53 protein-coding genes (1 of these 53 running past the window's edge) are annotated in these 55697 nt (G+C 60.4%); 26 read left to right on the top strand and 27 right to left on the bottom strand.

Features of this window, described 5'->3' with window-relative positions:
* Nucleotides 1-531, bottom strand: the 5' portion of a protein-coding gene (locus ACIQVE_RS18505) for an MATE family efflux transporter (RefSeq protein ID WP_402810790.1). 819 nt of this gene lie to the left of the window's left edge; the window shows 531 of its 1350 coding nt (coding positions 1-531); it begins with the start codon at nt 529-531; the stop codon falls past the left edge of the window.
* 239 nt (nt 532-770) lie between these two features.
* Nucleotides 771-1064, bottom strand: coding sequence for a hypothetical protein (locus ACIQVE_RS18500; RefSeq protein WP_402810788.1), 294 nt, complete (start codon nt 1062-1064; stop codon nt 771-773).
* Between the two features lie 257 nt (nt 1065-1321).
* Between ACIQVE_RS18500 and ACIQVE_RS18495 the strand changes: the two genes are divergently transcribed.
* From ACIQVE_RS18495 to ACIQVE_RS18475, 5 genes are all read left to right on the top strand, one after another.
* Nucleotides 1322-1624 (top strand): MazG-like family protein, encoded by a 303-nt coding sequence (locus tag ACIQVE_RS18495; protein ID WP_223449972.1) that lies wholly within the window; start codon nt 1322-1324, stop codon nt 1622-1624.
* Nucleotides 1624-2373, top strand: coding sequence for a methyltransferase (locus tag ACIQVE_RS18490; RefSeq protein ID WP_402810786.1), 750 nt, complete (start codon nt 1624-1626; stop codon nt 2371-2373). Before ACIQVE_RS18495 ends, ACIQVE_RS18490 begins: the two co-directional genes overlap by 1 nt.
* A gap of 12 nt (nt 2374-2385) precedes the next feature.
* Entirely contained in the window at nt 2386-2997 is a 612-nt protein-coding gene (locus tag ACIQVE_RS18485) for a DUF4136 domain-containing protein (protein WP_402810785.1), read from the top strand.
* A 27-nt stretch (nt 2998-3024) separates the two neighbouring features.
* Nucleotides 3025-3582 carry a DUF4136 domain-containing protein gene (locus ACIQVE_RS18480; protein WP_402810783.1) on the top strand — a complete coding sequence of 186 codons (558 nt, stop codon included), beginning with the start codon at nt 3025-3027 and terminating at the stop codon, nt 3580-3582.
* A gap of 260 nt (nt 3583-3842) precedes the next feature.
* Nucleotides 3843-5840, top strand: coding sequence for a pilus assembly protein TadG-related protein (locus tag ACIQVE_RS18475; RefSeq protein ID WP_402810782.1), 1998 nt, complete (start codon nt 3843-3845; stop codon nt 5838-5840).
* Here ACIQVE_RS18475 and ACIQVE_RS18470 read toward each other — a convergent pair.
* Together ACIQVE_RS18470 and ACIQVE_RS18465 are read right to left on the bottom strand one after the other, a co-directional pair.
* A complete protein-coding gene (locus ACIQVE_RS18470) occupies nt 5837-8572 on the bottom strand; it encodes a PAS domain-containing protein (protein ID WP_402810780.1) in 2736 nt (911 codons plus the stop codon). The genes ACIQVE_RS18475 and ACIQVE_RS18470 overlap by 4 nt on opposite strands.
* Nucleotides 8569-9009 carry a TadE/TadG family type IV pilus assembly protein gene (locus ACIQVE_RS18465; protein ID WP_402810779.1) on the bottom strand — a complete coding sequence of 147 codons (441 nt, stop codon included), beginning with the start codon at nt 9007-9009 and terminating at the stop codon, nt 8569-8571. Before ACIQVE_RS18465 ends, ACIQVE_RS18470 begins: the two co-directional genes overlap by 4 nt.
* Before the next feature lie 75 nt (nt 9010-9084).
* Between ACIQVE_RS18465 and ACIQVE_RS18460 the strand changes: the two genes are divergently transcribed.
* Nucleotides 9085-9555 carry a prepilin peptidase gene (locus ACIQVE_RS18460; RefSeq protein WP_402810777.1) on the top strand — a complete coding sequence of 157 codons (471 nt, stop codon included), beginning with the start codon at nt 9085-9087 and terminating at the stop codon, nt 9553-9555.
* Nucleotides 9556-9679: 124 nt separating this feature from the next.
* Entirely contained in the window at nt 9680-10453 is a 774-nt protein-coding gene (locus ACIQVE_RS18455) for a response regulator transcription factor (RefSeq protein ID WP_402810775.1), read from the top strand.
* Nucleotides 10454-10505: 52 nt separating this feature from the next.
* Here ACIQVE_RS18455 and ACIQVE_RS18450 read toward each other — a convergent pair whose 3' ends face one another.
* On the bottom strand, nt 10506-10913 hold the full coding sequence (locus ACIQVE_RS18450; protein WP_402810773.1) for a response regulator: 408 nt from the start codon (nt 10911-10913) through the stop codon (nt 10506-10508).
* Nucleotides 10914-10984: 71 nt separating this feature from the next.
* Nucleotides 10985-11194, bottom strand: a complete 210-nt coding sequence (locus ACIQVE_RS18445) for a Flp family type IVb pilin (RefSeq protein WP_402810771.1) — start codon at nt 11192-11194, stop codon at nt 10985-10987.
* Nucleotides 11195-11530: 336 nt separating this feature from the next.
* Between ACIQVE_RS18445 and cpaB the strand changes: the two genes are divergently transcribed.
* Genes cpaB through ACIQVE_RS18405 form a run of 8 tightly spaced genes read left to right on the top strand, consistent with a single transcriptional unit; the run spans nt 11531 to nt 18971 of the window.
* Complete coding sequence (gene cpaB / locus ACIQVE_RS18440; RefSeq protein ID WP_402810769.1) at nt 11531-12481, top strand: Flp pilus assembly protein CpaB; 951 nt, start codon at nt 11531-11533, stop codon at nt 12479-12481.
* A 21-nt stretch (nt 12482-12502) separates the two neighbouring features.
* The gene (locus ACIQVE_RS18435; protein ID WP_402810767.1) at nt 12503-13750 is read left to right on the top strand and encodes a type II and III secretion system protein family protein; all 1248 of its coding nucleotides are present in this window, start codon (nt 12503-12505) and stop codon (nt 13748-13750) included.
* Nucleotides 13747-14937: a CpaE family protein gene (locus tag ACIQVE_RS18430; RefSeq protein ID WP_402810766.1), complete on the top strand. Its 1191-nt coding sequence runs from the start codon at nt 13747-13749 to the stop codon at nt 14935-14937. The genes ACIQVE_RS18435 and ACIQVE_RS18430 overlap by 4 nt, the downstream gene beginning before the upstream one ends.
* Nucleotides 14934-16205, top strand: coding sequence for a CpaF family protein (locus ACIQVE_RS18425; protein ID WP_402810764.1), 1272 nt, complete (start codon nt 14934-14936; stop codon nt 16203-16205). Before ACIQVE_RS18430 ends, ACIQVE_RS18425 begins: the two co-directional genes overlap by 4 nt.
* An 11-nt stretch (nt 16206-16216) precedes the next feature.
* On the top strand, nt 16217-17101 hold the full coding sequence (locus tag ACIQVE_RS18420; RefSeq protein ID WP_402810763.1) for a type II secretion system F family protein: 885 nt from the start codon (nt 16217-16219) through the stop codon (nt 17099-17101).
* Nucleotides 17098-17988, top strand: coding sequence for a type II secretion system F family protein (locus ACIQVE_RS18415; protein WP_402810762.1), 891 nt, complete (start codon nt 17098-17100; stop codon nt 17986-17988). Before ACIQVE_RS18420 ends, ACIQVE_RS18415 begins: the two co-directional genes overlap by 4 nt.
* A 10-nt stretch (nt 17989-17998) precedes the next feature.
* Nucleotides 17999-18688, top strand: coding sequence for a hypothetical protein (locus ACIQVE_RS18410; RefSeq protein ID WP_402810760.1), 690 nt, complete (start codon nt 17999-18001; stop codon nt 18686-18688).
* 10 nt (nt 18689-18698) lie between these two features.
* Nucleotides 18699-18971: a DUF3613 domain-containing protein gene (locus ACIQVE_RS18405; protein WP_402810758.1), complete on the top strand. Its 273-nt coding sequence runs from the start codon at nt 18699-18701 to the stop codon at nt 18969-18971.
* A gap of 148 nt (nt 18972-19119) precedes the next feature.
* Here ACIQVE_RS18405 and ACIQVE_RS18400 read toward each other — a convergent pair whose 3' ends face one another.
* From ACIQVE_RS18400 to ACIQVE_RS18385, 4 genes are all read right to left on the bottom strand, one after another.
* A complete protein-coding gene (locus ACIQVE_RS18400) occupies nt 19120-20790 on the bottom strand; it encodes a ShlB/FhaC/HecB family hemolysin secretion/activation protein (RefSeq protein WP_402810756.1) in 1671 nt (556 codons plus the stop codon).
* A 133-nt stretch (nt 20791-20923) separates the two neighbouring features.
* Nucleotides 20924-22591 (bottom strand): collagen-like triple helix repeat-containing protein, encoded by a 1668-nt coding sequence (locus tag ACIQVE_RS18395; protein WP_402810755.1) that lies wholly within the window; start codon nt 22589-22591, stop codon nt 20924-20926.
* 363 nt (nt 22592-22954) lie between these two features.
* Nucleotides 22955-23809, bottom strand: coding sequence for a MaoC family dehydratase (locus ACIQVE_RS18390; RefSeq protein ID WP_402810753.1), 855 nt, complete (start codon nt 23807-23809; stop codon nt 22955-22957).
* 2 nt (nt 23810-23811) lie between these two features.
* The gene (locus ACIQVE_RS18385; RefSeq protein WP_402810752.1) at nt 23812-25164 is read right to left on the bottom strand and encodes a 3-oxoacyl-ACP reductase; all 1353 of its coding nucleotides are present in this window, start codon (nt 25162-25164) and stop codon (nt 23812-23814) included.
* A 173-nt stretch (nt 25165-25337) separates the two neighbouring features.
* On the opposite strand from ACIQVE_RS18385, the gene ACIQVE_RS18380 reads away from it, so the two are divergent.
* From ACIQVE_RS18380 to ACIQVE_RS18370, 3 genes are all read left to right on the top strand, one after another.
* Nucleotides 25338-26615 carry an acetyl-CoA C-acetyltransferase gene (locus ACIQVE_RS18380; RefSeq protein ID WP_402810750.1) on the top strand — a complete coding sequence of 426 codons (1278 nt, stop codon included), beginning with the start codon at nt 25338-25340 and terminating at the stop codon, nt 26613-26615.
* A gap of 408 nt (nt 26616-27023) precedes the next feature.
* On the top strand, nt 27024-27920 hold the full coding sequence (locus tag ACIQVE_RS18375) for a PA4780 family RIO1-like protein kinase (RefSeq protein WP_402810748.1): 897 nt from the start codon (nt 27024-27026) through the stop codon (nt 27918-27920).
* A gap of 291 nt (nt 27921-28211) precedes the next feature.
* Nucleotides 28212-29420, top strand: coding sequence for an MFS transporter (locus tag ACIQVE_RS18370; RefSeq protein ID WP_402810746.1), 1209 nt, complete (start codon nt 28212-28214; stop codon nt 29418-29420).
* Here the strand turns inward: ACIQVE_RS18370 and cueR are convergent.
* From cueR to ACIQVE_RS18355, 3 genes are all read right to left on the bottom strand, one after another.
* Nucleotides 29374-29787, bottom strand: a complete 414-nt coding sequence (gene cueR, locus ACIQVE_RS18365; protein WP_402810744.1) for a Cu(I)-responsive transcriptional regulator — start codon at nt 29785-29787, stop codon at nt 29374-29376. The genes ACIQVE_RS18370 and cueR overlap by 47 nt on opposite strands.
* Nucleotides 29784-32177, bottom strand: coding sequence for a heavy metal translocating P-type ATPase (locus tag ACIQVE_RS18360; RefSeq protein ID WP_402810743.1), 2394 nt, complete (start codon nt 32175-32177; stop codon nt 29784-29786). The genes cueR and ACIQVE_RS18360 overlap by 4 nt, the downstream gene beginning before the upstream one ends.
* Nucleotides 32178-32368: 191 nt before the next feature.
* Nucleotides 32369-32752 (bottom strand): hypothetical protein, encoded by a 384-nt coding sequence (locus ACIQVE_RS18355; protein ID WP_150617918.1) that lies wholly within the window; start codon nt 32750-32752, stop codon nt 32369-32371.
* 148 nt (nt 32753-32900) lie between these two features.
* Here ACIQVE_RS18355 and ACIQVE_RS18350 point away from each other — a divergent pair, with 148 nt between their 5' ends.
* Nucleotides 32901-33098 (top strand): heavy-metal-associated domain-containing protein, encoded by a 198-nt coding sequence (locus ACIQVE_RS18350; RefSeq protein ID WP_402810741.1) that lies wholly within the window; start codon nt 32901-32903, stop codon nt 33096-33098.
* 104 nt (nt 33099-33202) lie between these two features.
* Nucleotides 33203-34405, top strand: a complete 1203-nt coding sequence (locus tag ACIQVE_RS18345) for a multidrug effflux MFS transporter (protein WP_402810739.1) — start codon at nt 33203-33205, stop codon at nt 34403-34405.
* Between the two features lie 4 nt (nt 34406-34409).
* Here ACIQVE_RS18345 and ACIQVE_RS18340 read toward each other — a convergent pair whose 3' ends face one another.
* Together ACIQVE_RS18340 and ACIQVE_RS18335 are read right to left on the bottom strand one after the other, a co-directional pair.
* Nucleotides 34410-34583, bottom strand: a complete 174-nt coding sequence (locus ACIQVE_RS18340; protein ID WP_191626421.1) for a hypothetical protein — start codon at nt 34581-34583, stop codon at nt 34410-34412.
* Nucleotides 34584-34736: 153 nt separating this feature from the next.
* Nucleotides 34737-35750, bottom strand: coding sequence for a zinc-binding alcohol dehydrogenase family protein (locus tag ACIQVE_RS18335; RefSeq protein WP_402810736.1), 1014 nt, complete (start codon nt 35748-35750; stop codon nt 34737-34739).
* A 128-nt stretch (nt 35751-35878) separates the two neighbouring features.
* On the opposite strand from ACIQVE_RS18335, the gene ACIQVE_RS18330 reads away from it, so the two are divergent.
* Nucleotides 35879-36808 (top strand): LysR family transcriptional regulator, encoded by a 930-nt coding sequence (locus ACIQVE_RS18330; protein ID WP_402810735.1) that lies wholly within the window; start codon nt 35879-35881, stop codon nt 36806-36808.
* A gap of 318 nt (nt 36809-37126) precedes the next feature.
* Nucleotides 37127-37858, top strand: a complete 732-nt coding sequence (locus tag ACIQVE_RS18325; protein WP_402810734.1) for an ArsR/SmtB family transcription factor — start codon at nt 37127-37129, stop codon at nt 37856-37858.
* 231 nt (nt 37859-38089) lie between these two features.
* Here ACIQVE_RS18325 and ACIQVE_RS18320 read toward each other — a convergent pair whose 3' ends face one another.
* The 3 genes from ACIQVE_RS18320 to ACIQVE_RS18310 form a co-directional block, all read right to left on the bottom strand.
* Nucleotides 38090-39043, bottom strand: coding sequence for an adenosine deaminase (locus ACIQVE_RS18320; RefSeq protein ID WP_402810733.1), 954 nt, complete (start codon nt 39041-39043; stop codon nt 38090-38092).
* A gap of 80 nt (nt 39044-39123) precedes the next feature.
* Nucleotides 39124-40089: an isopenicillin N synthase family dioxygenase gene (locus ACIQVE_RS18315; protein WP_402810731.1), complete on the bottom strand. Its 966-nt coding sequence runs from the start codon at nt 40087-40089 to the stop codon at nt 39124-39126.
* A 142-nt stretch (nt 40090-40231) separates the two neighbouring features.
* Nucleotides 40232-41305: a BMP family ABC transporter substrate-binding protein gene (locus ACIQVE_RS18310; RefSeq protein ID WP_402810729.1), complete on the bottom strand. Its 1074-nt coding sequence runs from the start codon at nt 41303-41305 to the stop codon at nt 40232-40234.
* A 287-nt stretch (nt 41306-41592) separates the two neighbouring features.
* Between ACIQVE_RS18310 and ACIQVE_RS18305 the strand changes: the two genes are divergently transcribed.
* Nucleotides 41593-42684 (top strand): calcium:proton antiporter, encoded by a 1092-nt coding sequence (locus ACIQVE_RS18305; RefSeq protein ID WP_402810727.1) that lies wholly within the window; start codon nt 41593-41595, stop codon nt 42682-42684.
* A 63-nt stretch (nt 42685-42747) separates the two neighbouring features.
* On the opposite strand, the gene ACIQVE_RS18300 is transcribed toward ACIQVE_RS18305, so the two are convergent.
* From ACIQVE_RS18300 to ACIQVE_RS18290, 3 genes are all read right to left on the bottom strand, one after another.
* Nucleotides 42748-44106 (bottom strand): 8-oxoguanine deaminase, encoded by a 1359-nt coding sequence (locus ACIQVE_RS18300; RefSeq protein ID WP_402810725.1) that lies wholly within the window; start codon nt 44104-44106, stop codon nt 42748-42750.
* Between the two features lie 253 nt (nt 44107-44359).
* Nucleotides 44360-45046: an SDR family oxidoreductase gene (locus ACIQVE_RS18295; RefSeq protein WP_402810724.1), complete on the bottom strand. Its 687-nt coding sequence runs from the start codon at nt 45044-45046 to the stop codon at nt 44360-44362.
* Between the two features lie 17 nt (nt 45047-45063).
* Nucleotides 45064-45420: a MerR family transcriptional regulator gene (locus ACIQVE_RS18290; protein WP_402810723.1), complete on the bottom strand. Its 357-nt coding sequence runs from the start codon at nt 45418-45420 to the stop codon at nt 45064-45066.
* 85 nt (nt 45421-45505) lie between these two features.
* On the opposite strand from ACIQVE_RS18290, the gene ACIQVE_RS18285 reads away from it, so the two are divergent.
* Nucleotides 45506-45940: a hypothetical protein gene (locus ACIQVE_RS18285; RefSeq protein WP_402810721.1), complete on the top strand. Its 435-nt coding sequence runs from the start codon at nt 45506-45508 to the stop codon at nt 45938-45940.
* Nucleotides 45941-46013: 73 nt separating this feature from the next.
* Here the strand turns inward: ACIQVE_RS18285 and ACIQVE_RS18280 are convergent, their stop codons facing one another.
* The 6 genes from ACIQVE_RS18280 to ACIQVE_RS18255 all read right to left on the bottom strand — a co-directional run bounded on the left by ACIQVE_RS18280 (nt 46014) and on the right by ACIQVE_RS18255 (nt 52462).
* Nucleotides 46014-46940 (bottom strand): ABC transporter permease, encoded by a 927-nt coding sequence (locus ACIQVE_RS18280; RefSeq protein WP_402810719.1) that lies wholly within the window; start codon nt 46938-46940, stop codon nt 46014-46016.
* Complete coding sequence (locus ACIQVE_RS18275; RefSeq protein ID WP_402810717.1) at nt 46940-48046, bottom strand: ABC transporter permease; 1107 nt, start codon at nt 48044-48046, stop codon at nt 46940-46942. The genes ACIQVE_RS18280 and ACIQVE_RS18275 overlap by 1 nt, the downstream gene beginning before the upstream one ends.
* A 13-nt stretch (nt 48047-48059) precedes the next feature.
* A complete protein-coding gene (locus ACIQVE_RS18270; protein WP_402810715.1) occupies nt 48060-49607 on the bottom strand; it encodes an ABC transporter ATP-binding protein in 1548 nt (515 codons plus the stop codon).
* A 537-nt stretch (nt 49608-50144) separates the two neighbouring features.
* Nucleotides 50145-50726 carry an IMPACT family protein gene (locus tag ACIQVE_RS18265; RefSeq protein WP_402810714.1) on the bottom strand — a complete coding sequence of 194 codons (582 nt, stop codon included), beginning with the start codon at nt 50724-50726 and terminating at the stop codon, nt 50145-50147.
* A gap of 7 nt (nt 50727-50733) precedes the next feature.
* A complete protein-coding gene (locus ACIQVE_RS18260) occupies nt 50734-51384 on the bottom strand; it encodes a TetR/AcrR family transcriptional regulator (protein WP_007914719.1) in 651 nt (216 codons plus the stop codon).
* A gap of 157 nt (nt 51385-51541) precedes the next feature.
* Nucleotides 51542-52462: a LysR family transcriptional regulator gene (locus ACIQVE_RS18255; RefSeq protein WP_402810712.1), complete on the bottom strand. Its 921-nt coding sequence runs from the start codon at nt 52460-52462 to the stop codon at nt 51542-51544.
* A gap of 138 nt (nt 52463-52600) precedes the next feature.
* Between ACIQVE_RS18255 and ACIQVE_RS18250 the strand changes: the two genes are divergently transcribed.
* Both ACIQVE_RS18250 and ACIQVE_RS18245 read left to right on the top strand, forming a co-directional pair.
* Entirely contained in the window at nt 52601-53950 is a 1350-nt protein-coding gene (locus ACIQVE_RS18250; protein ID WP_402810710.1) for an aspartate aminotransferase family protein, read from the top strand.
* Between the two features lie 76 nt (nt 53951-54026).
* Nucleotides 54027-55520 carry a CoA-acylating methylmalonate-semialdehyde dehydrogenase gene (locus ACIQVE_RS18245; RefSeq protein ID WP_402810708.1) on the top strand — a complete coding sequence of 498 codons (1494 nt, stop codon included), beginning with the start codon at nt 54027-54029 and terminating at the stop codon, nt 55518-55520.
* Nucleotides 55521-55697: the final 177 nt, after the last annotated feature.

Genomic DNA, 55697 nt, shown 5'->3' with positions numbered 1-55697 from the left:
GATCAGATTGGTCGTCAGCAGAATCGCCAACGGCGCCCGCGCGTTTTGGGTGCCAAGGAACCAGCCGACCAGCGCATAACTGGCCAGCGCGGCGGGCAGGCCGAACAATCGGGTGTGGAAGAACTCGCGAGTGAGCTGATCAAGCTCCGCTGACGGCTGCATGAAGTGCAACGCGACGCCGCTCAGCGGAACACCCAGGGTGCCGAGTACCAGCGCCAATCCCATTGCCAGCAGCAAGCCTTGCAACAGGATTTGCCGCAACGCCGCGCCATCACTGCGCCCGGCCGCTTGCGCGGCGAACCCGGTGGTACCCATGCGCAGGAAGCCCATGGCCCAGGCGAGAAAGGTATACAGGCTGGAGCCGACCGCCACCGCGCCCAGTTGATGGGCGTGGGGTAAGTGGCCGATGACAGTGCTGTCGACCAGCGCCACCAGCGGCACGGAAATATTGGAAAGGATCATGGGCGCAGCCAGCACCCAGACCTTGCGGTGAGTCGGGCGGTCGCGCCAGTCGGCAATCAGGTTGGACATGCGGGCTCCTTGGGGGAGCGGGCATTGTAGCGACTCACTGCGGATTTGCTGCGACTGTAAGAGCCAACCCCCTCACCCCAGCCCTCTCCCCCAGGGGGGCGAGGGGGAAAGGGAGCTGATTTTTATGCTTTTCAAACCTGAGTTCGGCTCGGTATTTCACGTCGGCGTATAGCCAGAGAACACCACGGTCAGTCCCCTCTCCCTCTGGGAGAGGGCTAGGGTGAGGGGCTTCTAGAGGTCTAATGAATAATCCAGCTCAACAACCACAACCCCAGCAACAACCAGATAATCCCGGCAATGATCGACGCATTCATGAACGCGCGAATCGCAGACCACAACAGCATCAATCCGAGGATCAGGGCGATGATGCTGATGATCGAAGTGTCCATCCCCAGCGTCTTGGCCAGGCCGTCGACAAAGTTGCCACCAGCGTTGCTCAGTATGTTGAACAAACCACTGAGGCCATCGACGATAAAGCGGATGATCGAACCGAGTGCCTGGCCGAGCCATTCGAAAAAGCTTTCTACCTGCATGTGTGCATCCTGATGAAAGAGCTGAGCCTTGGGCCACAACGCAGGTGGCCGAGTTCCCTGCATCATAGAAGGTTTACTCAATCCCTGTGGGAGCGAGCTTGCTCCGGGCGGCGATCCGACGAATGCGGTGTGTCATTCAGCCCATCATTTATCTTATTAACCGCCTTCGCGAGCAAGCTCGCTCCCACAATAGATCACCTGTGACCCTTGCCTTCGCCGGACTTCCGCCCGAAGCTATACGCCTTCAGGAGAACCCGATGAACCTTGTTGAACTGACCGAACGCCTGCACGCCATTCGAGATCGCAATGACTGGCGGCAATTTCACAGCCCGAAAAACCTTGCTATGGCCGCCAGCGTCGAGATGTCCGAACTGGTGGAGATCTTCCAGTGGCTGACGGAAGACCAGTCGCGCCAGTTGTCGGCGGACAAACTCGCGCACGCGGGGCAGGAAGTCGGCGACATCGTGTTGTATCTGTTGCTGCTGTGCAGCGAGTTGGGGTTGGACATGAATGAAGTGGTGCGCAGCAAACTCGCCGACAGCGAACGGCGGTTCAGCTGATGAGCGACCGGCATTTCGATCAGTTGGCGACGCGTTTCGCCGAAAAAATCTATGGCGGTGCCAAAGGGGCCATTCGCCTCGCAGTGTTGCAGGCTGATCTTGCCGAAGCGCTGCCGGATCGCCCGCTACGCGTGTTGGATATCGGTGGTGGTCTGGGCCATATGTCGCTGTGGCTGGCCGAACGCGGGCACGACGTGACGTTTACCGAGCCAGCCGAGCCGATGCTCGAAGGCGCTCGCCAGCGTTTCGCCGAAGCGGGGCAAACCGCGACATTTATTCAGGCGCCGTGGCAGGAACTGCTCGGCCAGCTTACCGAACCGTACGATCTGGTGATCTGCCACGCCGTGCTTGAATGGCTGGCCGAGCCCCACGCGATTTTGCCGGTGCTGCACCAGCTGACCAAGCCCGGCGGCTGGTTGTCGCTGGCGTTCTACAACCGCGATGCGCTGATTTACCGAAATTTGCTCAAGGGCCATTTCAAGAAGATGCGCAAGAACGTCATGGCCGGCGAAAAGCAGAGCCTGACCCCGCAGCAGCCCCTAGACCCGCGCGAACTAGCAACGCAACTCGAAGGCTTGTGGCAGGTCGAAAGCCAAAGCGGAGTGCGGGTTTTCCACGACTACATGCCGGTGGAATTCCAGGCCCGTGTCGAACTCGGGGATTTACTCGAGATGGAGCTCGCCCACCGTCGTCACCCAAGCTTCGCCGGGCTTGGGCGTTACTTGCACTGGATCTGCCGGCCGATCTGATCGGAGCGCGACATGAAAGCTCAATCCGGGTTATTGCTGATCTGTCTGGGGTTGGCTGCCTGCCAGGGCAGCAACCCGTATGTGGCGCAGTCACGGCCCTTGCCGCCGGCGCCACCGCAAGCTGCCAACACCTTTGACCGCAGTGCCTATCCTGCACCACCGCGTGATTATGGGCGCTATCGCAGTTGGGCCTGGCTCAACGGGCAACTGCCGCCGGGCACGGCGTGGGCGGATTCGGCACAAGTGGCCGAAGCGGTCAGCAACGCGCTGGATCAGCGTGGGTTACGGCCGTTGCACGACAATCGCCCGGCTGACCTGTTCGTCACCGCCGACCTGCGTCTGGAAACCCGCTTGCGTCAGGAGCGGGACGATTACGGCTATTCCGGCGGATATGGCAGCTATGATCGTTATGGACGCGGTTACGGCATGTACAACACGGTACCGATCGTCCGTACCTATCAGGAACATGTCGTGGTGGTGCAGGTCGATCTGTTCGACGCCGGGACCGGTCAACCGGTGTGGAGCGCCAGCGCCGAAACCGCCAACAAGGGCAGCCAGATCGATCGCACCGATGCGATTCGCGAGGCTGTGGAAAAGGCCATGTCGGCGTATCCTCCGAGTTAGCTTCCTGCCTACGAGTGGAGAAAACCCATGTTCCGCCGTCTCGCTTTACTGGCCATGGCCGCGCTGCTCAGCGCCTGCGCCTCCAACCAGGTCAATCATGACTTCGATGCCAGCCGCGACTTTGCTGCCTATCGCAGCTGGAGCTGGAAAGATCCCGCCCTGCAATATCGCCCGGATGATCCACGGATCAAGAGCGACCTGACCGAACAAAGGATTCGCCAGGCCGTGACCGATCAGCTCGATCAACGCGGCTTGCGTCCCGCTGCGGCTGGCGCGAAAGGTGACCTGAACGTGCAGACTTACTTGATTGTCGAGGATCGCCAGCAGCAAGTGACGACCAATTACGGCGGCGGTTGGGGTGGCCCATGGAATGGTTACTGGGGGGCGCCGATGTACAACGAAACCCGCAACATCACCTACAAGGTCGCGACCCTCCAGGTCGACCTGCTCGATGGCAAGGACGGCAAACTGGTGTGGCGCGGCAGTGATGAGCAGATGCTCGCCAGCAGGCCGAATCCAGAGGATCGCAGTAGCGCCATTCGCGAGACTGTGGCGCGCATCCTCGCCAACTATCCACCTCGCTAAAATCTGCCAAGTATGGGAGCCACTGAGCTCCCATTTTTTTGCCCCACCCCAAATCCGCTGTGGGAGCGAGCTTGCTCGCGAAAGCGGTGTGTCATTCAAGATCAGTTTTACTGACAAGACGCCTTCGCGAGCAAGCTCGCTCCCACAGTGTTTTGTGGTGACAGAACTGGCTTGTTGCCAGCGGTCTCGCCCAGCCCCGTCTACACTCAAATCCACCAATGGAGGTAGCGCTCGGCAGTGCGCCGGCAAAGGAGTGCGCCATGTCGTCTCGTTCGCAATTCAACGGTCCGGCCCAGCAACGCGGGGCGATCGGCTTGACGGCAGCGCTGACCCTCGGTCTTGCGGTGTTGATGATGTTGCTGGTGGTCGATACCGGCCGCTTGTACATGGAGCAGCGCAAACTGCAGCGCGTGGTGGATAACGCCGCCCTGGAGGCGGTCAGTCGCGGTGGCCATTGCCTGTCCGGGCTGACGGCGGCCACTTACGCCGGGCAAAGCGCCGTGCGCAATGGATACTCCGTCGATACCACCAATACCCTTGCGACCAGCTGTGGCACTTTGCTGACCGGCGCCGACGGGATGCGCACGTTCACCGCTGATGCGACTCAGTCGGCAGCGGTCAAAGTCGCGGCCAGTCGCACGGTGACCACCAGTTTCTCCAGTGGTGTGTACGCGTTGTTCTCGGGGGCATCGGTCAGCCGGAACACCACGTTGAATGCTTCCGCCGTAGCCGCAAAACCGCAGCCCCCGGTCGCCCAACTGAACATTCGCAGCACCTTGGCAAGCATAGATACCGCTCAGTCGAACATCCTCAATCCGCTGTTTTCCGGGCTGCTTGGTGGCAACGTCAATCTCACTGCGCTGGGCTGGGATGGCCTGCTGAAAACTGATATCAACCTGCTCAAATACCTCGATCAACTGGCGATTAATCTGAATGTCGCGGCCGGTAACTACACCCAATTGCTCAACACTCAAGCCTCGGTCACGCAACTGATTCAAGCCGCCGCGACAGTGGCGCAACTCAATGGCGCGACCGCCGAAGTAATCACCGCGCTCGGTGCACTGCAAGTGGCAGCAATCAACGCGGCGCCGGTCAAACTTGGCGAGATTCTGCAATTGCAGACCGGCACCAAAGCGGCTGGGCTGGATGCCAATCTGCAACTGCTGCAACTGATTCAGGGCGTGGTGCAACTGGCCAACAGCAAGAGCGCGGTAGCGGCGACGTTGCCGATCAATGTGCTGGGGTTGGCGAACGTTACGGTGCGGGTGAAAGTGATCGAGCCACCGCAATTCTCGGCGATCGGCGACCCGGCACGAGCCAAGGCCAACCCGCTGGGGCCGGACCGGATTTTTGTGCGTACGGCGCAGATTCGCACGATGTTGTCAGTCAATTTGCCGGTGCTGTCCGGGGTGACAGGGCTGACCAATGCGGTGTTGGGATTGGTGGGCACATTGACCCCGACCCTGAATGCGCTGTTGAGCCTGAATCTGGTGGAGACGCTCAACTCCGTGTTTTGTTTGCTGGGCGCTGGTTGCGAACAGCTTGATCCGAAATTACTGCCGTCCCCGCAAATCGATATTGCACTCGATGCCGGCGGCGCGAAGAGTTATGTCACCGATTACAGTTGCCCGACCGGCAGCACGGGTACGAAAAGCCTGACCGCCCACACCATTACGTCTATCGCCGATCTCAAACTCGGCAAAATCGACCCGACCAACGCTTTCTCGTCGGTCGCCGAGCCGACGGTCACGCCGCTGCCCCTGATTGATCTTGGCATTGTTACGTGTCACAAGATTCTTGGTATCGGCACGTGCAATCCCGCAACCCGAGTGCAATACGGCGCCGGAGGAATCGGGATCAAGCTTGATACCAGCGTTGCGCAAAACACGCAGGATCTGCTGTTGTCCAGTAGCACGCCGTTCGCCACCCCGGCCAACCTCAAATTGCCGCCGAGCATTCAGTCAGCGGCACCGACCACCAATATTGTCACAAGCTTGTCGAGTACCTTGGCGGGTATCAACCTGATCGTCTACAGACCGATAGGTAGCAATCCGCTAGGCGCCATCGTAACGGGTGTGGCGTCTTTGATCAGCGATGTCACCAATCGCCTGTTGCCCGTGGTGACCGGGTTGATCTCGCCATTGCTCGACCCACTGCTCAACAACCTGCTCAACAGTCTGGGCATCAACCTGATGGCCGTCGACGTCGGCGCCAACATGACCTGCGGGCAGACTGGCAGAGCCTATCTGGTGATTTAATCGCCGCGCGCAATCGGCAATTCGATACAGAAACGCGCACCTTGTTCACCATTGCGCACGCTCAGGCGTCCGCCCATGTTCTCGATGATGCCGTAACTCACCGACAAGCCCAGACCGGTGCCAACACCGACCGGTTTGGTGGTGAAAAACGGTTCGAAAATACGTTCCAGCAGGCGCGGATCTATGCCGCCGCCGTTGTCCTCGACCCACAGCCGCACGACATACTCGTCGCACTCGGCATACACGGCGATCCACGGCTGGAAGTCGCGATTGGCTTCACGCTTGCCGAGCAGGGCGTCGCGGGCATTGACCATCAGGTTGATCAGCACTTGCTCAAGCTGATCGACGTAACCGCGCACCTCGACCTGGAAGCCAGCCTCCTCGATACGCAACTCGACGCCTTTGCCGCGCAGGCCTTCCGACAAAAGCGCCAGCGTGCCTTCAATGGCGTCGAGGGGGTTGAAGGGGTGTTGTTCGATTTCCGAGCGGCGTCCGAATACGCGCATGTGATCCACTACTCGCGCTGCGCGTTGCACCTGAGCGTCGATGCGATTGAGCTTGTCGGTCAGATAGTCGATCTGCACATCGCCGTTGCTCAAGCGCTTGAGCACATTGACGATGGCCATGCGCATCACGTTCAGCGGCTGATTGATTTCGTGGGCCAGGCCGGTGGCCATTTCGCCGAGGGTGGCCATTTTTGCGCTTTGTGTGAGCTGCTGCTGCGAGCGACGCACCTCGGTGTTGTCGCGGCCGACTGCCTGCACCTCGACCAGTTGCCCGAGTTCATCGAACACGCCACGATCCGACCAGACCCACCACGCATGCTCGCGACCGGGCAGGCGCAGATTGATTTCGGCGGTGCTCACCGGCAGTTCCGGGGTCAATTGCGCCAGGCGCTGAACAAAGGCTTGGCGTTGTTCGTCGGACATCCAACTGCCCAGATTCACCCCGGGCAATTGCTCTGGCGCGCACTCCAGATAAGTCGCCAACGGCCGGTTGCCGAAAGTCAGCGTCAGGTCCGGGCGGTAGCGGCAAATCATCGCGGGCGAATCTTCGACCAGAATCCGGTAACGCTCTTCGCTGGCCTTGACCTGCTCGGCGGCGAGGGTCGCTTCGGTGACGTCCAGCCACAGGCCCACCGCTTCAACGGGCAGACCGAGATCGTCGCGCAGCAGTTTGGCTTCATCGAGCAGCCAGTGCGCCTGGCCCTGACGGTCGAGCACCCGATAACGAGCGCTCACCGAGCCCTCGCGCAACAGCTGGCGAGTGCGCTCGAAATAACGCGAACGGTCTTCGGGATGGACGTGCTCCACCAGTCGACCGTCGGCGCAGTCAGCCAGATTCCAACCGAGCAAGGGTTGCAGGCTGGCGCTGAAAAACGTCGGTTGCAGCGCCCCTTCGACGTAGCGCTGCACGTAGATCACCGCGGGTGAACTGGCGATCAGGTTGTCCAGTCGCGCATGGGCGGCGGCGGCCTGCTGCTGTTGATTCTTGATGTCGCTGATGTCGAGCATGAACCCTACCAGCCGGCGCTCGGCGCCGATGCCCAGCGACCGGCCTTGCAGGCGATACCACAGCGGTAACGATTGATCGCTTGTTTGCAGGCGCACGCACAATTCCAGCGGCGTGCCGTCATCCTGCAGGGCTTGCAAATGGCTGCGCAGCTCATCGCGGTCGGCGGGATGCACGTGGCTGAACCAGTCCTCAATCGAGATCCGCTCGGCCTGCAAGCCGAGGTTCGCCGCCAGTGCTGGCGCCAGTTGCACTTCGGCGCTGGCGCTGCTGACTTCCCACCAACCAGTGCCGAGCAGCGCCTGGAGGATTTCCAGACGTTCCAGTTGTTGATGATGGCGATGCTCGCGAAGACGCTCCAGCAACGGCGCGGCCACGGCGGCGGCCAACAGCAGCCAGTCGTGATCAGTGAGGTCGGGCGCCTGTTGCGGCGCGTTATAGCTTGCGAACAACAGCCACGCGGCCACGCCCTGAGCGTCGCGGTAGGGCACGGCAAAACCTTCGTTCGGGCCGAGCAGCGCACTCAAGCGCGGCTGCTCGCTCGCCAGCAAACGTTGCGGCAAAGCGCCGTTGAGGCTGTCGAGGCCAGTGCCTAGGCGCTGCTGATCACGCCACACCTGCGGAGCATTGGGCGCCGCATAGTGCTGATGAATCAGCCAGCCTTGGCCCTGCTCATCGAGCAGGGCCACCGCCAGGCTGGGAATGTGCAAGTGCTGACCCAAGCGTTGCAACTGCTCGCTCAGCACCTGCGGAAGGCGGGCGAGGCTGCCCATGCGTAATTGATCGCGAATCTGTGTGGCCAGCCATTGGCACTGTTCACGGCTGCGCGCCTGTTGCCGTTCGCTGAGCAGATCTGCGATGTCCAGCAATTGCAGAAGCCAGCCGTCACCTTGCGCCTGTACCCAGCCGCGCAAATGCAACGGCGGGCCAGCGAGGCTGAAAAAATCCAGGTCGAGCAGTTGTCCTTGCCAGTCGGCCGGTCGCCCCTCCACCGCAAGGCTGCTGTGCGGCAGTAAATATTCCAGCAGTGGCGCGGTATGGCTGCTGGGCCTTTGTTGCGCGAGCAGATGGCGCAACGGCCCGCTCAAATGATTGACGTGGCCCTCGTCATCCAGATACAGCTGCAAGCCGACGCTTGGCACCACTGCAATGTCCAGAGACTGAGGGGGGCCGGGTTGTCGATTGAGCAGGCGGGCGAACAGCTTGTCACCAGTACTCAAAATTGCAGGCTCGACGAGGCGCTCAGTGTCGCTGGCAGGCGCGGGACCGAACCGATCCCCGGCAGCACCAGAAACGGCAGCGCCTGATTCAATTTGCTGGTGGGATAGTTGATGGTCACAGTCAGCACGCCACCGACATAAGTGATGGTGCTGTCTGAGGTGGCGTTGAAGTTCAAGGCGCCGGGTAGCCAGGCCAACTGTCGGGCTAGTTCGGTTCTGGCGGTGGTGGTGACAACCGTGGGGTAATTGGCAGTGGCCGGATCAAGCGCCACGCTGCGCCGCACAGCCTCGGCCGTCGACTCGTTGAACGACTGCATCAGCAACAGCGGCAAGCTGTAGCTGACCAGGCCATAAAACACAGCAAAAAAGATGATGAAGACCAAGGCGAATTCGATGGCAACGGCGCCTTTCTGCTTACGGGGGAGGCCGGATTTCATGACTGCGTCTACCCTGACATTCACTACGTAGTATCAGCATAGAATCATTCGGCCAAAACGGACGTTTTTTACCGCATGCACAGCTTTGTTCTACTGATCTGGCTGGCGCTATGCGCGGCGCAGGACGCCCGGCAACGGCATATTGGCAACGTCCTGACCCTGGGTGTCGGCAGCCTCGCTGCGGGGTACTTGCTGGTGACCGGCCACACTTGGCTCGGTGCCGAAGCGTCGCAGGGTGGCTGGTCGGTATTGCTGGCGCTGGCGCTCACTCTCCCCGGTTATATCTTGAAACGTTTTGGCGCAGGCGATGTGAAACTAATGACAGCCTTGGCCCTTGCGACAGACGGTGCACACTTGCTCGGCGCGTTTATCGGTGCGGCGCTGACAAGTGCCCTGTGGATACTGCTGGTGCCAAAACTCTGGCTGCATATGAGTCAAGGGCTTAGAGATCATCTTCGATATATGAGCCCTGAAATGTCAAAAAAGCTGCCATTTGCACCGTTCGTGTTGGCAGGAACAATCCTGACGTTGCTCTGGATCCATTAGTCGCCGCTTGCCACTACTGCTATGTACATAGTCAGAAAGTGCGTCTACTTTCAAATCAACGCTGTACAGCATTGCGCTGTAAGTACAGGAACGGTCAGCCTTTGGCCTGGGCATGGAGTGGCGAGTGAACAAGCTTACGTCTGCAATAAAGGTTCTGGTGGTCGACGATCAACCGCTGATTGTCGAAGAACTCTGCGAGTTCCTCGAGAGCAGCGGCTACCGTTGTGTGCCTTGCGAATCGAGCAGGCAGGCGATTGAGCAGTTCATTGAAGACCCTGCCATCGGCCTGGTGTTGTGCGACCTGCATATGCCGGACATGGACGGCATTGAACTGGTGCAGGAGCTGCAACGGTTGTCGGGCAAGCATCGAGCTTTCGAAGCCATCATGCTTACCGGTCGTGCCGACAAGCAGGACGTGATCAAGGCACTGCGCGCCGGGATTGCCGACTACTACCAGAAACCGATTGATCTGGACGAACTGCTCGAAGGTCTGCAACGCCAGGAAGTTGCACTGCAAGAGCGGCAGAAAACCTTACAGTTGGGCCATCTGAATCAGAAGCTGCAATACCTTTCCGAGTCGATCGACGACCTTTACCAGGACCTCGACAAAGTCCGCCGCGGCCCTGGGCCTGTGAGTAACGAAGCGTCGGGTGATGTGGAAGGGCTGGAAATACCGGCGATTTTCAATCAGCTGTCGCCACGTCAGCTCGATGTTGCGCGGTTGGTAGGCAAAGGCCAGACCAACTATCAGATCGCGTGTGAGTTGGGGATTACCGAGAACACGGTAAAACTCTACGTCTCGCAAGTGCTGCGCCTGACGCATATGCACAACCGCACCCAGTTGGCTTTGGCGTTGTCACCGAGCAACTCGGGACGTCAACGCGTGACCGCGCACTGACCTCTGCCGACCCTGCCAATGCGCGGGGTCACACACCTTTTCCGCCAACAACTCAACCGATAGAAGCCTTGGACTTGGGAAACAGGTTGTCGAGGGTTTCCAACAGGCGCACGTGATAAATCGGTTTACGGAACAGATCCAGCACCTGTAAGCGCAGCATGTCGCTGACATCCTCCATGTCCGCATGCCCGGACGTGACGATCACCGGCAAATGCTGACGCGAGGTGTGTTCACGCAGTCGCTTGATCAGCGACATTCCGCTTTCTTCCGGCATGCGCAGATCAGTGATCACCAGTGCGATATCGGGATGGCAGGTGAGGTGGTGCAGGGCGAGTTTCACCGACGTTGCGGTATGACAGGTGAAGCCTTCGCCCTCCAGCAACTCCGCAAGCTCCAGCAGTGCGTCCTCTTCATCGTCGACGAGGAGCAACTGCTGGCGTGGAGTGTGTGAAGAGTTCATAGGCAACACCTGCAATGGACTGAGTGCTGACGGTAGAACCCAATGGCCGCATTGACAAGTTATCGGTTCGATCAAGGGGTTGGGGTCAACGCAGTCTGGATCGCGTTCAGGATCGCGGTCACCTGAGTGCCGATACCGCCACCGAACGCAGCAATCACCAGCGCCACCAGACCAACCACCAGCGCATATTCGATGGCCGAGGCACCCTCGGTGTCTTTGGCCAGGCCTTTGAAGAAAGTGATCTGCGATTTGATTTTTGCAACAGCGCGGGAATACGACATGAAGATTCTCCTTGAGCACGCCAGGTGTTGCGCGTTCGCAACATGATTTCCCTGTGCCAGCATCAGCATTGTCGGCATTTCCCGCCCCAACAACTGTAAGAACGAATTAACGCTTTAGTAGTAGTGCGCCGTTTTACGGCACAAAACGACGTTTGGCGCTTTAGCCCTCTGATTTTCGCGGATATTTGAGTGTGTTTAATGGCGTTTTGTTCGCGCTGCGCTACCGTCAAATAGCGAAATAGTTACTTGTTCATAGCTGCCTGAACGCGAATTTGTCTCGATGGAAGTCACGGGTCATTGCAAAAGACACAACGCAGCAGGAAAGGGAGAGCCGTCATGAACAGTCGTGTCACTTTGGGTCTGGCCGGATTGCTTCTGCTGGGTGCCATCATCGCCGGATACTGGGGGCTGACTTTAAGCCGTCAACCGGCCGTCGAACCGGTCGCAGCGCCCGCTGCTGTCGCTGTCGTATCACCGAACGCCGCGCCAGCGCCAGCGGTTGAAGACCCGACCCGCCAACCCGTGGTGGTGCTGCTACGCGATATCGCGCCGTTCGTGAAAATCACCGCCGCCGACGTCGCAGTGGAAAAACTGCGCACTGCCCCCGCCGGCAGCCTTGGCACTGTTGAGCAAGTTGTTGGCCGCACGCCGTGGCGCCCCCTGAGCGCTGGCACTTGGTTGACTGAAGAAAGCTTCGAAGCGGGCAGTCAACTGGCACGAATGATCCGCCCCGGTGAACGCGCATTGGCCGTGGCGGTGGATGAAGTGATTAACGCCGGTGGGCAATTGGCGCCCGGTGATTACGTCGATGTGCTGCTGTTTCTGCGCAAGGACGAAAACCACTCGCAGGCGTCGGCGCAACTGGTGGTGCCAGCGGTGCGCGTGCTGGTCGTCGGCAGTCAGATGGGCCTGACCAACGAGGGTCAACCCGCCAGCCCCGCGCGCACCGACGAAGAACGACTGAAACAGGAACAACAACGTATGGCCGCGCGCAGCGTGGTGCTCGCCGTGCCGGAACCGTTGCTCAGCCGTTTGATGCTGGCGTCGGGCGCCGGTGTCTTGCGCCTCGCGGTGCGCAGCGCCGATGAACAGCAACTGGCGAAATACTGGGCCGGCGAAAACGATGTGGCGACCCGGCTCGATACACCGCGCCGGGGCTTGCTTGAATTCAGTCAATTGTCCCTGACACCCGCGCCCAGGCCACTCGCGGTGGCGGGCCAAACGGTTGCGCGAAAACCTGCCGTGGAAGTCATTCGCGGTGCCGAAGCCGCTCAACCCACTCCCTGATCAGAGCAAGGACGCCTTTACATGCGCAAATGCTTTACGCCCCTGTTCAACGGCTTGTTACGCGCCTCGCTGCTGAGCGTTGCCTCGATCGGCACTGCCGTCGCTGCGGCCGGCAACTGCGCCGCGCTCGGTCCGTTGCCAGCAACGCTGGAAGTCGGCGAAGGCCTGCAACAGGCGCTGCAATCCCCCGTGCCAATCACTCGGGTGGCGGTGGGCGACCCGAAAATCGCCGATGTGCGCGTGACCGGCGATCAAGGCGTGTTGCTCACCGGCGTCGCGCCCGGCGCCACCACGTTGATGATCTGGAGTGCCTGCGCAAGCGCGCCGCGCCAGAGCATGGTGTTCGTGCAGGGCAAGGCGAGCGCGGCGATGACCGCTGTTGCACTGCCGGCCGATGACCCGAATCTTCCCTCTCAAGTGCAAACTGACATCCGTTTTGTCGAAGTCAGCCGCACCAAACTGAAAGAGGCCGGCACGTCGATCTACGGTAAAGGCTCCAACAACTTCCTGTTCGGCGGTCCGGGCACGGTGCCAGGCACCGGAGTCAGGCCGGGTACGGTGCCGATCATTGGACCGAGCATTCCGTTGGTCAACGATGCGTTCAACATTGTCTGGGGCGGTGGCAGCAGCAAATTCCTTGGCATCGTCAATGCGCTGGAGGGCAGCGGTTTCGCCTACACCCTGGCGCGGCCAAGTCTGGTGGCGTTGAGCGGGCAGAGCGCGAGCTTCCTTGCGGGCGGTGAAATTCCGATCCCGGTGCCGAGCGCCAACAGCAACAGCTACTCCATCGAATACAAGGAATTCGGTATCCGCCTGACGCTGACCCCGACCGTGGTCAGCAACAACCGCATCGCCCTCAAAGTCGCCCCGGAAGTCAGCGAGCTGGACTACAACAATGGCGTGACCATCGGCGGCACCACCGTGCCGGCATTCACCATCCGCCGCACCGACACCAGCATCTCTCTGGCCGACGGAGAAAGCTTTGTGATCAGCGGTTTGATCAGCACGCGCAACGCCTCTGAAGTGAACAAGTTTCCTGGCCTGGGCGACATCCCGATCATCGGCGCATTTTTCCGCAACTCTTCGATCAACCGTGAAGAGCGCGAGTTGCTGATGATCGTCACTCCGCACTTGGTGCAGCCACTGGCCGCCAATGCGCCGCTGCCTTCGCTGCCGGGGGAAAAACTGCGCAACTACGACCCGAATTGGTATCGCCTGTATTTCCTCGAAAACGGCAACTTCGATAAACGCAGCGGGTTATCGCAATGAGCCAGAGCCTGAGTCAGACCTTCCTCGCCATCACCCGCAACGACACCGATCTTGAGTGGCTGCAAGGCGCGCTGGCGCCACTCGGTCAGGTGGTCAGTGCCGGTGGCGGCAGTCTTGACGAGTTGCTGGCGCTAGTCGATGTGACCTTCGCCAGCTTGGTGTTCGTGGGGCTTGACCGCGATCATCTGGTGGCGCAAAGCGCCTTGATCGAAGGGGTGCTGGAAGCCAAGCCGATGCTCGCCATCGTCGCCCTCGGTGACGGCATGGACAATCAGTTGGTGCTCAACGCAATGCGCGCCGGCGCGCGGGATTTTGTCGCCTACGGTTCGCGCTCCAGTGAAGTCGCAGGCCTGGTTCGACGCCTGAGCAAACGTCTGCCAGCGGTGACACCGAGCACTCAACTCGGTGGGTTGACCGTGCTCTACGGCGTACAAAGCAACGCCGACGGCGCACTGCTCGCCAACCACATGGCGCTGGTGGTGCAGAAGAGCGGTCAGCAAACCCTGTTGCTCGATCTGGGCCTGCCGCGCGGTGACAGCCTGGCCTTGCTCGGGCTTGAGAGTTCGTTTCATTTCGGCGATGCATTGAGGCACTTGCGGCGGCTCGACACGACCCTGATCGACAGCGCCTTCACCAGCGCCGAAGCTGGCCTGCGCATTCTCGCTTACGCCAGTAATGACGAGCCGCTGGAGCGCACCAGCGCCGCTGAGTTGTATATGCTGCTCAGCGCCCTGCGCCAACACTTCCAGCACATCGTCGTCAACCTGACCGGCCAGCCCGACAGCGAAGCGCTGCGCACGTTCGTCAGCCATTGCGACAAGTTGTTGTGGTACACCGATCAGAACGTCCTCGACTGTCGGCGCAACCTAGCGGTGCTCAATCTGTGGCGCGAAAAAGGCATGAAACTCGACCACGGCCGGCTGCTGGTGGATCGCTACTTGCGCAACGTCGCACCGGATTCCGAAACCCTCGGCAAGACCTTCGGCCTGGAAGTGATCGCGGTGCTGGCCTACAGCCCGGAGATCCGTCTCAACGCAAAAAACCAGGGCGTCAGCCTGTTCGAACTGGCCCCGCGTGAAGCCATCAGCCAGAGCCTGCGTACCCTCGGCGAACGCCTGGCGAAACGCTCCGAAGGCCTGGCCAAACCCAAGTCGAGCTGGTTCGACCGGTTGCGAGGTACCTCATGAACGGCGAACCACTGTTCGGCGGGTCGCAGCGCCCCGCCACCGGCAACACCGACCATGACGGCCTGAAACTGGTGCTGCACCGCTACATCATCGACGCCATCGAAGAGTCGGGGAAAAACCTGCTGGAGGGCTCGCGGCAGGTGCTCTCGCAGTTCGTTATCGACAAGGTTGCCGAATACATCGCGCGTTTGCACTTGGCGATTTCCCGTTATGAGATGGAGCGCCTGGCTGAAGAAATCGTCGATGAGCTGACCGGTTTCGGTCCGCTGGAGGTATTGCTGCGCGACAGCGCGGTGACCGAGATTCTGGTCAACGGCCCGCACCGGGTGTTCATCGAACGCGACGGCGTGCTGCACCTGAGCGACCTGCGCTTTATTGATGCACACCACGTTGAACGGGTGATGCAACGCATTCTCGCGCCACTCGGTCGGCGTCTCGATGAGTCGTCGCCGATGGTCGATGCGCGGCTGCCCGATGGCAGCCGGGTCAACGCCATCATCCCGCCGATCGCCCTCGACGGCCCGTGCCTGTCGATCCGCAAATTTCGCAAGGACATGCTCAAGAGCACTGACCTGATGGCCATGCAAACCATCGATCAGGCGATCTTCGACTTCATCCAGGAGGCGGTGGGCAAGCGCTGCAACATCCTCATCAGCGGCGGTACTGGCACCGGCAAAACCACCTTGCTGAACATCCTCAGCCAGTTGATCAATCCCAACGAACGTCTGGTGACCATCGAAGACGTTGCCGAATTGCAGCTCGGCCATCCCCACGTCGTGCGCCTGGAAACCCGACCACCAAACGCCGAAGGCCATGGCGAGGTGAAAGCCAGCGACCTGATCCGCAACGCCCTGCGCATGCGTCCCGACCGGATCATCCTCGGCGAGATTCGCGGTGTTGAAGTGGTCGACGTGCTGACGGCGATGAACACCGGTCACGACGGCTCGATGAGCACCGTGCACGCCAACAATGCCCAGGATGCCTTGCTGCGTCTGGAAACCCTGGTCGGCCTGACCGGGCGCACCATCGCCGAACGCACCCTGCGCCAGATGATTTGCGCCGCGCTGGATGTGGTGATTCAACTGACGCGCATGCCCGACGGCCGTCGCTGTGTCAGCGAGGTGGTGGAAGTGGTCGGCGTGCGCGATGACGTCTACGTCACCAATACGCTGTTCCGTCTCGACCGCCGCACCGGTTTCGGCTTCATGCGCGAGGCGGTCAACCCGGCTGGCGACAAGTTGCGCCGCGAACCGTTGCTCGCGCACTGAGGGCCCACAGCATGCTTAAACCGCTGTTGCTGATCGTGATTTGCCTGACCTTGCTGGGGTTGTCGCTGCGGCTGTTCTACAGCGGCTGGCGTCAGGGCGGGACCGAGCGGGTGCTTGATCGGCTTAATCAGGGACAACCGCAATTAGCGCTGGAGGCGCCGCGTTGGGTGGGGCTCGAACGCGCGTTTCTGCGTGCGGGGCTGGGCCGGCCGACCGAGCGTATCGGCCTCTGGTTGCTGCTGTGGTCCTTCGCGATGCTCATCGGTTTTGCCTTGGCGGGACTGATCGGCTTGCTGGTGTTGTTCGTGGTGCCGCCGCTTGCCCTGCGCGGGTATGTCAGTTGGCGATATCAACGTCGGCTGCGGCGAATGATTGAACAACTGCCGCAACTGCTCGACCACACCGTGCGCAGCCTGAAGTCGGGGCGCACCCTCGCCGATGCGGTGCTCGGTGCCATCGAGGCCAGTGAACTTCCGCTCAAGGACGCCATGGGCCGGGTTCAGCGCAACGTGCAGTTGGGCGTGAGCCTGCCGGATGCGGTGTCGGACATGGCAGAGCTTTACGAGCGCGATGAGTTTCGTCTGTTCGCCCTCGGCCTCAAGGTCAATCATCGTTATGGCGGCAACGCCAGCGAGCTGCTGGAAAACCTGATCAAGATGATCCGCGAGCGCGATCAGGCCGCGCGCCAATTGCGCGCGATGACCGGCGAAACCCGCCTCACTGCGTGGGTGCTGGGCCTGCTGCCGATTACCATGGCCGGGTATTTCCTGATGGCCAATCCGGTTTATCTGGTCGCCATGTGGCACGACCCCTCCGGGCAGCGGATGCTGGCCACGGCGTTCGGCATGCAGGTGATCGGCAGTCTGTTGCTCTGGCGGATGTTGCGCAGCCTATGACGACGCCACTGATGATCAGCGCCTCGCTCTTGCTTGGCGCCGCGCTGTTGCTGCTTTTCAGCCTGCTGGACCAGCGCCGCCGCAGCCAGCAGATCAGCCGTCGGCTGGAGGGCGACCTGCTGCGGCAGAATCGCTTCGGCAACCTGCTGCAAGTGCTCGGCGACAGCAAGGTCGGCCAGCGCAGTGTCAAACTCGACAACGAAACCCAGGCCCTGCTCAACCGTCTCGGCTGGCGCAGCGCCCGACAGCGTTCGTTGTTCGCCGCCTGCCAGATCGGCTCGCCGTTGTTGCTGCTGGCCCTGACGGTGCTGCTGCAATCGGTATTTTTCCCGGCCGTGGAAAAACAGTGGATTGCGCCGCTGTTTGCACTTGGCGTCGGCTACCTGTTGCCCAAGCGCTTGTTGGTGATTGCCGTGGCCCGGCGGCAAAAACAACTGGCCAGCGAGATCGGCACGTTCATTCCGCTGCTGCGCATCCTCTTCGAATCCGGCATGGCCGTGGAGCAGGCACTGCGCGTATTGAGTCATGAAGGCCACGCCTTGTTGCCGGTGCTGACCCAGGAACTGCGGCTGGTGTTGAGCCGCGTCGACTCAGGCCTTGAGCTGGGCGAAGAACTGAACAAAGCCACGCAACTGCTGGCGGTCGACGAGTTCACCGACACCTGCGTGATCCTCCAGCAACTGCTGCATCAGGGCGGCGGCGCGATGAAATCGCTGCTGTCGCTCAAGCAACTGCTCGATGATCGGCGCCTGACGCGCCTGCAGGAATACATCTCGAAAATGTCCGCAAAAATGTCCGTCGTGATGATGCTGTTTCTCTTCCCGGCGTTATTGATTGTCCTCGCCGGCCCGGGCTTCACTGCCTTGGCCAAGGCGTTGGGTGCTTGAAGGAGTGGTGATGAAAGCAATGATTGCAGGTGTCTGTTTGCTGATGCTCGGTGGCTGTGCCAACACCGGGCAAAACCCGTGGGAAGCGCTGACCAACAACGCCAGTTGCGCCAAGTTGAGTTCCGACCAACAGCTGTCGCTGAACCTCGCCGACGACATGGCCAAGGACGGCAAACTGCACGCCAGCCTCGCCAACCTGCAAAGCCTGCCGGACAACATCGCTGATGTGCGTTTGCGCAAGGCCAAGGTGTATCGCTTGCTCGGTCGCAGCGAGGCCGAGCCGTTGTATCGCAGCCTGCTCGGTTCGTGTCTGGCTGCCGAGGCGGAACATGGCTTGGGTCAATTGGCAGCGGCCAGGTCCGACTACGGTCAGGCGCAGGCGCATTTGCAACGTGCCGCGCGGTTGGCGCCGACTGACGAAAAAATCCGCAATGATCTCGGTGTGGTTTACCTCAATCAGTTGCGCATTGAAGACGCACGCTTCGAATTCCTCACCGCCATGGAGCTCAAGCAGAGCGACCAATTGGCGGCGCTGAACCTGGTGACGCTGTTGCTGTATCAGAACGACTGGAACCGCGCCGCCGAACTGGTCAGCCGTCTCGGCCTGAGCCCTGCGCAATTCGGCGAAGCCCAGGGCCGCGCGGAAAAACTCAAAGTGCCGAGCCCGGCCACCGCCGCCGTCACGGCGATGCTCAAGTAAGGAGACCGCGATGAAAACCGCTATTTTTTTTGTTGGCCTGCTGGCACTGCCGCTGACCAGCCACGCCATCGACGCCGGCCCTGCCTCGGCCCAGCAACAGGAAACCGAAGGCTGGCTGCTGCTGCAAAGCCGCAATAAAGTGGCCTCGCCGATCGTGCAAACCCAGACGCCGACTGAACGGGAACTGGCCATGCAGCGCTGGCTGAAAAGCTACCTGCATGAGATTCCGCAGTATTTCGATCAGGCCGAGGGCGGGGAGGTCGACAGCGGTTCGGGGGGCTGATCTGTTCCGCAGGTTCACCGCGTCATCGTTCATCGCTGGCAAGCCAGCTCCCACAGGATCCGCGCTTATATGAGACTGGCGCATGATCTGTGGGAGCTGGCTTGCCAGCGATGGCGGTCTGTCAGGCCCGCAAATTGGTCTGTCCCCCCTACAACTGATAACTGAAGCTGACGCTGTACCGCGGCTTGCGATCGAGACTATCGAGCGCTTCATCCGACATCGCCTTCGCCGCCTCCAACGCAATGTTGTAGTACTTGGCGTCGCCGAACCTTAGCCCGATGGCTGCCGATGACAGATTGTTGGCCTGTACCGGCAATTCATTGAACCAGCTGCGCGAACGATCGAGCACCACGTACGGTTGCAGGATTCGAACCCAGTCGCCGTCGCGGTTGAAGCTGTAGTTGACCTCGTAAGCCACCCCCCAACCCTTGTCGCCGGACGCCTGGTCATCGGGATAACCGCGACCGAAATTCTGCCCGCCGAACACGGCGCGCTCGCTGTCGGGCAGGGTGTCGTCGCTCCAGTACAGCGCCGCCGACAGCACGCCTTGCCAGTTATCGAAAAACTTGTCGCTTTGCACGCCGGAGAGCCGGGTGCGGAAGAAGTCCAGGTCGATGTCGTCAAAGTTGGTATGCGCGCCCAGGCTGTCGAAGCCCTGATAGACGCCAGCGCTGAGAATGCGCAACTGGCGGGCATCGGCCTTGCGCCAGTCGCCCTCGAAGGCGAGGGCGCGGACGTCGGTGCGAAACTCCGTGCTGAAGGGAAAGTTGATGCCGTCGTAACGGGTCTTGTCATCGACCGCATACAGGCGCGAGCCGGCAGTCAGCAGTTCGTTGGAGGAGGCAATCAACGGCATGCTGAAACCGATCGAGTAACGGTCGTTCTCGCGGTGGGTATCGAGGCGGCCGCCATTGTTGACCAGCACCTCGGTGCCGGGGTCGGCGCGATAACGCGAGGCAGAAAGATTCAGTTGCGTGCCTTCAGCGTCGAGGAACTGGCTGTAGTCGAGGCGATAGTAACGTTCGTGGTCATCCCCCGGCGGGAACAAGCCGCTGAGGGTCAGTTGCTCACCCATGGAGGTTTGCGAGTTGCTGCTGACGCCGAGCAACGCTTGTGTGCCGTTGCGGTTGTTTTCGGTGGCGCTCAGCGTGCTGGTGAACGGTTTTCGGCTGGCCTCTGCAATCAGCGTCGTGGCGCCGTCGGTGGTCCCGGGCGGCGGCACCTGAGCCTGAATCGTGACGCCGGGTATGCGCGTCATCAACGTGGTGTAGCGCTCGAAGGTTTTGCGGGTCAATGGCCGTTCGGCCTGGATTTTCGCCACCAGTTTATCGAGCAGGCCTTTGACCCGGCCGACATCGCCCTGCATCTGCACATCACGAACGTAGCCTTCGACCAGCACCACTCGCGCCACGCCGTCGTCGAAATTCTGTTGCGGCAGGAAGGCGTAGGACAGCAGATAGCCGTCCTGTTGATAGCGTCGGGTGATGTTGCGCGTGGCTTCGATCAGGTCGGCGAGGCTGGTCTGGTGGCCGATCAGCGGCTTGTAGACTTCGGCCAGTTCGTTGAGCGGATAAATCGTCCCGCCTTCGATCTGCACGGTCCTGAGATTGATCTTGGTCTCCATCAGCAACGGTTGCGCGGTGGCGGCGCCGGGGTCAGGCACTTGCAGCGGCGTGGCGCTGGGGCGATAGGCGTCGGCCGGCAGATTGGGCACGGGCAGGTTGCGGATGGTTTCGTTGCTGTTGAGAAAGCTGGGCAGGGTGTCGGCGAGGGCGGTGGAACTGAGACTGAGGCACAGCAGGGATGCCATAACGCGCATAGGACACTCCATGGTCAGAACACAGCGAAGGGCTGATTTTTCCTAAGAAAAAAGCGGAAGACTCGTGGGAATCTTCCGCCCTCAACCAAGCGTAGGCGCTGTATGTAAGGCCGTCGAATCGGCCAGGTGCAATTTAGCGTTTGTTGCCACCCAGGGCACCGGTCAAACCACCGAGTACACCGCCCAGACCGCCACTTGTGGTGCCGCCGGTAGTACCGCCGCTGGTAGTGCCATTCACCAGTCCGCCGACTGCTCCGACGGTAGCGCCAACGTTACTGACCAGGCCTCCGACGGCTGTAGTGACCGGGTTGTTGGTGGCAGCGATCGTGTTGCCAATGTTGCTGACTGCGCCGCCGACCTGGGTAGTGAGACCGGCAACCGGTGCGCCGATACCGGTGGTGGCGCCGACATTTTGGGTCAGGCTGGTGACCGCGCTGGTGACTGGGTTCAGACCTGCACCCACAGTGGCGCCAACGGTGGCCAGCGGTGAGGTCGGAGCGGTGATTGGTGTGCCCGATCCGCCAAGTGCAGTGTTGAGCGAAGCGATGGTAATACCCAAGCCACCCGCGGTGACACCACCTGCACTGACCACGCCGTTTGTGCTGCCGGCATTCAAACCTGCGCCGACGTTGACCACTGCGCCGCCGACGGTTTGCAGCAGGCCTGTGCCACCCAGCCCACCACCGAGACCGCCGCCGATACCACCTACACCACCCGTACCTGAACCGGTGCCGTTGGACACCAGCCCACCGGCTTTGCCGACGGCTGTGCCGGTATTGCTTAGCGCACCGCCGAGGGTGTTGGTCAAGGCATTGCCATGACCGGCGTCGGTGACCTTGCCGCCCAAACCGTTCACCGCGCCGCCGACTTGCGAAATCACGCCTTTAAGCGGAGTGCCCAGGCCAGTGGCGCTACCGATTTTGTCTGTAGTACTTTCGACCATGGCGATTACCGGCACCAGTTTGCCACCGACGGTGTTAGTCAGTTGGCTGGTGGGGCCCGTACTGAGTGTGGTGGTCAGCGTATCACCGAGCATGGTGACTTTTTGGCCGACCCCACCCAGCAGCGGAGTCACTTTGGTGACCACACCACCCACCACCGGGACGCGATTGGTGGCGGTCGCCAGTTTGCCGCTGAGGTCTGACACGCCGTCGCCAACATCCTGCACCACGCCGCCGACCGAAGAGACGGTGGTGGTCAGGCCTTTGGGATCAGTCGCCAGTTTACCGATGCCGTTGGTCACGCCATCGCCCAGTGTGGTGACGACGTTGCCGGCGGTGTTCGCCGCGCTCTGCACTACGCCGCCGACTACAGGCACGCCGCTCAGAGAGTCGCCAATCTGGCCAACACCATCGCCGACGCCGCTGACTGTTTTACCGACATCCTGCACGAGGGTGGTGGTCACCAGCGAAGGGGTTGGATTGGTCGGGTTGGTCGGATCTGTCGGGTTCGTTGGATTGGTTGGATCGGTCGGGTTTGTTGGGTTTGTTGGGTTGGTTGGATTGGTTGGATTGGTTGGATTGGTGCCGCCGCCGGTGCCACCCGTTCCGCCAGTTCCACCCGTGCCAGCGGTATCACCGGTTCCGCCAGTGCCTCCGGTATTACCGGTGCCCCCAGTGCCACCCGTGCCGGCGGTATCACCAGTTCCGCCCGTCCCATCGGTGCCGGCGGTGCTGTCCGGCGAAGAGCTGCCGGAACTGCTCTTATGACCGCCACCGCCGCTGCTGCAACCGGTGAGGCCGAGGGAAAGCATCAATGCCAAAGCAACTGCTGATTTGCACCACACGTTTTGAGTTTTCATGATCGTATTCCTTGCACCTGTCACAACGTTCGTTGTCTTCGATGGCCCGCCGATCTTTTGTCGGTGATGCCTCGTCCGTTGTGTCAATCTCAGCCCAGGGCAGGGTTCTCACCATTCTCAAGTTGGTATTAACGCCTTTATATATAGGGTGCTGCGCAGTGCCTAAGGACTAATACCCACGATATAGACGCGCAAAAAAAAGCCTTGAAAATCAAGGCTGGGTATTTGTTGTAGAAGGGGGCAGAGCGCGGAAAAACTTAAGTGATATATACACAATTAACAGGCCCACAGTGGCGCCTGGTGAAGCGAACCCCCTGTGGCGAGGGAGCAAGCTCTCTCGCCACAGGTTTTATGGGTGATCAATCAGGCAATTGGCTGCCAGTCACCCACCATGTGCTCCAGTTCCCCGGCACCCGCCAAGCGCAATTCACCACTGGCCCCAGCCGCGCTCGCCAGCAATGTCACCTCGCTGGGCAATCGCACCGGTTTGCGAAAGTGCACGGTAATTTCAAGATTGGCCTTGGGTAAATGATCCGCCAAAGCTGCGAGTGTGCGTGCCTTGTTCCACAAACCATGGGCAATGGCCGTGGGGAAACCGAACAGCTTGGCGCTGGCCGCACTCAAGTGAATCGGGTTGTAGTCACCGGACACCTTGGCGTATTGCCGGCCAATATCTGCCGGCGCTTTCCAGTGCGTCACTTCAGTCAGCGCTAGCGACGGTTCCCAGTGCTGCTCGACGGCCTCACCGTCGAGTTTCACGCCCCGACAGAGCATCTGACTTTCGGCTTCCCACAGCGGCCCGAGCTGATCGTCCAGCGTGGTCAACAGATCGAACGTCGCCCCCTTTGGATGTGGTTGCAGGTTATGCACGCGGACGCTGACTTGCGCCCGACTGATACCGCCCATCGGTCGCAAGACGCGAATGCGGTTACGCAAATGAATCAACCCCAGCAGCGGGAACGGAAACTCCTTGGCCGTGAGCAATTGCATCTGCAAGGCAAACGCGAGGATGTGTGGATAAGTCGGCGGCAGCAGACCATCGTCGACACAACCACAGACCTTGCGATAGTCAGCCAACCGATTGCCGTCGACGTCGACCCAACAGCGCAAGCCGCTGTCGGGCAGTTGCGTACCAGTGATCTTGCGCCGTGTCGCGGCCCGCGCGTACAGCCCGGGCAGACTCGGTTCGCGGTCCAGCGTGTGCCATTCGATGCTCATGCCTATGCCCCCAGAACACTTTGGCCACAGACGCGCAGCGCTTGCCCAGTGAACGCGCCAGTGCCCGGTTGCGCCAGCCACGCCACGGCTTCGGCGACGTCCTGCGGCAAGCCGCCCTGGCCCAGCGAACTCATGCGGCGGCCGGCTTCGCGCAAACCGAAGGGGATGTGTGCGGTCATCTGGGTTTCGATAAACCCCGGTGCCACGGCGTTAATGCTGATACCGCGCGCCTGCAACGTCGGTGCCCAGGCCTGCGCCAAGCCGATCAAACCGGCCTTGCTCGCGGCGTAGTTGGTCTGCCCGCGATTACCGGCGATGCCGCTGATCGAGGCCAGCAGAATTACCCGCGCATCGTCATGCAAGGTGCCGCTGTCGAGCAGAGCCTTGGTCAGCACTTGCGGGGCGTTAAGGTTGACCGCCAGCACCGCGTCCCAGAACTCCGGGGTCATGTTGGCCAGGGTCTTGTCGCGAGTAATCCCGGCGTTGTGTACCAGAATGTCGAGGCCGTCCGGCAACTGCTCGATCAGCTGCGCGGCAGCGTCTTCGGCGCAGATATCGAGGGTGATGCTGCGACCGCCCAAGCGTGCGGCGAGGGCTTCCAGATCGGACTTGGCCGGTGGCACGTCGAGCAGAATGACCTCAGCGCCATCACGCGCCAGGGTCTCGGCAATCGATGCGCCGATACCGCGCGCCGCACCAGTGACCAACGCCTTGCGCCCGGCGAGTGGCCGCGTCCAGTCCGTCACCGGTGTTGCACACGCAGTCAAGCGAATCACTTGTCCGGAGACAAAGGCGCTTTTGGGCGAAAGGAAAAACCGCAGCGGCCCTTCCAGTTGATCCTCGGCACCTTCGCCGACATAGATCAGTTGCAGGGTGCCGCCGCTGCGCAATTCCTTGGCCAGCGAACGCGAGAAACCTTCCAGCGCACGTTGGGCGCTGGCCGCGAACGGATCGCGCAGGCTTTCCGGCGCACGGCCAAGAATCACCAGATGGGCGCTGTGCTCAAGGTTTTTCATCAGGGGCTGGAAGAACTCGCGCAGCTGTTTGAGCTGGTCGGTGTGCTGCAAGTCACTGGCGTCGAACACCACGGCTTTGAGTTTTGGGCCAAGGCCCGGAATCCACTCGGTGGCCGTCGCCGGTTGCTCGCCGTAACGGTAAATGCCCTCGGTCAAACGGTTGGCGAAAGCATTGATGCGCTCGGTCAGCGGCCCGCCACCGATCAGCAGCGCACCTTCCACCGGCCGCAGGCGCCCGGCCTGCCAGCGCTCCAGTCGCACCGGCGACGGCAGGCCCAAAGCCCCGACCAGGCGATGGCCGATGGACGAGTTGGCGAAGTCGATATAGCGGTCAGACATGGAACGCTCTCCAGAAGTTGGGGTTCAAAGTGTGGACTACCCACGGCAATCAATCGTTCGATCCACGCAATAAGGCCTACGCTAGAACAGCAGAGTAGACCAATGCCCCTGTGGGTGGCTTGCCAGCTCCCACAGGGGCTATGTGAATCTGGAAATCCAACAAGGAGCTTTTCATGAGTCAGCTGCGCCGCGTCGCGATCATCGGCGGTAACCGTATTCCCTTCGCCCGTTCCAACGGCCCGTACGCCGCGGCCAGTAATCAGGCGATGCTCACCGCGGCCCTCGAAGGCCTGATCGAACGCTACAACCTGCACGGCCAGCGCATTGGCGAAGTGGTGGCGGGCGCGGTGCTTAAATTGTCACGGGATATGAACCTGACCCGCGAATGCGTGCTTGGCTCGCGCCTGTCACCGACCACCCCGGCCTATGACATCCAGCAGGCTTGCGGCACCGGGCTGGAAGCCGCGTTGCTGGTGGCAAATAAAATCGCCCTCGGCCAGATCGATTGCGGCATTGCTGGCGGCGTCGATACCACTTCCGACGCGCCGATCAGCGTCAGCGATGGCCTGCGCAAGATCCTCCTGCAAGCCAACCGTGCCAAGACCACCGGCGAAAAACTCAAGACCTTTCTTCAACTGCGCCCTAAACACCTGATTCCTGACTTCCCGCGCATTGGCGAAGCGCGCACCGGCCTGTCGATGGGCCAGCACTGCGAGTTGATGGCACAGACCTGGAATATCGCTCGCGAAGATCAGGACCAATTGGCCCTCGAAAGTCATCAAAAACTGGCGGCGTCCTACAGCGAAGGTTGGCACAACGACCTGATGACGCCGTTTCTCGGCCTGACCCGCGACAACAACCTGCGCCCGGACCTGACCCTGGAAAAACTCGCCACGTTGAAACCTGCGTTCGAAAAAAGCGCCAAAGGCACGCTGACGGCAGGTAATTCCACGCCGCTCACTGACGGTGCGTCGGTGGTGCTGCTGGGCAGTGAGGCGTGGGCGAAGGAACGCGGCCTGCCGATTCTGGCCTACCTGCGCGATGGCGAAGCAGCGGCGGTGGACTTCGTCAACGGCGCCGAAGGCCTGCTGATGGCGCCGGTGTACGCGGTACCCCGTTTGCTGGCGCGCAACGGCCTGACTTTGCAGGATTTCGACTATTACGAAATTCATGAGGCGTTCGCCGCGCAGGTTTTGTGTACGCTCAAGGCCTGGGAAGATCCCGAGTACTGCAAAACCCGTCTGGGGCTTGATACGCCGCTAGGTTCGATCGACCGCAGTCGCCTCAATGTCAAAGGCAGTTCACTGGCGGCGGGGCATCCGTTTGCCGCGACCGGCGGGCGGATTGTCGCGAGTCTGGCGAAGTTGCTGGATGCGGCGGGGCAGGGGCGGGGGTTGATTTCGATCTGCGCGGCGGGCGGGCAAGGTGTTACTGCGATTATTGAGCGCTAGAAAAGCCCCTCACCCTAACCCTCTCCCGGGGGGAGAGGGGACTGACCGAGGTGTCTTGCGTAATACATCGACCTGAATGATCGAGCCGATTATGGATTCAGCGAAGTGCTTTCAGGTCGATGTACTACTTAAGCATCCTGCGGTCGGCCCCCTCTCCCTCCGGGAGAGGGCTGGGGTGAGGGGCAAGGGCCTGAACACCCAATGTCAGATTCTGTCGCAAATGCCCTCAACACCGTTTACCAACATTTACCACCAGCTCAGCTATGATTCGCTGCGCTCGTTTTTTTTCGGCACAGTGTGTGCATTCATGAGGTTCACAGGTCGGCAACCCCTCCCCGAGACGCGAGGATTGCCGTATAACGAGTGACATTCGCGTGTTTGGTAATAAAGGACCCACAATAAAAGCTGATGAAGACTCCAAAACGCATTGAACCCCTCATCGAGGACGGTCTGGTCGACGAAGTGCTGCGCCCACTGATGAGTGGTAAAGAAGCAGCTGTTTATGTGGTGCGCTGCGGCAATCAGTTACGTTGCGCAAAGGTCTACAAGGAGGCGAACAAACGCAGTTTCCGCCAGGCGGCCGAGTATCAGGAAGGTCGCAAGGTTCGCAACAGCCGACAGGCTCGCGCGATGGCCAAAGGCTCGAAGTTCGGCAAGAAAGAAACCGAAGACGCCTGGCAGAACGCTGAGGTCGCCGCGTTGTTCCGGCTGGCCGGCGCTGGCGTTCGGGTTCCGAAACCGTACGACTTCCTTGAAGGCGTGCTGTTGATGGAACTGGTGGCCGACGAGTACGGCGATGCCGCGCCGCGTCTGAACGACGTGGTGCTGGAGCCGGATCAGGCGCGCGAGTATCACGCGTTCCTGATTTCGCAGATCGTGCTGATGTTGTGTACCGGTCTGGTGCACGGTGACCTCTCCGAGTTCAACGTGCTGCTGACGCCAACCGGCCCGGTCATCATCGATCTACCGCAAGCGGTCGATGCGGCGGGCAACAACCACGCGTTCAGCATGCTCGAGCGTGACGTTGGCAACATGGCTTCCTACTTCGGACGTTTTGCCCCGGAGTTGAAGAAGACCAAGTACGCCAAGGAAATGTGGGCGCTGTACGAAGCCGGCACTTTGCATCCGGCCAGCGTGCTGACCGGTGAGTTTGACGATCCGGAAGAGCAGGCGGATGTTGGTGGCATTCTGCGCGAAATTGAAGCTGCGCGACTTGATGAGGAGCGCAAGCAAGCGATTCGTGCGGCGGATGACGAGCCGAAGGGCAAGTCGGACGAACCACCGCCACCCCCGTGGATGCAGTGATTGCTTGAACAGAAACCCGGCTTCGGCCGGGTTTTTTGTGAGTGTATGTCTGGTTTTGGTGTGTCAGATGGATTGCTGCCCTCACCCCAGCCCTCTCCCGGGGGGAGAGGGAGCCGATCTCCACTGTTTGCAGAGCCTGAGTTCAACTCGATACCCCAAGTCGGCGTAATTCTGTCAAACAACTCGTTCAGTCCCCTCTCCCTCCGGGAGAGGGTTAGGGTGAGGGGCTTCTGGATCCTGACAAATTCGCGTCTACTGTCCACCGCTCCAACCTACACTCAAGGACTGAATGTGACCACCCCCCGCAACGCCCATCTGATCATCACTGCCCGGCTGATCTCCGATTTCGGCGCCTTCCTCAACATGGTCGCGCTGGCCACCTACGTCTATCTGCTCAGCAACAGCGCCATGAGCGTGGGGATTTTCCTTGCCAGCCGCGTGGGTGGCGGGATTTTCGCCAGTCTGATCGGCACGGGGTTTTATCGACGCTGGAGCGGCCGTTTGCCGCTGATTGCGTTTGATCTATTGCGCGCTGGCGTGCTCGGCTTGTTGTTGATCGTGCCGGTCAGTCAGCAGGCGCTGCTGTTGCCGGTGATCGCCTTTGCTTTGGGCTTCGGCAATTCGATGTTCGCCATCGGTCTCAACAGTCAGTTACCACGACTGATCGAGCCGTCGCAGTTGCTCAAGACCAACGCCTGGATCACCTCGGCTTCTTCCGCAGCAATGGTCGGCGGCAGCCTGGTCTCGGGATTGCTGGTGGCGGGGTTTGGTTTCGAAACGGTATTTGCTCTGAACGCGTTGACCTATTTGCTCGCGGCGTTGTTGATTGTGCCGCTGCGTTTCAGCCCTGCGACTATCAACCCAGAGCCCGAGCGCGGCGAGTGGTCGACCCTCATGCAAGGTTTACGCAGTGCCCCGGTGGTTGCTGCGATGCTCGCGGTGACGATGGCCGACACCTTGGGCAGCGCCGCGCATAACGTCGGATTCCCGATCATTTCCAAACTGCTGTCACCGGATTCAGCGAGCACAACCCTGGGCCTGATGCTGGCGGTGTGGGCCAGCGGCAAACTGCTCGGGGCGCGGATTGCCAGCCGTTTGAAAGGCTCGGACAACATCCATCTGGAGCGTCGGTTTTTCTTCGGCGTGGCGTTGATGTCCTGCGGTTTTATCCTGATGTTTCAGCAGCACAGCCTGTATGGACTGCTGTTGTTTTCGTTGCCGGCGGGGCTGGGGGACGGCTTTTCCGAAGTCGGCCTGATGTCGCGCCTGCAACGTGAGCCCGAGCATTTGCGCCTGCCGATTTTCAGTTTTTTGACGTTGTTGCAAATGACCGGGTTCGGCGTCGGCATGCTGATCGCCGCACCGTTCTACTCATGGTGGACGCCGGGTGCCGTGGTCATGTTGTTCCACGGCATTCCCCTCGGCACGTTGCTGGCGGTGAAGGCGTTGGCGCTCAGGCGCGGGCGGGTTGCGCGCAGCAGCCCGACGCCAGTTCCTTGAGGATCGGGCAGTCGGGGCGATGGTCGCCCTGACAGTGTTCGACAAGGTCTTGCAGGGTGTCGCGCAACTGGCCGAGTTCGCGGATCTTCTGATTCAGTTCGTCGATGTGCTGCCGCGCCAGCGCCTTCACATCGGCGCTGGCTCGTTGGCGATCCTGCCAGAGCGTCAGCAGCTTGCCGACTTCTTCCAGAGAAAAACCGAGGTCGCGCGAACGCTTGATAAAGGCCAGCGTGTGCAAGTCGTCATCGCCGTAGATCCGGTAGCCGCTGTCGGTGCGATGGGCCGCTTTGAGCAAACCGATCGACTCGTAATAGCGGATCATTTTTGCGCTCAGGCCACTTTGCCGGGCCGCTTGGCCGATGTTCATCGGTGCTCCTCCAGATCCTTGGGTTTCCAGGTTTTCAACAGTAGCGCATTGCTCACCACGCTGACGCTCGACAGCGCCATCGCCGCGCCGGCCAGCACCGGATTGAGGAAGCCGAATGCCGCCAGCGGAATGCCGACCAGGTTATAGACGAAGGCCCAGAACAGGTTCTGGCGAATCTTTGCGTAAGTCTTGCGGCTTATTTCCAGCGCAGCCGGCACCAACCGCGGATCTCCGCGCATCAGCGTTATGCCCGCCGCGTGCATGGCGACGTCGGTGCCGCCGCCCATGGCGATGCCGATGTCCGCCGCCGCGAGCGCCGGGGCGTCGTTGATGCCATCGCCGACCATGGCCACAACGCCGGTTTTCTTCAGTTCGTTGACGGTGGCGGCTTTGTCGGCCGGCAGCACTTCGGCGTGGACGTTCTCGATGCCCAGTGCCTCAGCCACCACGCGCGCGCTGCCGCGGTTATCGCCGGTCAGCAAATGGCTGTTGATACCTCGTGCGGCCAGTTGTTGCACCGCCTCCAGCGCTCCGGGTTTCAGGGTGTCACCGAACGCGAATAATCCAAGAACACGCGACTCGGGGCTTTGTTCGATCAGCCACGAAAGCGTACGGCCTTCGGCTTCCCAGGCCTTCGCCGATTCAGCCAGTTCACCTGCGCTCAGGCCACTTTCTTCGAGCATCCGCCGATTGCCCAGTGCCAGACGACGACCGTCGAGATTGCCAGCGATACCGCGACCGGTCAGCGACTGGCTATCGCTGACGTCCGGCACGCTCAAGTCGCGTTCAGCGGCGGCGTCGAGCACCGCTTTGGCCAACGGGTGTTCACTGCCGCGTTGCAGGGCGCCGGCCAGTTGCAGCAGATTATTTTCATGACCGTCGACTGCACTGAAATGCGCGATGCGCGGCGTGCCGGAGGTCAGCGTGCCGGTCTTGTCAAACACCACGCTGCTGACTTCATGGGCGCGTTCCAGGGCTTCGGCGTCCTTGATCAGAATGCCGTGGCGCGCGGCCACGCCGGTGCCGGCCATGATCGCGGTGGGTGTGGCGAGGCCGAGTGCGCAGGGGCAGGCGATCACCAATACGGCGACGGCGTTGATCAACGCGGTTTCCAGCGGCGCGCCGTACAACCACCAGCCGACCAGTGTCGCCAGGGCCAGTACCAGCACGGTCGGGACGAACACCTGGCTGACTTTATCCACCAGTTTCTGGATCGGGGCTTTCGCCGCTTGAGCATCTTCGACCAGGCGAATAATGCGCGCCAGCACGCTTTCCGCGCCGAGGGCGGTGGTGCGCACCAGCAGCCGGCCTTCACCGTTGATGGCGCCGCCGGTGACTTTGTCGCCCGGTTGTTTCGGCACCGGCAGGCTCTCGCCGCTGATCAAGGCTTCGTCGGCGTGGCTCTGGCCTTCCAGCACTTCGCCGTCGACCGGGAAGCGCTCGCCGGGTTTTACCAACACTAGATCGTTGAGACGCAGGGCGCTGATGGAGACATCCTGTTCGCGGCCGTCAATCACTTGAATCGCCCGCTCCGGACGCAAGGCTTCGAGGGCGCGGATGGCGCTGGCGGTCTGGCGTTTGGCGCGACTTTCCAGGTATTTGCCGAGCAGCACCAGCGCGATGACCACCGCCGATGCTTCAAAATACAGATGCGGCATGCGCCCGGCGGCGGTGGCCCATTCGTAGAGGCTCAAGCCGTAACCGGCGCTGGTGCCGAGGGCGACCAGCAAGTCCATGTTGCCCGCCCCGGCGCGCACAGCTTTCCACGCAGCTACATAAAAACGCGCGCCGAAGATGAATTGCACGGGGGTGGCGAGGGCGAATTGCGCCCAGGCCGGGAGCATCAAATGGATGCCGAACGGTTGCAGCAACATCGGCAACACCAGCGGCAAGGCCAGGGCGATGGCGCAGATCAGTGCCCAGCGCTCACGTTGCAGACGCTGTTGCTGGTTATCGTTTTGAGGGTGTTCGGCTTGCCAGACGCTGGCGCTGTAACCAGCCTTGCTCACCGCTTCGAGCAGGGCTTGTGGATCGATTTGACCGAGTAATTCGAGGTGAGCGCGTTCGTTGGCCAGATTGACACTGACGCTTTTCACCCCGGGGACTTTGTTCAGGGCGCGCTCGACACGACCGACGCAGGAGGCGCAGGTCATGCCGTCGATGCTCAATTCCAGGATCTGTTGCGGCACGCTGTAACCGGCGCGCTCAACCGCGTCCATCAACGCCGGCAGGCTGTCACCGGGCGCTTGCACTCGGGCCTGTTCGGTGGCGAGGTTGACGCTGACGGCACTGGCGCCGCTGACTTTACTCAAGGCCCGCTCGACACGCCCGGCGCAACTGGCGCAGGTCATGCCGGCGATCGGCAGATCAAAAGTGATGGATTCGGACATCGTTCACGCTCCCTGTAGAAGTTGCCTACAGGATCAACCTTGCCATGCTGGCAAGGTCAAGCGCCAATCTTGAGAATGCCACAAGACAAAAAATGTGGGAGCGAGCTTGCTCGCGAAGGCGTCATGTCAGTCAATATCATTTTGCATGACACACCGCTTTCGCGAGCAAGCTCGCTCCCACATGAATTTGCTTAGTAACCGAGATCAGCGCGCTTGAGGTACATGCCTTCCCGCGTCATCGCGATCCGGTACTTCTGAATATCACCGGCCTGCAATTTGATTTCTTGCGACCCCGGTGCGAGCAAGCCTGGATTGCAACCCGGCGCTTGCCCAGGCAGCAATTTAAGACGCAACGATACGGTGCCCGGCGGCAGGTTAAATGAGGTGCTTTGTTCCTGGAACAGCCGTGCCGACAGTTGATCCTGAATGTACACGCCGATCTCGCAAGAGGTCGCTACTTCAAGACGCTCGCGGGAAATGATCAGCACCCCATAGTCCTCACCTGCGGCGTGCACCGAAGGGATGGCGGCAAAGAGGCCGAGGAAGCCAAACAGGCTGAAAGCTGACCAGCGCATGGCTGAATCTCCTGAATTTATGTCATTGATGGATGCAGCTTGGCCGAGCGCGACGCCGATTGCCAGCCCGGCAGTTTATTCAAGAACTTGACCTTGCCATCGTGGCAAGCTCGAGACTGCCGGCAATCTCACTCAAAGGAGTCATTCCATGCAAGTGTTCAACGTTCAAGGCATGTCCTGCGGTCACTGCGTCAGAGCCGTGACTCAAGCCGTGCAGGCCAAGGATCCGGCGGCCAGTGTGCGCGTTGATCTGGCGGCAAAAGAGGTCGGCGTCGAAAGTACGTTGAGTGCCGAGCAGGTGATCAAGATCATCAGCGAAGAAGGCTATGCGGTGAAACTCGCCTGACACACGTCGTGTGAGTTTTTAATTGTTAGCGAGCTATCGGAATGTTCAAGGCGTTCGGGCGCGGCTAGACTGTCGGGCTGCCGACTTGCCAACCTGGATGCCTGATGAACTTGCGTACCATTCTGATTCTCGGAGCCTTGACCGCTTTCGGTCCATTGGCGATCGACTTCTATTTACCTGCATTTCCGTCCATGGCGCTCGCGTTCGGCACCGATGAGAAACACGTGCAGATGACGTTGGCCGCGTATTTCCTCGGTCTGTCCATCGGCCAATTGGCTTACGGCCCGGTGGCCGATCGCTTCGGCCGGCGGATTCCGTTGCTCGTAGGTCTGGTGCTGTTCACTCTGGCGTCGCTGGCCTGTGCTTATGCACCGAACCTGGAGTGGCTGATCGGCGCACGTTTCGTGCAGGCGCTGGGCGGGTGTGCGGGGATGGTGATCGCCCGGGCAGTGGTCAGCGACAAATGCGACGCGGTGGGCTCGGCGAAAGTCTTCTCGCAGTTGATGCTGGTGATGGGCCTGGCACCGATTCTGGCGCCGATGCTCGGCGGGCTGTTGGTCAACACCACCGGCTGGCAGTCGATCTTTCTGGTACTGACCGGGTTCAGCGCGTTGGCAGGTTTGGCCGTGGCGCTCGGCCTGCCGGAAAGTATGCCCGCGGACATGCCGCGCCAGCCGCTGTCCGGTGCACTGCGCCAATATGGACGGCTGCTGAAGGATCGGGTTTACCTCGGGCACGCCCTGACCGGCGGCATCGCCATCGCCGGAATGTTCGCTTACATTGCCGGCTCACCGTTCATCTTCATCAAATTGTATGGCGTCCCGCCAGAGCATTTCGGCTGGCTGTTCGGGACTAACGCGGCGGGGTTCATTCTGGTGGCGCAGGTCAATGCGCGGTTGTTGGCCAAGCGTGGCCCGGCGTTCCTGCTGTCGCGTGCGGTCTGGGTTTACCTGGCTGCCGGGCTGACATTGCTGGCCGTCAGCGCCTTGCACACCGATGCGCTTTGGCCGCTGCTGATTCCATTGTTCATCTGCGTGTCCAGCCTTGGCTGCATCAGCCCCAACGCTGCCGCCTGCGCGATGAACGGACAGGGTGCGCGCGCCGGCAGTGCGTCGGCGTTGCTCGGTTGCTTGCAATTCAGTGTCGCGGCCGGGGCCTCGGCACTGGTGGGTGTATTGCACGACGGCACGGCCGTGCCGATGGCGATCGTCATCAGCGTATGCGGTTTTTTGGTGGTGAGCGTCGCGATGCTCACCCGACGTCTGCAAAATGCCCGGGCCTTGGCACAAGCCCAAGCCGAGGTTTAAAACCTCAGCCGGCAGCGCGTTGCTGGCCGTGGTCGGGAATCTTGTGGGGCGCGCATAGTCGCGCTTCGAGGGTGCGAGTGAAGGCCAGAGCTTCGGCCTCACTGCGGAATGTCACGGCGTGCTGGTCGAGTCGAACCTGCCATTGAGACTTTGCCACTTCTTTTATCAGGATCTTCATTGCTGACCTCCCTTGCGTAAAAGATGTATCGCAGAGTTTTCGATTGTAGACCTGAATACGATCGCAATTGTGACAACGGTCAACTGTCAGACTGACGGCAAAAAAAGATCGCAGCCCTTGTTGGCGCTGCCGCAGGCTGCGATCTTTTGATCCTTAGAAACCTTCTAAAACAATTTTCCCCTTGGCCTTGCCGCTTTCCAGCAACTCATGCGCCCGACGCAGATTCGCCGCGTTGATCGCGCCGAAGTGCTCGCCGACGGTGGTCTTCAATGTGCCTGCATCAATCAGATTGGCCACGCGGTTGAGCAGTTTGTGCTGCTCGATCATGTCTGGCGTCTCGAACAGCGAGCGGGTGTACATGAATTCCCAGTGCAGCGACAAGCTCTTGCGCTTGAGTTTGGTCACGTCCAGCGACTTCGGATCGTCGATCAGCGCCAGTTTGCCTTGTGGCGCCAGGGCTTCGACCAGTTGATCCAGATGCTGATCGGTCTGGGTCAGACTGGCGACGTGGGTCACGTTATTGATGCCAGCGCGTTTGAGCTCTTCGCTCAGCGGCTGGCTGTGGTCGATGACCAGATCCGCCCCCAGTTCGCTGACCCAGTCGCGGGTCTGTGCTCGGGAGGCGGTGCCGATCACTTTGAGGCCGGTCAGTTGTTTGGCCAATTGGGTGAGGATCGAACCGACGCCCCCGGCCGCGCCGACGATCAGCAGGCTCTGGCCATTATCTGTTTGGCCTTCGTCGACTTGCAGGCGTTCGAAGAGCAATTCCCACGCGGTGATCGCGGTCAGCGGCAGGGCCGCGGCTTCGGCGAAACCGAGGGACTTGGGCATATGGCCGACGATTCGCTCATCGACCACGTGCAGTTCGCTGTTGCCGCCCGCGCGGGCGATGGAGCCGGCGTAGAAAACCTTGTCGCCAGCCTTGAACAGCGTTACTTCACTGCCCACTGCCTTGACCACGCCGGCCACGTCCCAGCCCAGTACTTTCGCCGCGCCGCCCTCGGGGGCCACGTTCTGCCGCACCTTGGTGTCGACCGGGTTGACCGAGATGGCTTTGACCTCCACGAGCAAATCGCGCGGGCCGGCCACCGGCTCTGGCAGATCGATATCTTGCAGGGATTTGCCGTCGCTGATGGGCAGTGAGGCGTAATAGGCGATTGCTTTCATGGATGGCTCCGTAAAGGTAGTAGAGGAAGGATGAATTTGATGGGATAGATGATTGGCTATTTCTGCGCGAGATAAAACCGGCTAAAAGAGCAGTCTCTTTCAATATTTTTTTGATAGTCGAGGCTGGAATGCTGCGTTTCGATGACTTGCAATTGTTTGTCCGGGCGGCGGATCTGGGCAGTCTGTCGGCGGCGGCGCGGGTGATGGACATGTCCGCCGCGGTGGCCAGCGCGGCGCTGAAACGTATCGAACAGCAACTCGGTGCGCGTCTGCTCGCCCGTTCTACGCGCAGCTTGCGCCTGACTGCCGAGGGCGAAGGCTTTCTCGAATACGCCCGCGCGGCGTTGAGCAATCTCGATGAGGGGCGGCGTTTGCTGGCCAGCGGGCAGGATCAGGTCAGCGGGGTCTTGCAGCTGTCGGCGCCCTCGGATTTTGGCCGCAACCTGTTGCTGCCGTGGCTCGACGAGTTCCAGCGCGAGCACCCGAAACTGACCGTGCGCTTGCTGCTCGGCGACCGCATTGCCGACCTGTTTCGCCAACCGGTGGACATCGCCCTGCGGTATGGCGAGCCGGAAGATTCCAGCCTGATCGCCTTGCCGATCGCGCCGCACAACCGTCGCGTGTTGTGCGCATCCCCGGCGTATCTGGCGCAGTCCGGCGAACCGCGGCAGCTCGAGCAACTGGCCCAGCACAATTGCCTGTTGTTCATGCTCGGCAGTCGGGTCCATGACCACTGGAGTTTCAACGACGGCAAGCGCGAAGTCAGCCTCACCGTCACAGGCGACCGCTTCAGTGACGACGCCGACGTGGTGCGTTTGTGGGCGTTAGCCGGAGCGGGAATCGCCTACAAATCCTGGCTCGACGTGAGCGATGATGTCCTCGCCGGGCGCCTCAAAGTGCTGTTGCCGGAGCTGTTGTGTGAGCGCGCTCCGCTGAATTTGTTGTGCGCCCATCGCGCACAATTGAGTAAGCCTGTGAACCTTTTAAGGGAAATGCTCGCCAGCCGATGCGCTGATTTGAGTAGTCAATTTCCCGCTTTCTCGAAAATTGATCATTAGTCGCAGGTAAATAGAGAAATTTCTGTCAGGAACAATCACCACCCGTGCAGTCCGCGGCGCGGGACGGCGCGTGCATCCCGCTTATACTAGCGCCCGCCTCATGCCAGTACCGAAACCCGGCCCCGAACGCCATCAATGCTGAACTGCCCTTGTTTAATTCCGGGTGCTGCTGCGGTTGCGGCTTCGGCGCCGGAACATGTTGTGTCAATGGCCTGCCTTGCCCCGGCTCAGGGCGTTTTTCGCGTCTTGGCCGCCGACCCATTACTGGTCAAGATGTCTGCGAGCAGTAGACGATACGATTCCACAGGGAGTGAATACATGGAACATGCACCTTGCATCAGCCAGATCGCCACGTTGCTGGCCGACCCCAAGCGCAGCGCGATGATGTGGGCGTTGATGGATGGCTCGGCCCGGCAGACCGAGGAGCTTGCGCTACTGGCTGGGCTGTCGCCGTCGTCGGCCAGTGCGCATCTGGCACGGCTGGCCACTGGCGGTCTGCTGAAGGTCGAAGTCCGTGGACGCAAACGGTTTTTCCGCCTCTCGGCGCCCGAGGTAGGGGCCGCGATCGAAGCGCTGGCCAGCGCCACCATCGCCAGCGCCCCGAAAGAAGTCGCCGAGGTGTTCAAGCGTAATACACCGATGGCCAAGGCTGCGGCGGCGCCGTCTTCACTGTTGCGCGCACGTTTCTGCGATGACCACCTGGGTGGCACGCTGGCTGCCGATCTGTATCAGCGCCTGCTTGACGCCGGCTGGATCGAACAGCTTGAACAGCGTGTGGTGGTGACCCATAAAGGCGCGAACAAGTTGGCCGGCCGGGGTGTGTTCATCCAGGCACTGGCCCATCGCAACGTGCAGGTGGCCTGTGCCTGCCCGGATTGGAGCGAGCGTCGTCCGCATATGGGCGGTTCACTCGGCGCGGCGTTGCTGCAGTTGTTCATGCAGTCCGGTTGGCTGACCTTGCCCAATGACTCGAGGGCGTTGCAACTGACTGCCATTGGCCAGCGGGAACTGCATCGATTCGCCAAGGAAACCGAGCTGGAACTGGCGTAGCAGAGCCTGCGAAATCGCTGCCTGCCATTACGGCGGGATGTGGCTGTTCGGGATGGAGACGCGGGGTAAGACATTGGAAGAGCTGACTGAGCCCGGTGTCGCGGCAGAGCGCTAAACCCTGTGGGAGCGAGCTTGCTCGCGAATACGTTGTGTCATTCAACAAAACTGTTGCCTGACACTCCCTCTTCGCGAGCGAGCTCGCTCCCACATTGGATCTTCAGTGACCCGACCTTAAGGTTTTACGAGCCGTGCATCCAGGCTGTTCTGCGCCAGGCGCTTGGCCTGATCCTGGGTCATGCCCAAATGTTCGTACAACGCGTGGAAGTTCTCGGTGACATAACCACCGAAGTACGCCGGGTCATCGGAGTTCACCGTCACCTTCACGCCGCGTTCCAGCATGTCGAGAATGTTGTGCTGCGACATGTGATCGAACACGCAGAGCTTGGTGTTCGACAGCGGGCACACGGTCAAAGGGATCTGCTCGTCGATGATTCGCTGCATCAGGCGCTCGTCTTCGATGGCACGTACGCCGTGGTCGATGCGCTGGATTTTCAGCAGGTCGATGGCTTCCCAGATGTATTCCGGCGGGCCTTCTTCACCGGCGTGGGCGACGGTCAGGAAGCCTTCGTGGCGGGCACGATCGAACACGCGCTTGAACTTGCTCGGCGGATGGCCCATCTCGGAGCTGTCCAGGCCTACGGCGACAAACGCGTCACGGAACGGCAGCGCCTGATCGAGGGTTTTCTGTGCTTCGTCTTCGCTCAAATGGCGCAGGAAGCTCAGGATCAAACCGCTGGTGATGCCCAGTTGCTGCTCGCCATCCTTCAATGCCGCAGCGATGCCGTTGAGCACCACTTCGAACGGGATGCCACGGTCGGTGTGGGTCTGCGGGTCGAAGAACGGTTCGGTGTGAATCACGTTCTGCGCCTTGCAGCGCAGCAGGTAGGCCCAGGTCAGGTCGTAGAAATCCTGGGAGGTGCGCAGCACATCGGCGCCCTTGTAATACAGGTCGAGGAATTCCTGCAGATTGTTGAAGGCGTAAGCCTTGCGCAGGGTTTCGACGTCATTCCACGGCAGGGCGATCTTGTTGCGTTCGGCCAGAGCGAACAGCAACTCAGGCTCCAGCGAGCCTTCCAGATGCAGGTGCAGTTCGGCCTTGGGCAGGGCGTTGAGCCAGTCGTACATATTCTTTTCTCATCAGGTGCAATGGCGGCATTCTACAGATGCTTGCTGAAACAATTGGCAAAACCTGACCAAGCGATCCGTCACACCGCGTCCTGTTCCCGTCGATAAGCGTAGGTATCGGCGAAGCGCGACAGCAGGAATTCAGCACACGTGGTCGTCGAATATTTCGCTGGGTGTTGAGCGTCCTGACAACCGGGCAGGCATTCGATAAGCGTATCCGGGTGTGGCTCGGCGAAGAACGGCATCGAGTAGCGATCCACCCCGAGCGGGCTGATTACCCGATGCGGCGTTGAGCGGTAACGATCATTGCTCCAGCGCGCCATCATGTCGCCGAGATTGACCACAAACGTCCCGTCAATCGGTGGGGCGTCGATCCACTCGCCTTTGACGTTCTTCACTTGCAGGCCACCGGCGCTGTCCTGATAGAGCAGGGTGATGCAGCCGTAATCGGTATGCGCGCCAGCGCCTTGCTGTTCGGCGGAACTGGCGGTGTGGCGCGGTGGGTAATGGATCATGCGCAGCACACTCACGGGTTCATGGAAGCGCGTGTCGAAGAAGTCGCGCTCGATCTCCAGGGCAATGGTCATGGCGCGCAGCAGCGTTTGCGCGAGGGCCTGCATGTCGAGGTAGTGCTGTTCCATCAGCGCCTCCCAGCCGGGAGTTGCCGGATGGCGGTTGGGCCCGCGCAAGGGTTTTTCCGCCAGTACTTCGGGATGGTTCGCTGGCAGGTGCAGGCCCATGTCGAAAGTTTCTTTGAGGTCGCTGGGTTTGTTCGGGTCGAGCTGTTCGGTGGCGATGGCGCCGTAGCCGCGATGGTGGCGGGTCTGGGTGATGTCGATCTTGAGCTTCTCTGCCGCCGGCAAGGCGAAGAAACGCTGTGCATGATCGAGCAGCGCTTCGATGCGCCGGGCCGAAATCGGATGCCCCTTGATGTAGAAGAAACCCCACTCGCGGCAGGCTTGGTCGATTTGCCGGGCTACTGCGGGCCAAGCGTTTTGGTCGGCGCTGTAGAGCGGGCTGATGTCGATGATGGGAAGCTGATCCATACGCAATCCTTAAATACGCTGAAGGTCCCTGTGGGAGCTGGCTTGCCAGCGATAGCGATCTCCCAGGCAACAATGATGTTGAACGTAATGGCCTCATCGCTGGCAAGCCAGCTCCCACAGGGTCGGTGCAAGTGTTAATGGATTACTTCGGTATCTCGGCCTTCATGCCTTCCACGTAATAGTTCATCGACGCCAGTTCCGCAGTGGTCGCACTCACGCCAGCGGGGATTTTCTCGACCCCGGCCTGATCCTTGATCGGCCCGGTGAACGGCTGCAACGCGCCGCTCTTGATGTCGGCGATGATCTGCTCGGCCTCGGCTTTGACCGGTGCTGGCACCAGGTCGCTGATCGGCAGTTCAACCGTGCCTTCTTTCAGCCCACCCCAGTAATCCTGCGACTTCCAGCTGTGGTCGATCACGCTCTGAGTCGCCTGAATGTAGTGCGGCGCCCAGTCGTTGACGATTGAGGTCAGCACCGCTTTCGGCCCGAAGTGCGCCATGTCCGAGGCATAACCCACCGCGTACACACCGCGACGTTCGGCCGCCTGAATCGGCGCCGGGCTGTCGGTGTGCTGGAACACCACGTCGACGCCCTGATCGATCAGCGCGTTGGCGGCATCGGCTTCCTTGCCCGGATCGAACCACGAGTTGACCCACACAACCTTGATCTCGGTGCCGGGGTTGTACTTGTTCAGGGCCAGTTGAATGGCGTTGATGTCGCGGATCACTTCCGGGATCGGGAAGGAGGCGACGTAGCCGATCTTCTTGGTCTTGGTCATTTTCGCCGCAAGGAAGCCGCCGACGTAACGACCCTCGTAGGTGCGCGCCAGATAGGTACCGAGGTTCTTGTCCTGCTTGTAGCCGGTGGCGTGCTCGAAGGTCACCTTGGGAAACTGCTTGGCGACTTTCAGGGTCGGGTTCATGTAGCCGAAAGAAGTGGTGAAGATCAGGTCGTACTTGTCCTTGGCCATGTTGCGGATCACCCGCTCGGCGTCGGCACCTTCGGCGACGTTTTCCACATAGTTGGTGGTGATCTGCGTGCCAAATTTTTCCGCGAGTGCCTTGCGCCCCTGTTCATGCTGATACGTCCAGCCGTGGTCGCCGATCGGGCCGATGTAGACGAAACCAACCTTCAGTGGATCGGCAGCGCTGGCGCTCAGGCTTATCCCCAGACCAATGGCGGCGCACAGCAGTTTGTGCAGCGGACGTATTTGCATGAATTGGAGCTCCATTTTTTTGTGTGTGGTCAGGGGCAATGCAAATTGCTGACCAACAGGACAACAAACCATCCAAAACCGCAACGCGGCCTTCGCGAGCAAGCTCGCTCCCACAGGTGATCGCATTCGAATGTGGGAGCGAGCTTGCTCGCGAAGGGGCCGGTAAGGCCAACAAAGTGCAGCGTTAAGACCGACTGCCTTCAGCTGGTGCGCTAATGTGTAACGAAACGTTAGTGCCGCCCCGCAGTCAGTAGCTCATTGGAATCTCTGCGTTAAAAAGGCCCGTCATGCTCTCAATCCTCAAGCAAGAAAGCTTTCTGCTGCTGGCCCTGCTCGCCGCAATCGTCGCCTATCCGTTGGAACACTGGCTGCTGCACAGCGGCCAGATCGTCGCGCTGACTGCCGGTCTGGTGCTGATCGCTTTTATCGTCGCCGCTTCGATGCGCGTCGCCCATCACGCTGAATTGCTCGCCGAAAAAGTCGGCGACCCCTACGGCACGATGATCCTCACGCTGGCCGCCGTGCTGGTGGAAGTGGTGATCCTGGCGATCATGATGAGCAACGAAGCGTCGCCCACGCTGGTGCGCGACACGATTTATTCGGCAGTGATGCTCGACATCAACGGCATCCTCGGCCTTGCCGCGCTGATGGGCGGGATCAAGTACGGCGAGCAGTCCTACAACGACGATTCGGCGCGCAGCTACAGCGTGATGATCCTCACCGCCATGGGCGTGTCGATGGTGGTGCCGGAGTTCATTCCCGAGGCCAACTGGAAGATTTATTCAGCGTTCACCATCGGTGCGATGGTGGTGCTTTACACCTTGTTCCTGCGCATGCAGGTCGGGCCGCACAGTTACTTTTTCAGCTACAACTACCCGGACAAACGCCGCAAGAAAGAGCCGCAGGACGCGCAGGCGAAATCGCCGAGCATTGGTCTGTCGATCGGCATTCTGGTGTTTGGCATTGTGGTAATCGGCGCATTGGCCGAAGTGATGTCCAAGACCCTCGATCTGGGGCTGGAAGGGACAGGAGCACCGCCGGTGATTACGGCGATTCTGGTGGCGGCAATTTCGGCGGCGCCGGAGATTCTCACCGCGTTGCGTGCGGCGTTGGCCAATCGCATGCAGTCGGTGGTCAATATTGCGATGGGCGCGTCACTGTCGACGGTGATCCTGACGGTGCCGGTGATGGAAGCGATGGCGCTGTATACCGGTCAGCCTTTTCAGATGGCGATGACCCCGGTGCAGACGGTGATGATCTTTCTCACATTGATCGTCAGCGCGATCAACCTCAATGACGGCGAGACCAATGCGATTGAAGGCATGACGCACTTTGTGTTGTTTGCGACGTTCATCATGCTGTCTCTGCTCGGCCTTTAAGCCCACTGCAAAAACAATGTGGGAGCTAGCAGGCTAGCTCCCACAGTTTTGAACAGCGGTGAATCAGGTACCGGCGATCAACTGGCGAGCCGCCTGGCTGTGATCGGCGATCAGGCCTTTGAGGTCCAACCCCTCGACCTGGCCATCAACTACGCGCCACTTGCCGCCAATCATCACTCGATCCGCACGATCCGCGCCGCACAGCAGCAGCGCCGAAATCGGATCGTGGCTGCCGGAGAAGCGCAGCTCATCGAGCTTGAACAACGCCAGATCCGCCTGCTTGCCCACCGCCAGTTCACCAATGTCGGTACGGCCCAACAGGCTCGCCGAACCTTTGGTCGCCCAGCCCAGCACGCGCTCCGGAGTAATCTTCTCGGCGCCGTAGCGCAGACGCTGGATGTACAGCGCCTGACGCGCTTCAAGGATCATGTTCGACGCATCGTTGGAGGCTGAACCATCCACGCCCAAACCGAGCAGCGCACCGGCGTCGGTCAAATCGATGCTTGGGCAAATGCCCGAGGCCAGGCGCATGTTCGAGCTTGGGCAATGGCAGATGCCGGTGCCGGCCTGGCCGAGACGGGTGATTTCGTCCGGGTTGAAGTGGATGCCGTGGGCCAGCCAGGTGCGCGGGCCGAGCCAGCCGACGCTGTCCAGATAATCGACGGTTCGCAGGCCGAAACGCTGCAAGCAGAAATCTTCTTCGTCGAGGGTTTCGGCCAGGTGCGTGTGCAGACGAACATCAAGTTTATTGGCCAGTTCGGCGCTGGCCGACATGATTTCAGGGGTTACCGAGAACGGCGAGCACGGTGCCAGGGCGATCTGGATTTGCGCACCGTCGCCACGCTGGTGGTACTCGTGAATCAGGCGCTGACTGTCGTCGAGAATCACCTGGCCTTCCTGCACGGTCTGCTGCGGCGGCAGGCCGCCGTCCTTCTCGCCAAGGCTCATCGAACCACGGGTGAGCATGGCGCGCATGCCCAGTTCACGCACGGTTTCGACTTGCACGTCGATGGCGTTTTCCAGACCGTCCGGGAACAGGTAATGATGGTCGGCAGCGGTGGTGCAACCCGACAGCAACAGCTCAGCCAAAGCCACTTTGGTGGCGAGGGCGAGTTTTTCTGGCGTCAGTCGTGCCCACACCGGGTACAGAGTTTTCAGCCACGGGAACAGCGGCTGATTGACCACCGGCGCCCAGGCGCGAGTCAGGGTTTGATAGAAGTGATGGTGGGTGTTGATCAGGCCCGGCAGGATCACATGCTCGCGGGCATCGAACACTTCATCGCACGGCGCGGACGGCTGTTGACCGGCTGCAAGCAATTCGACGATCACGCCGTCTTGCAGCACCAGACCGCCACGGGCATCGAGCTCGTTGGAGGTGAAAATGGCGAGGGGGTTTTTTAACCAGATACGGGTCGCAGGCATTGTCGCCGGCTCCTCTGAAAGTGGGTTCAGGGTTGCCAGCTCAGTGTTGCCCTGTCTGCTGATCCAGGTTCGCCGCGATGGACGAGGTGCGCAGTTTCAAACAAATCGCTGCGACGGGCAAGCCCCACCCGACGGGACAACGTTCATCGCTGTGGGAGCTGGCTTGCCAGCGATGGCGTCGGATCAGCCACCTTATGTGGCGACTGGCACTCCGCAATCGCGGGCAAGCCCGGCTCCCACAGGATTTGTGGGGTTACCAGGGAATGGTTTCGCCTTTGTAATTGATGAAGTGATGCCCGCCCTTGCCAGTAAACGCATTAACCTGATCAATCAGACCGCGTGTGCTGGTGTCCACATCAAGGTCTGCACCCTCACCGCCCATGTCCGTCTTCACCCAGCCCGGATGCAGCGACAGCACCGTCATTTTCTGCTCGCCCAATTGGGTCACGAAACTGTTGGTCATCGAGTTCAGCGCAGCCTTGCTGGCCTTGTACAGCGCCAACTCCGGTGCGTCTGCTACGGTCACGCTGCCCAGTCCGGAACTCATGAACGCCAGCACGCCGCTGCCATCACGGATCTGTCCGACAAAACGTTGCGCCAGATTGATCGGCGCCACCGCGTTGGTGAAAAACAGCTGACCGACTTCCGCCAGTGTCGCGCCGCCCGGGGTCTGTACTGCCGGGCCTTTGACCCCGGCATTGACGAACAACAGGTCGAAGGTTTCGCCCTTCAACTGTTGGCTCAAGGCGATCACCGCTTGCTGGTCATCCATGTCGAGCTTCTCGATCCGCACGTTGCCCAGCGCTTGCAGCGCCTCGGCGTTCGAGGGATTGCGCACGGTGGCGGTCACTTGCCAGCCGTCGCCCAGCAGGGTTTTCACCAACCCGAGGCCCAAGCCACGAGAGGCGCCGATGATCAGTGCGTTTTTTGCCTGGGACATGATGGGTTCCTTGAAAGTCAAAGTTCAGGATTCAATGGACACGCCTGACCGAGCCGTAGTTGCAACTCATGCCTTAGCGCGTCGAGTTCGCTCATGCGGGTTTCTATCAGTTGCAGCTTGTCGCGCAGTAATTGCGCCACGGCGTTTTCCGGATCGGGCGCGTTCCACAGTGCGGCAACGCTGTCGCCAATCTCGCCGAGGGTAAAACCCAGGCGCTGCGCCGTCTTGATGTAGAGCACCAGTTGCAGCATTTCCGGCGGATAGTCGCGATAACCGTTGGCGCTGCGTTGCGCCGCGATCAATCCGCGCTGCTCATAAAAACGCAGCGTGTCGCGACTGACCGCGCTGGCCTGGGCCAATTCACCGATGCGCATGAGTGATGCTCTCAAGAGGGGCTTGACCCTGGAGCATACTCCAGGCTTTACCGTGGTTGCTCCTCAAATTTCTGGAGCATGGACGATGTGGACTTCAACACAATATCGAAACGTGGTGCGCGGCAGCGCCTGGTATGACCTGATCGTCACGGCCGCGTTTGTTACGCCGTGGAGTTTTGCCGCGTTGCACGGGTTTTTGACCGCGCTGGGTCAGGCGCTGGATTTGCCCGGTGAGTTACCGGCGTTCGCGCCGATGCACATGTTGATGGCGAATCTGTTGGGCTCGGTGGTGTGCGTGTGGGCGGTGCTGCGGATTCGGGATCCGCAGGCGCTTTATGGACGTTATGACGCGGTGGCGCGGTTTCTGTTTGCGGCTTGGCAGGGGTATGCGCTGCTGCAGGGTGCCAGTTCGATTCTGCTGGTTTTCCTCGTCTTCGAACTGGCGTGGGGCATTGCGCAAGTGTTGCCTGTCAGGACGCCTTCGCGAGCAAGCTCGCTCCCACAGGTTCCGGTGGTGTGACCCAGAACGCATTCACACCCGAGATCCCTGTGGGAGCGAGCTTGCTCGCGAAGAGGCCAGCGCAATCACCGCATTAATGCCCTGATTGCCAAGGCTGCCCAAGCGACACCGGCGCATACAACCGCGTGCGCAGCGCATCGCGCGACAACAACACCAGCACCACAATCGTCGCCACATACGGCAGCATCGCCAGCAGGCTCGACGGAATTGCCAGCCCCAACCCCTGCGCCACCAGGTGCAGGATGCTGGCGAGGCCAAACAGATACGCGCCCAGCAGCAACCGCCACACCCGCCAACTGGCAAACACCACCAAGGCCAACGCAATCCAGCCGCGTCCGGCAGTCATGTTTTCGGCCCACATCGGCGTGTACGCCAAGGACAGATACGCCCCGGCCAGCCCGGCCATGGCGCCGCCGAACAGCACCGCCAAGGTGCGCACAGTCAACACCGGCAAGCCCATCGCACTGGCCGCGTCCGGGTTTTCGCCGACTGCTTGAATGATCAGCCCGACACGGCTTTTGATGATCACCCAAGCTACTAGCGCAAACAGCGCGAACGACAGATACACCAGCAGATCCTGTGTAAACAGCATCCGCCCGATCAGCGGAATTTCACTCAAATACGGAATCGCCAATGGCTCAAACCCAGCCAATGGTTTGCCGACCCACGCGGCACCCACGAAGGTTGACAACCCCACGCCAAAAATCGTCAGGGCCAACCCGGTCGCCACCTGATTGGCGTTGAACACCAGCGCCACCAATGCAAACAGCGACGACAGCAACATTCCGGCAAGCATCGCCAGCAAGACGCCGAGCCACAGGTTGCCGCTGTTGAGCGCGACGATGAAGCCGATCACCGCACCGAACAGCATCATCCCTTCCTGGCCGAGGTTGAGCACGCCGCTCTTCTCGCAGATCAACTCACCCAGCGCCACCAACAGCAGCGGCGTCCCGCAACGCACCATCGCGTAGAAAATATTGCTCAGCAGATCGATATCCATCACAGCGCTCCGGCGGTTACGGTGGGGGTCTGTGTACGCCGTGCCCAGCGCAGATTCAGACGTGGCCGATAGAGAATCAGTACGTCACTGGCGAGCAGGAAAAACAGCATCATTCCCTGGAACAGTTGCGTGATCGCTTGCGGCAGATTGAGGCTCATCTGCGCGTTCTCGCCGCCGATGTAGAGCAGCGCCATCAGCAGACTGGAGAACAAAATTCCGATGGGGTTGAGCCGTCCGAGAAACGCCACGGTGATCGCCGCGTAGCCATAACCCGGTGACACCTGCGGCACCAATTGACCGATCGGGCCGGTGACTTCGCAGACTCCGGCGAGCCCCGCCAACCCGCCGCTGATCAACAGGGCCAACCAGATCAAACGCTTCTCGCGAAAGCCGACAAACCCCGCCGCACGCTTGTCCAGTCCAAGCACTTTGATCTGGAAGCCGATAAAGCTTTTCTGCAAGAACACCCACACCGCGACCAGCGCGAGCAGGGCGAAATACACCCCGGCATGCACGCGGCCATCCTCCAGCAACAGCGGCAAACGGCTGGCGTCACCGAACATGGCCGACTCGGGAAAATTGAAACCGGCGGGATCCTTCAGCGGCCCATGGACGCAGAACAGCAGCAGGTTCAGCGCGATGTAATTGAGCATGATGCTGGTGAGGATTTCGTTGGCATTGAAACGCGTGCGCAGCCATGCGGTGAGCCCCGCCCATGCGGCGCCGGCGAGGGTGCCGGTCAGCAGAATCAGCACCAGCGCCCAACGGCTTTGCATGTCGATGATGTTCACCGCCAAGGCACTGCCCGCGAGCGCGCCCAGCAGCAATTGCCCTTCGGCGCCGATGTTCCAGATTCGCGCTTGATAGGCCACTGCCAGGCCCAACGCGCAGAGCAGGATCGGCAGGGCTTTGACCAGCAATTCCGAAACGCCGTACAAGTCGCTGACCGGCGCGATCAGCAACGTGTGCAAGGTTTGCAGCGGATCGTGGCCGAGGGCAATGAACAGCAGCGAACCGCAACCGAGCGTCAGTGCCGCCGCCAATAACGGCGAGCACCAGAGCATCAGGCCCGATTGCTGGCCACGGGGTTCGAGGGAAAGCAGCATGTTTGAAACTCCGTTAAACCGTGGCGTGTTGTTGAGGGGCATCGAACTGACCGGCCATCCAGCCGCCGACGTCGCTCAGTTGCGTGTTCGTGGTGTTTTGCAGCGCCGACAGCTTGCCGCCGCACAAGGCGCCGAGGCGGTCGCTGATCTGGAACAGTTCATCGAGGTCTTCGGAAATCACCAGAATCGCCGCACCGGCATCGCGCAAGGCGATCAACGCGCGGTGGATGGTCGCGGCGGCGCCGACGTCCACGCCCCAGGTCGGGTGCGCGGCAATCAGCAGTTTCGGTTGCTGAAGGATTTCCCGGCCGAGGATGAATTTCTGCAGATTGCCGCCGGACAGGCTGCGGGCGGCGGTCTGCGTATTCGGGGTTTTTACCCCGAAGCGCTGAATGATTTGTTGGGCGAGGGCTTCGACTTTGCCTCGTTCGATCAAACCGTTGCTGACCAGCCCTTGTTGAAAGGCTGTCAGCAGCGCGTTGTCGGCGAGACTCAGTTCCGGCACCGCGCCATGGCCGAGGCGCTCGGCCGGGACGAAAGCCAGACCGAGTTTGCGTCGTGCATCGGGGCGTAAATCAGCAACGGTTTGATCGGCAAACTGAATCGTCGCAGCCTCGGTGCGTGGCAGGGTTTGCTCGCCACTGAGCAATGCGAGCAGTTCGTCCTGGCCATTTCCCGCGACCCCGGCAATGCCAACGATCTCACCGCTGCGCACCTGCAAATCAATGCCCGTCAGCGAGCAGCCAAATGGGTCCGGGTTATGCCAGCTCAAACCGCTGACTTGCAAAAACACCGCGCCACCGCTGACCTTCGGATAGTCGCCAATCAACGCCGCCGCTTCGCCCACCATCATCTGCGCCAACTGTTGATCCGAGCATTCGGCCGGTACGCAATGCCCGGCCACTTGCCCGCCGCGCAACACCGTGGCGCTGTGGCACAAGGCGCGCACTTCACCGAGCTTGTGGCTGATAAACAAAATGCTGCACCCCTCGGCGGCGAGACGGCGCAGGGTGATGAACAAATCGTCGGCCTCTTGTGGCGTCAGCACCGAAGTCGGTTCGTCGAGAATCAGCAGGCGGATGTCCTGCATCAGGCAGCGAATGATTTCCACCCGTTGCCGCTCGCCGATCGACAGGCTGTGCACAAGTCGCTCAGGTTCCAGCGCCATGCCGTAGCGCCGCGAGACTTCGCGAATCTTCGGTTCAAGCTGTTTCGGCGTGCCCGCCGCTGCGCCCATCGCCAATGCAATGTTCTGAGCCACGCTGAGGGTTTCGAACAGCGAGAAATGTTGAAAGACCATGCCGATCCCCAGCTGTCGTGCTTGGGCCGGGTTGCGCATGTTCACGCGTTGACCCTGCCAAAGCATCTCGCCCGAGTCGGCCTGAGTGACGCCGTAGATGATCTTCATCAGTGTGCTTTTGCCGGCACCGTTTTCACCCAGCAGCGCATGGATTTCGCCGGGCGCAATGTTCAGATCGATAGCGTCATTGGCCAGACAACCGGGGTAGCGTTTGCTGATCTGGCGCAGTTGCAGGCGCGAGGTAGGAGGAGCGATGGACATGACAGGCTCGACTGGCTTGGAGTTGTGCCTGTGGATAAAGCAATTTCCTGGCCATTGAGTCAGGAACACCCGCAGATACATATCTCCCGCGCCTGCTGTAGAGCGTTCACTGCAAATTCAGCGTAAGGACGAGCACCACTTGAGGGCGAAGCCGTTGATCAAGCTCCAGTTTTGCCCGTAGGCAACTGATCAAAAAACGAGCAACACCGTCGAAGCTATGTACAACCTGCGACTGCGCCAGTCATGAACGGCTTATCCACAGGTTGCTCCACAGTATTTGTGCGCAACATGGAGTCATGGGCATAAGCACTGCGATGCTTTGTTCTAATGGTGCTAACCCGCGTTAACTTGTTGTTTTTACGTAAAAAATATACGTTCGCAGAGTGATTGAGCGAAAAGTGAGCAAATCGCGCAAAGCCGCATGACAGAAGGGTTACAGCGGTATGTGCTCAGGTTATCCACAGCCGGGTGCACAGCAGATGTGGGCAAGTTGTTCGAGTCAGAGATTTGTGTGTTGCCCCAAAAGATCGCAGCGTTCTAGCGCTGCAACAGAATCCGCCCACGACTAAGATCCGCGAGCTGCGTTTGCAGAACCTGAATCTGCGCCTCACTCACCGCCAACACCAATTCAACCCCATTCGCGGTGAAATTCTCCTCCACAACCAACCCACCCATATTCGCTACCCGCAACTTCACCAGCGCTAACTCCGCGAACCCACAGGCACAACTCAACGGCACACGGCTGATCAACTCGACCTTCGCCGCCGTTTGCAGGCATTTGTTCGCACCGCCGCCATAAGCCCGGGCCAAGCCACCAGTGCCCAGTTGAATGCCGCCGTACCAGCGGATCACCAGCACCGCGACCTGATCGCAATCCTGCGCTTCAATCGCTGCCAGAATCGGTCGCCCGGCGGTGCCGCCCGGTTCGCCGTCGTCATTACTGCGATATTGATCGCCGAGTTTCCACGCCCAGCAATTGTGCGAGGCATTTAAGTCGCTGTGCTGTTCGAAGAACGCCTGCGCGTCAGCAGGGCTGCTGATCGGTGCGGCGAAGGTGATAAAGCGGCTTTTGCGAATCTCTTCGCGGTACTCGCAAAAACCGCTGAGGGTGAAAGGCATAAACGTCTTATAGAGAAGGAGTGAGGCCGCAGCCTTTGAGAATGATACGAATCAGATTGTTGCCGGCGTCTTCCATGTCCTGCTTGGTCAACTTGCTGCGCCCGCTGACGCGGCAGATCTGCGTGGCGAAGTCGGCGTAATGCTGGGTGCTGCCCCACAACAGAAAGATCAGGTGCACCGGGTCGACCGGGTCCATTTTGCCGGCATCGATCCACGCTTGAAACACGGCGGCTCGACCAGTGAACCATGCGCGGTAATCCTGGTTGAAATACTCGGTCAGGCATTCGCCGCCGCTGATCACTTCCATGGCGAAGATTCGCGAGGCTTGCGGTTGGCGACGGGAGAATTCCATTTTTGCGCGGATGTATCGGGTCAGCGCTTCAGCCGGATCGTCCTCGGCGGTGAGGGTGTTGAAGGTGCTGTCCCACAACTCGATGATGTTGCTCAGCACCGCCACGTACAGCCCCAACTTGTTGGTGAAGTAGTAATGCAGGTTCGCCTTGGGCAACCCGGCATTCTGCGCGATGGTGTTCATGCTGGTGCCTTTGTAACCGTGACGGGCGAACTCGTCTTCGGCGGCTTTGAGAATGGTCTCTTCGTTCTTCTGACGAATGCGGCTGGCGGGCTTGCCGCCGTGAGCAGGGACTTCAAAGGTCATAGGCACTTCCGGGTTTGTCTGTGGGTGCAACCAGTTGCGTTGATAGCGCACCCACAGGCATCCGACAAGTCCTGAAACGATAAAACCGTTACGCCTGTTCGATCTTGTTCAGCGGCGCATGGATTTCTTCTTCAAGGATCGGGGGTTGATCCTGTTTTCAACGCGTCGCCGCCAGACTCTCCAGAAAGCTCTCCAGCACCAAATGGGGGCGCCGCCCCTTGCGCGTGACCGATGCCAGACTCAAATCATAAAAACGTGTATCGGCCTTGAGCGCGCGCAAACGCCCTTGCTGTACCCAAAGGCTGGCGTAATGGTCTGGCAGATAACCAATGTAGCGTCCGGTCAGAATCAGAAACGCCATGCCCTCGCGATCGGAGGCGCTGGCGGTGCAGTTGAGCGCTTGATAGTGCGCCTGAATCTCCCCCGGCAAACGAAACGTCGGGGCGATGGCATCCTGACTATTAAGGCGTTCGTCATCCAGTTGCTTGTCATCGACATAAAACAGCGGATGGCCGACCGCGCAATAAAGCAGCGAACGTTCGCTGTACAGCGGCTGATACTCCAGACCCGACAGCGCACTGGCCTGCGGCACCACGCCGACATGCAGGCGACCGTCGAGCACGCCTTGTTCGACTTCATTCGGCGCAATCATGCGGATCTGGATCTGCACATCCGGCCCGCGCTCCTTCAATTGGGCGAGGGCGTGGGTGATGCGCATGTGGGGCAGAGTGACCAGGTTATCGGTCAGACCGATGATCAGTTCGCCACGCAAGTGCTGGTGCAGGCCGTTGACCTCGGTACGGAAACTTTCCAGCGCACTCAATAATTGCAGGGCTGATTGATAGACCTCGCGACCTTCCTCGGTCAGCGAGAATCCGGCACGGCCACGCTGACACAAACGCAGTCCGAGGCGTTGCTCCAGATCGCTCATCTGCTGGCTGATTGCCGAGCGACCGATGCCGAGCACGGTTTCCGCTGCCGAGAAGCCGCCGCATTCCACTACGCTGCGAAAAATGCGCAGCAGGCGGATATCAAAGTCACTGACCTGGGCCAGCGGATCGGGGCGGCGGCTGCTCATACGTGATCGCTAAAAGTTTAGTAATGGTCTAACTGAAGGTTAGAAGAGTTGGATTTCACCGACTTTATCCGCGTGGCAATTTAGCTGCAACAACGACTTTTATCTCCCTGACGCTTATGCCCTGCGAGGTTTTGCCCGATGAACATGCCTGAAAACGCTCCGTCGCCACTGGCCAGCCAACTCAAGCTGGACGCGCACTGGATGCCGTACACCGCCAACCGTAACTTCCAGCGCGATCCGCGACTGATTGTTGGTGCCGAAGGCAGCTGGCTCATCGATGACAAGGGCCGCAGGGTGTATGACTCGCTGTCCGGTCTGTGGACGTGCGGCGCCGGGCACACCCGCAAGGAAATTCAGGAAGCGGTCTCCAAACAGTTGGGCACCCTCGATTACTCGCCGGGCTTCCAGTATGGCCATCCGTTGTCTTTTCAACTGGCCGAGAAGATCACTGACCTGACCCCAGGCAACCTGAACCATGTGTTCTTCACCGACTCCGGCTCCGAGTGCGCCGATACCGCGGTGAAAATGGTCCGTGCCTACTGGCGTCTGAAAGGTCAGGCGACCAAGACTAAAATGATCGGCCGTGCCCGTGGTTATCACGGCGTGAACATCGCCGGCACCAGCCTCGGCGGCGTTAACGGCAACCGTAAGCTGTTCGGTCAGTCGATGATGGATGTCGATCACCTGCCGCACACTTTGCTGGCGAGCAATGCGTTCTCCCGTGGCATGCCGGAGCAAGGCGGTATCGCCTTGGCCGACGAGCTGCTGAAGCTGATCGAACTGCACGACGCGTCGAACATCGCAGCGGTGTTCGTTGAACCGATGGCCGGCTCCGCCGGTGTGTTGGTGCCGCCGCAGGGTTACCTGAAGCGTCTGCGCGAGATTTGTGATCAACACAACATCCTGCTGGTGTTCGACGAAGTGATCACCGGTTTTGGCCGCACCGGTTCGATGTTCGGTGCCGACAGCTTTGGCGTCACCCCGGACCTGATGTGCATCGCCAAGCAGATCACCAACGGCGCGATCCCGATGGGCGCGGTGATTGCCAGCTCCGAGATCTACCAGACCTTCATGAACCAGGCGACCCCGGAATACGCCGTGGAATTCCCGCACGGCTACACCTACTCGGCGCACCCGGTGGCGTGCGCTGCTGGCCTGGCATCGCTGGATCTGCTGCAAAAGGAAAACCTGGTGCAGAGCGTCGCCGAAGTAGCTCCACATTTCGAGAACGCGCTGCACGGTCTCAAAGGTTCGAAAAACGTCATCGACATCCGTAACTACGGCTTGGCCGGTGCGATCCAGATTGCCGGGCGTGATGGCGACGCCATCGTGCGTCCGTTCGAAGCGGGCATGGCCCTGTGGAAAGCCGGGTTCTATGTGCGCTTCGGCGGCGACACCCTGCAGTTCGGCCCAACTTTCAACAGCAAGCCGCAAGACCTCGATCGTCTGTTCGACGCGGTCGGCGAAGTGCTGAACAAGCTCGACTGATTTTTCCTTCTATATATACCTACGAATAACGGGCGCCTCACGTGGGCGACCGTGAACAAAAATTCAGGAGTTTTCGATGAGCGTTATCCCGCATTTGATCAATGGCGAACTGGTGACCGAGAACGGTCGCGCAGTTGATGTATTCAACCCGGCTACCGGTCAGGCGATCCACAAGCTGCCACTGGCCACCCGCGAAACCATCCAGAAAGCTATCGATGCCGCCAAGGCTGCATTCCCGGCCTGGCGCAACACGCCGCCAGCCAAGCGTGCCCAGGTGATGTTCCGCTTCAAGCAACTGCTGGAGCAGAACGAAGCGCGCATCTCGCAATTGATCAGCGAAGAACACGGCAAGACCCTCGAAGACGCCGCCGGCGAACTGAAGCGCGGTATCGAGAACGTCGAATTCGCCTGCGCTGCCCCGGAAATCCTCAAGGGCGAGTACAGCCGCAACGTTGGCCCGAACATCGACGCATGGTCGGATTTCCAGCCGCTGGGCATTGTTGCCGGTATCACGCCGTTCAACTTCCCGGCCATGGTGCCGCTGTGGATGTACCCACTGGCGATCGTCTGCGGCAACTGCTTTATCCTCAAACCGTCCGAGCGTGATCCAAGTTCTACGTTGCTGATCGCTCAGTTGCTGCTGGAAGCCGGTCTGCCGAAAGGCGTAATGAGCGTGGTGCACGGTGACAAGACTGCGGTAGACGCGTTGATCGAAGCGCCGGAAGTCAAAGCGCTGAGTTTCGTTGGTTCGACGCCGATTGCTGAATACATCTACGCCGAAGGTACCAAGCGCGGCAAACGCGTTCAGGCACTGGGCGGCGCGAAGAACCACGCGGTGCTGATGCCGGATGCGGATCTGGATAACGCGGTCAGCGCACTGATGGGCGCGGCTTACGGTTCCTGCGGCGAACGCTGCATGGCGATCTCGGTAGCGGTGTGTGTTGGCGACCAAGTGGCAGATGCACTGGTGGCCAAACTGGTGCCACAGATCAAGGCGCTGAAAATCGGTGCCGGCACTTCCTGTGGTCTGGACATGGGCCCACTGGTTACCGGTCAGGCTCGCGACAAGGTTAGCGGTTATGTGGATGACGGCGTGGCAGCGGGCGCGACGCTGGTGGTCGACGGTCGTGGTCTGAGTGTGACGGGGCATGAGGAAGGCTTCTTCCTGGGTGGCTGCCTGTTCGACAACGTCACCCCAGAGATGCGCATCTATAAAGAAGAGATCTTCGGCCCGGTACTGTGCGTTGTTCGCGTTAACAGCCTGGAAGAGGCGATGCAACTCATCAACGATCACGAATACGGCAACGGCACCTGCATCTTCACCCGTGATGGTGAAGCGGCACGTCTGTTCTGTGACGAGATCGAAGTTGGCATGGTTGGCGTCAACGTGCCGCTGCCGGTGCCGGTGGCTTACCACAGCTTTGGCGGCTGGAAGCGTTCGCTTTTCGGCGACCTGCATGCCTATGGTCCGGATGGCGTACGCTTCTATACCCGTCGCAAGGCGATTACTCAGCGCTGGCCACAGCGTGCGAGCCATGAGGCTTCGCAGTTCGCATTCCCTAGCTTATAAGTAGAAGGGCTAAACAGAAGGCCGACCTTTTAAGGTCGGCCTTCGTGTTTTCGGCCTTTTTTGACCTATATGACAGAATTATGAAATTAGCTGTTGACGGCAGATTCCAGACGTCTATAATTCGCCCCACTTCCGGCGCAGTCGAAACGAAAAACTCCTTGAGATTCAATGAGTTAA

Source organism: Pseudomonas sp. NPDC098747 (assembly GCF_044760045.1).
Classification (GTDB): domain Bacteria; phylum Pseudomonadota; class Gammaproteobacteria; order Pseudomonadales; family Pseudomonadaceae; genus Aquipseudomonas.
The sequence above is the reverse complement of the archived record's forward strand: the minus strand, read 5'-3'. Positions and strand labels throughout refer to the sequence as shown.

What these genes read in the sequence shown, in the direction of transcription:
- ACIQVE_RS18315 (WP_402810731.1), bottom strand. Translation starts at nt 40,089, where the DNA reads ATGGATCAGCTTCCCATCATCGACATCAGCCCGCTCTACAGCGCCGAC.
- ACIQVE_RS18465 (WP_402810779.1), bottom strand. Translation starts at nt 9,009, where the DNA reads ATGAAATCCGGCCTCCCCCGTAAGCAGAAAGGCGCCGTTGCCATCGAA.
- ACIQVE_RS18435 (WP_402810767.1), top strand. Translation starts at nt 12,503, where the DNA reads ATGCGCAAATGCTTTACGCCCCTGTTCAACGGCTTGTTACGCGCCTCG.
- ACIQVE_RS18335 (WP_402810736.1), bottom strand. Translation starts at nt 35,750, where the DNA reads ATGAAAGCAATCGCCTATTACGCCTCACTGCCCATCAGCGACGGCAAA.
- cpaB (WP_402810769.1), top strand. Translation starts at nt 11,531, where the DNA reads ATGAACAGTCGTGTCACTTTGGGTCTGGCCGGATTGCTTCTGCTGGGT.
- ACIQVE_RS18500 (WP_402810788.1), bottom strand. Translation starts at nt 1,064, where the DNA reads ATGCAGGTAGAAAGCTTTTTCGAATGGCTCGGCCAGGCACTCGGTTCG.
- ACIQVE_RS18415 (WP_402810762.1), top strand. Translation starts at nt 17,098, where the DNA reads ATGACGACGCCACTGATGATCAGCGCCTCGCTCTTGCTTGGCGCCGCG.
- ACIQVE_RS18420 (WP_402810763.1), top strand. Translation starts at nt 16,217, where the DNA reads ATGCTTAAACCGCTGTTGCTGATCGTGATTTGCCTGACCTTGCTGGGG.
- ACIQVE_RS18280 (WP_402810719.1), bottom strand. Translation starts at nt 46,940, where the DNA reads ATGGATATCGATCTGCTGAGCAATATTTTCTACGCGATGGTGCGTTGC.
- ACIQVE_RS18485 (WP_402810785.1), top strand. Translation starts at nt 2,386, where the DNA reads ATGAAAGCTCAATCCGGGTTATTGCTGATCTGTCTGGGGTTGGCTGCC.
- ACIQVE_RS18460 (WP_402810777.1), top strand. Translation starts at nt 9,085, where the DNA reads ATGCACAGCTTTGTTCTACTGATCTGGCTGGCGCTATGCGCGGCGCAG.
- ACIQVE_RS18260 (WP_007914719.1), bottom strand. Translation starts at nt 51,384, where the DNA reads ATGACCTTTGAAGTCCCTGCTCACGGCGGCAAGCCCGCCAGCCGCATT.
- ACIQVE_RS18350 (WP_402810741.1), top strand. Translation starts at nt 32,901, where the DNA reads ATGCAAGTGTTCAACGTTCAAGGCATGTCCTGCGGTCACTGCGTCAGA.
- ACIQVE_RS18245 (WP_402810708.1), top strand. Translation starts at nt 54,027, where the DNA reads ATGAGCGTTATCCCGCATTTGATCAATGGCGAACTGGTGACCGAGAAC.
- ACIQVE_RS18475 (WP_402810782.1), top strand. Translation starts at nt 3,843, where the DNA reads ATGTCGTCTCGTTCGCAATTCAACGGTCCGGCCCAGCAACGCGGGGCG.
- ACIQVE_RS18310 (WP_402810729.1), bottom strand. Translation starts at nt 41,305, where the DNA reads ATGCAAATACGTCCGCTGCACAAACTGCTGTGCGCCGCCATTGGTCTG.
- ACIQVE_RS18325 (WP_402810734.1), top strand. Translation starts at nt 37,127, where the DNA reads ATGGAACATGCACCTTGCATCAGCCAGATCGCCACGTTGCTGGCCGAC.
- ACIQVE_RS18450 (WP_402810773.1), bottom strand. Translation starts at nt 10,913, where the DNA reads ATGAACTCTTCACACACTCCACGCCAGCAGTTGCTCCTCGTCGACGAT.
- ACIQVE_RS18380 (WP_402810750.1), top strand. Translation starts at nt 25,338, where the DNA reads ATGAGTCAGCTGCGCCGCGTCGCGATCATCGGCGGTAACCGTATTCCC.
- ACIQVE_RS18495 (WP_223449972.1), top strand. Translation starts at nt 1,322, where the DNA reads ATGAACCTTGTTGAACTGACCGAACGCCTGCACGCCATTCGAGATCGC.
- ACIQVE_RS18265 (WP_402810714.1), bottom strand. Translation starts at nt 50,726, where the DNA reads ATGCCTTTCACCCTCAGCGGTTTTTGCGAGTACCGCGAAGAGATTCGC.
- ACIQVE_RS18410 (WP_402810760.1), top strand. Translation starts at nt 17,999, where the DNA reads ATGAAAGCAATGATTGCAGGTGTCTGTTTGCTGATGCTCGGTGGCTGT.
- ACIQVE_RS18320 (WP_402810733.1), bottom strand. Translation starts at nt 39,043, where the DNA reads ATGTACGACTGGCTCAACGCCCTGCCCAAGGCCGAACTGCACCTGCAT.
- ACIQVE_RS18385 (WP_402810752.1), bottom strand. Translation starts at nt 25,164, where the DNA reads ATGTCTGACCGCTATATCGACTTCGCCAACTCGTCCATCGGCCATCGC.
- ACIQVE_RS18255 (WP_402810712.1), bottom strand. Translation starts at nt 52,462, where the DNA reads ATGAGCAGCCGCCGCCCCGATCCGCTGGCCCAGGTCAGTGACTTTGAT.
- ACIQVE_RS18250 (WP_402810710.1), top strand. Translation starts at nt 52,601, where the DNA reads ATGAACATGCCTGAAAACGCTCCGTCGCCACTGGCCAGCCAACTCAAG.
- ACIQVE_RS18405 (WP_402810758.1), top strand. Translation starts at nt 18,699, where the DNA reads ATGAAAACCGCTATTTTTTTTGTTGGCCTGCTGGCACTGCCGCTGACC.
- ACIQVE_RS18400 (WP_402810756.1), bottom strand. Translation starts at nt 20,790, where the DNA reads ATGCGCGTTATGGCATCCCTGCTGTGCCTCAGTCTCAGTTCCACCGCC.
- ACIQVE_RS18355 (WP_150617918.1), bottom strand. Translation starts at nt 32,752, where the DNA reads ATGCGCTGGTCAGCTTTCAGCCTGTTTGGCTTCCTCGGCCTCTTTGCC.
- ACIQVE_RS18345 (WP_402810739.1), top strand. Translation starts at nt 33,203, where the DNA reads ATGAACTTGCGTACCATTCTGATTCTCGGAGCCTTGACCGCTTTCGGT.
- ACIQVE_RS18275 (WP_402810717.1), bottom strand. Translation starts at nt 48,046, where the DNA reads ATGCTGCTTTCCCTCGAACCCCGTGGCCAGCAATCGGGCCTGATGCTC.
- ACIQVE_RS18490 (WP_402810786.1), top strand. Translation starts at nt 1,624, where the DNA reads ATGAGCGACCGGCATTTCGATCAGTTGGCGACGCGTTTCGCCGAAAAA.
- ACIQVE_RS18270 (WP_402810715.1), bottom strand. Translation starts at nt 49,607, where the DNA reads ATGTCCATCGCTCCTCCTACCTCGCGCCTGCAACTGCGCCAGATCAGC.
- ACIQVE_RS18285 (WP_402810721.1), top strand. Translation starts at nt 45,506, where the DNA reads ATGTGGACTTCAACACAATATCGAAACGTGGTGCGCGGCAGCGCCTGG.
- ACIQVE_RS18430 (WP_402810766.1), top strand. Translation starts at nt 13,747, where the DNA reads ATGAGCCAGAGCCTGAGTCAGACCTTCCTCGCCATCACCCGCAACGAC.
- ACIQVE_RS18480 (WP_402810783.1), top strand. Translation starts at nt 3,025, where the DNA reads ATGTTCCGCCGTCTCGCTTTACTGGCCATGGCCGCGCTGCTCAGCGCC.
- ACIQVE_RS18300 (WP_402810725.1), bottom strand. Translation starts at nt 44,106, where the DNA reads ATGCCTGCGACCCGTATCTGGTTAAAAAACCCCCTCGCCATTTTCACC.
- ACIQVE_RS18395 (WP_402810755.1), bottom strand. Translation starts at nt 22,591, where the DNA reads ATGAAAACTCAAAACGTGTGGTGCAAATCAGCAGTTGCTTTGGCATTG.
- ACIQVE_RS18390 (WP_402810753.1), bottom strand. Translation starts at nt 23,809, where the DNA reads ATGAGCATCGAATGGCACACGCTGGACCGCGAACCGAGTCTGCCCGGG.
- ACIQVE_RS18290 (WP_402810723.1), bottom strand. Translation starts at nt 45,420, where the DNA reads ATGCGCATCGGTGAATTGGCCCAGGCCAGCGCGGTCAGTCGCGACACG.
- ACIQVE_RS18375 (WP_402810748.1), top strand. Translation starts at nt 27,024, where the DNA reads ATGAAGACTCCAAAACGCATTGAACCCCTCATCGAGGACGGTCTGGTC.
- ACIQVE_RS18425 (WP_402810764.1), top strand. Translation starts at nt 14,934, where the DNA reads ATGAACGGCGAACCACTGTTCGGCGGGTCGCAGCGCCCCGCCACCGGC.
- cueR (WP_402810744.1), bottom strand. Translation starts at nt 29,787, where the DNA reads ATGAACATCGGCCAAGCGGCCCGGCAAAGTGGCCTGAGCGCAAAAATG.
- ACIQVE_RS18330 (WP_402810735.1), top strand. Translation starts at nt 35,879, where the DNA reads ATGCTGCGTTTCGATGACTTGCAATTGTTTGTCCGGGCGGCGGATCTG.
- ACIQVE_RS18360 (WP_402810743.1), bottom strand. Translation starts at nt 32,177, where the DNA reads ATGTCCGAATCCATCACTTTTGATCTGCCGATCGCCGGCATGACCTGC.
- ACIQVE_RS18445 (WP_402810771.1), bottom strand. Translation starts at nt 11,194, where the DNA reads ATGTCGTATTCCCGCGCTGTTGCAAAAATCAAATCGCAGATCACTTTC.
- ACIQVE_RS18340 (WP_191626421.1), bottom strand. Translation starts at nt 34,583, where the DNA reads ATGAAGATCCTGATAAAAGAAGTGGCAAAGTCTCAATGGCAGGTTCGA.
- ACIQVE_RS18295 (WP_402810724.1), bottom strand. Translation starts at nt 45,046, where the DNA reads ATGTCCCAGGCAAAAAACGCACTGATCATCGGCGCCTCTCGTGGCTTG.
- ACIQVE_RS18305 (WP_402810727.1), top strand. Translation starts at nt 41,593, where the DNA reads ATGCTCTCAATCCTCAAGCAAGAAAGCTTTCTGCTGCTGGCCCTGCTC.